General features: G+C 35.2%; 48 protein-coding genes and 1 other RNA gene. 32 read left to right on the top strand and 17 right to left on the bottom strand.

Going from position 1 to position 57,671, the window contains the following annotated elements:
• Nucleotides 1–30 precede the first annotated feature (30 nt).
• Genes DIT68_RS03160 through DIT68_RS03140 form a run of 5 tightly spaced genes read left to right on the top strand, consistent with a single transcriptional unit; the run spans nt 31 to nt 9,553 of the window.
• Nucleotides 31–6,717, top strand: a complete 6,687-nt coding sequence (locus DIT68_RS03160; RefSeq protein WP_158276097.1) for a carboxypeptidase regulatory-like domain-containing protein — start codon at nt 31–33, stop codon at nt 6,715–6,717.
• A complete protein-coding gene (locus DIT68_RS03155; RefSeq protein WP_109358364.1) occupies nt 6,680–7,804 on the top strand; it encodes an FAD:protein FMN transferase in 1,125 nt (374 codons plus the stop codon). The genes DIT68_RS03160 and DIT68_RS03155 overlap by 38 nt, the downstream gene beginning before the upstream one ends.
• 50 nt (nt 7,805–7,854) lie before the next feature.
• Nucleotides 7,855–8,088 carry a hypothetical protein gene (locus DIT68_RS03150; protein ID WP_109358363.1) on the top strand — a complete coding sequence of 78 codons (234 nt, stop codon included), beginning with the start codon at nt 7,855–7,857 and terminating at the stop codon, nt 8,086–8,088.
• Complete coding sequence (locus tag DIT68_RS03145; protein WP_109358362.1) at nt 8,075–9,043, top strand: RHS repeat-associated core domain-containing protein; 969 nt, start codon at nt 8,075–8,077, stop codon at nt 9,041–9,043. The genes DIT68_RS03150 and DIT68_RS03145 overlap by 14 nt, the downstream gene beginning before the upstream one ends.
• A 9-nt stretch (nt 9,044–9,052) precedes the next feature.
• The gene (locus DIT68_RS03140) at nt 9,053–9,553 is read left to right on the top strand and encodes a hypothetical protein (RefSeq protein WP_109358360.1); all 501 of its coding nucleotides are present in this window, start codon (nt 9,053–9,055) and stop codon (nt 9,551–9,553) included.
• 66 nt (nt 9,554–9,619) lie between these two features.
• Here the strand turns inward: DIT68_RS03140 and DIT68_RS03135 are convergent, their stop codons facing one another.
• Genes DIT68_RS03135 through DIT68_RS03125 form a run of 3 tightly spaced genes read right to left on the bottom strand, consistent with a single transcriptional unit; the run spans nt 9,620 to nt 10,457 of the window.
• Nucleotides 9,620–9,913, bottom strand: coding sequence for a type II toxin-antitoxin system RelE/ParE family toxin (locus DIT68_RS03135; protein WP_109358359.1), 294 nt, complete (start codon nt 9,911–9,913; stop codon nt 9,620–9,622).
• Nucleotides 9,913–10,122, bottom strand: coding sequence for an addiction module protein (locus tag DIT68_RS03130; RefSeq protein WP_109358358.1), 210 nt, complete (start codon nt 10,120–10,122; stop codon nt 9,913–9,915). Before DIT68_RS03130 ends, DIT68_RS03135 begins: the two co-directional genes overlap by 1 nt.
• Nucleotides 10,119–10,457 carry a helix-turn-helix domain-containing protein gene (locus DIT68_RS03125; RefSeq protein WP_109358357.1) on the bottom strand — a complete coding sequence of 113 codons (339 nt, stop codon included), beginning with the start codon at nt 10,455–10,457 and terminating at the stop codon, nt 10,119–10,121. The genes DIT68_RS03130 and DIT68_RS03125 overlap by 4 nt, the downstream gene beginning before the upstream one ends.
• 153 nt (nt 10,458–10,610) lie before the next feature.
• Here DIT68_RS03125 and DIT68_RS03120 point away from each other — a divergent pair, with 153 nt between their 5' ends.
• The 6 genes from DIT68_RS03120 to DIT68_RS03100 all read left to right on the top strand — a co-directional run bounded on the left by DIT68_RS03120 (nt 10,611) and on the right by DIT68_RS03100 (nt 17,573).
• Nucleotides 10,611–13,160, top strand: coding sequence for a CHC2 zinc finger domain-containing protein (locus DIT68_RS03120; protein ID WP_109358356.1), 2,550 nt, complete (start codon nt 10,611–10,613; stop codon nt 13,158–13,160).
• A gap of 118 nt (nt 13,161–13,278) precedes the next feature.
• Nucleotides 13,279–14,160, top strand: a complete 882-nt coding sequence (locus tag DIT68_RS03115; protein ID WP_109358355.1) for a tyrosine-type recombinase/integrase — start codon at nt 13,279–13,281, stop codon at nt 14,158–14,160.
• Between the two features lie 15 nt (nt 14,161–14,175).
• Complete coding sequence (locus DIT68_RS03110) at nt 14,176–15,033, top strand: tyrosine-type recombinase/integrase (RefSeq protein ID WP_199223371.1); 858 nt, start codon at nt 14,176–14,178, stop codon at nt 15,031–15,033.
• Nucleotides 15,034–15,038: 5 nt separating this feature from the next.
• Nucleotides 15,039–15,200 (top strand): hypothetical protein, encoded by a 162-nt coding sequence (locus DIT68_RS16265; RefSeq protein WP_158276096.1) that lies wholly within the window; start codon nt 15,039–15,041, stop codon nt 15,198–15,200.
• Nucleotides 15,201–16,034: 834 nt separating this feature from the next.
• Nucleotides 16,035–17,063, top strand: a complete 1,029-nt coding sequence (locus DIT68_RS03105; protein WP_109358361.1) for an RHS repeat-associated core domain-containing protein — start codon at nt 16,035–16,037, stop codon at nt 17,061–17,063.
• A 9-nt stretch (nt 17,064–17,072) separates the two neighbouring features.
• Nucleotides 17,073–17,573: a hypothetical protein gene (locus DIT68_RS03100; RefSeq protein ID WP_109358360.1), complete on the top strand. Its 501-nt coding sequence runs from the start codon at nt 17,073–17,075 to the stop codon at nt 17,571–17,573.
• A 66-nt stretch (nt 17,574–17,639) separates the two neighbouring features.
• On the opposite strand, the gene DIT68_RS03095 is transcribed toward DIT68_RS03100, so the two are convergent.
• From DIT68_RS03095 to DIT68_RS03085, 3 genes are read right to left on the bottom strand one after another with little or no spacing between them, the layout of a single operon-like run.
• Nucleotides 17,640–17,933 carry a type II toxin-antitoxin system RelE/ParE family toxin gene (locus DIT68_RS03095; protein ID WP_109358359.1) on the bottom strand — a complete coding sequence of 98 codons (294 nt, stop codon included), beginning with the start codon at nt 17,931–17,933 and terminating at the stop codon, nt 17,640–17,642.
• On the bottom strand, nt 17,933–18,142 hold the full coding sequence (locus tag DIT68_RS03090) for an addiction module protein (protein ID WP_109358358.1): 210 nt from the start codon (nt 18,140–18,142) through the stop codon (nt 17,933–17,935). The genes DIT68_RS03095 and DIT68_RS03090 overlap by 1 nt, the downstream gene beginning before the upstream one ends.
• On the bottom strand, nt 18,139–18,477 hold the full coding sequence (locus DIT68_RS03085; protein WP_109358357.1) for a helix-turn-helix domain-containing protein: 339 nt from the start codon (nt 18,475–18,477) through the stop codon (nt 18,139–18,141). The genes DIT68_RS03090 and DIT68_RS03085 overlap by 4 nt, the downstream gene beginning before the upstream one ends.
• A gap of 153 nt (nt 18,478–18,630) precedes the next feature.
• On the opposite strand from DIT68_RS03085, the gene DIT68_RS03080 reads away from it, so the two are divergent.
• The 6 genes from DIT68_RS03080 to DIT68_RS03060 all read left to right on the top strand — a co-directional run bounded on the left by DIT68_RS03080 (nt 18,631) and on the right by DIT68_RS03060 (nt 25,452).
• Complete coding sequence (locus tag DIT68_RS03080) at nt 18,631–21,180, top strand: CHC2 zinc finger domain-containing protein (RefSeq protein WP_109358356.1); 2,550 nt, start codon at nt 18,631–18,633, stop codon at nt 21,178–21,180.
• A 118-nt stretch (nt 21,181–21,298) separates the two neighbouring features.
• Nucleotides 21,299–22,180, top strand: coding sequence for a tyrosine-type recombinase/integrase (locus tag DIT68_RS03075; protein WP_109358355.1), 882 nt, complete (start codon nt 21,299–21,301; stop codon nt 22,178–22,180).
• A 15-nt stretch (nt 22,181–22,195) separates the two neighbouring features.
• Nucleotides 22,196–23,053: a tyrosine-type recombinase/integrase gene (locus tag DIT68_RS03070; RefSeq protein WP_199223371.1), complete on the top strand. Its 858-nt coding sequence runs from the start codon at nt 22,196–22,198 to the stop codon at nt 23,051–23,053.
• Nucleotides 23,054–23,058: 5 nt separating this feature from the next.
• Complete coding sequence (locus DIT68_RS16260) at nt 23,059–23,220, top strand: hypothetical protein (RefSeq protein ID WP_158276096.1); 162 nt, start codon at nt 23,059–23,061, stop codon at nt 23,218–23,220.
• 834 nt (nt 23,221–24,054) lie between these two features.
• A complete protein-coding gene (locus DIT68_RS03065; protein ID WP_109358354.1) occupies nt 24,055–24,945 on the top strand; it encodes an RHS repeat-associated core domain-containing protein in 891 nt (296 codons plus the stop codon).
• An 18-nt stretch (nt 24,946–24,963) separates the two neighbouring features.
• Nucleotides 24,964–25,452, top strand: coding sequence for a hypothetical protein (locus DIT68_RS03060; RefSeq protein WP_109358353.1), 489 nt, complete (start codon nt 24,964–24,966; stop codon nt 25,450–25,452).
• A 45-nt stretch (nt 25,453–25,497) separates the two neighbouring features.
• Here the strand turns inward: DIT68_RS03060 and DIT68_RS16475 are convergent, their stop codons facing one another.
• Nucleotides 25,498–25,656 carry a Txe/YoeB family addiction module toxin gene (locus DIT68_RS16475; protein ID WP_233244144.1) on the bottom strand — a complete coding sequence of 53 codons (159 nt, stop codon included), beginning with the start codon at nt 25,654–25,656 and terminating at the stop codon, nt 25,498–25,500.
• Nucleotides 25,657–25,809: 153 nt separating this feature from the next.
• Here DIT68_RS16475 and DIT68_RS03050 point away from each other — a divergent pair, with 153 nt between their 5' ends.
• A complete protein-coding gene (locus DIT68_RS03050; protein WP_233244143.1) occupies nt 25,810–25,983 on the top strand; it encodes a hypothetical protein in 174 nt (57 codons plus the stop codon).
• Nucleotides 25,984–26,130: 147 nt separating this feature from the next.
• Here the strand turns inward: DIT68_RS03050 and DIT68_RS03045 are convergent, their stop codons facing one another.
• From DIT68_RS03045 to DIT68_RS03030, 4 genes are read right to left on the bottom strand one after another with little or no spacing between them, the layout of a single operon-like run.
• Entirely contained in the window at nt 26,131–27,351 is a 1,221-nt protein-coding gene (locus DIT68_RS03045) for a bifunctional 3,4-dihydroxy-2-butanone-4-phosphate synthase/GTP cyclohydrolase II (protein WP_109358351.1), read from the bottom strand.
• 57 nt (nt 27,352–27,408) lie between these two features.
• Entirely contained in the window at nt 27,409–28,611 is a 1,203-nt protein-coding gene (locus DIT68_RS03040; protein ID WP_146194101.1) for a glycosyltransferase, read from the bottom strand.
• On the bottom strand, nt 28,562–29,734 hold the full coding sequence (locus DIT68_RS03035; protein WP_109358349.1) for a glycosyltransferase family 4 protein: 1,173 nt from the start codon (nt 29,732–29,734) through the stop codon (nt 28,562–28,564). Before DIT68_RS03035 ends, DIT68_RS03040 begins: the two co-directional genes overlap by 50 nt.
• On the bottom strand, nt 29,734–31,317 hold the full coding sequence (locus DIT68_RS03030) for an LptF/LptG family permease (RefSeq protein WP_109358348.1): 1,584 nt from the start codon (nt 31,315–31,317) through the stop codon (nt 29,734–29,736). The genes DIT68_RS03035 and DIT68_RS03030 overlap by 1 nt, the downstream gene beginning before the upstream one ends.
• 408 nt (nt 31,318–31,725) lie before the next feature.
• Between DIT68_RS03030 and DIT68_RS03025 the strand changes: the two genes are divergently transcribed.
• The 3 genes from DIT68_RS03025 to DIT68_RS03015 all read left to right on the top strand — a co-directional run bounded on the left by DIT68_RS03025 (nt 31,726) and on the right by DIT68_RS03015 (nt 35,754).
• Nucleotides 31,726–33,963, top strand: coding sequence for a hypothetical protein (locus DIT68_RS03025; protein WP_109358347.1), 2,238 nt, complete (start codon nt 31,726–31,728; stop codon nt 33,961–33,963).
• A gap of 261 nt (nt 33,964–34,224) precedes the next feature.
• Nucleotides 34,225–35,238 carry an ATP-binding protein gene (locus DIT68_RS03020; RefSeq protein ID WP_317133889.1) on the top strand — a complete coding sequence of 338 codons (1,014 nt, stop codon included), beginning with the start codon at nt 34,225–34,227 and terminating at the stop codon, nt 35,236–35,238.
• Between the two features lie 288 nt (nt 35,239–35,526).
• The gene (locus tag DIT68_RS03015) at nt 35,527–35,754 is read left to right on the top strand and encodes a c-type cytochrome (protein ID WP_109358346.1); all 228 of its coding nucleotides are present in this window, start codon (nt 35,527–35,529) and stop codon (nt 35,752–35,754) included.
• A 644-nt stretch (nt 35,755–36,398) separates the two neighbouring features.
• Here the strand turns inward: DIT68_RS03015 and DIT68_RS03010 are convergent.
• Entirely contained in the window at nt 36,399–37,838 is a 1,440-nt protein-coding gene (locus DIT68_RS03010) for an ATP-dependent DNA helicase (RefSeq protein WP_109358345.1), read from the bottom strand.
• 434 nt (nt 37,839–38,272) lie between these two features.
• Between DIT68_RS03010 and DIT68_RS03005 the strand changes: the two genes are divergently transcribed.
• The 6 genes from DIT68_RS03005 (at nt 38,273) to DIT68_RS02980 (ending at nt 44,747) form a co-directional block, all read left to right on the top strand.
• Nucleotides 38,273–39,169, top strand: coding sequence for a hypothetical protein (locus DIT68_RS03005; RefSeq protein ID WP_109358344.1), 897 nt, complete (start codon nt 38,273–38,275; stop codon nt 39,167–39,169).
• A gap of 13 nt (nt 39,170–39,182) precedes the next feature.
• Nucleotides 39,183–39,950, top strand: coding sequence for a DUF3822 family protein (locus DIT68_RS03000; protein WP_109358343.1), 768 nt, complete (start codon nt 39,183–39,185; stop codon nt 39,948–39,950).
• Nucleotides 39,941–40,483, top strand: coding sequence for an RsmD family RNA methyltransferase (locus DIT68_RS02995; RefSeq protein WP_109358342.1), 543 nt, complete (start codon nt 39,941–39,943; stop codon nt 40,481–40,483). The genes DIT68_RS03000 and DIT68_RS02995 overlap by 10 nt, the downstream gene beginning before the upstream one ends.
• A 23-nt stretch (nt 40,484–40,506) precedes the next feature.
• Nucleotides 40,507–40,968, top strand: coding sequence for a pantetheine-phosphate adenylyltransferase (gene coaD, locus DIT68_RS02990; RefSeq protein WP_109358341.1), 462 nt, complete (start codon nt 40,507–40,509; stop codon nt 40,966–40,968).
• Nucleotides 40,969–41,044: 76 nt separating this feature from the next.
• Nucleotides 41,045–42,484: a TlpA family protein disulfide reductase gene (locus DIT68_RS02985; RefSeq protein WP_109358340.1), complete on the top strand. Its 1,440-nt coding sequence runs from the start codon at nt 41,045–41,047 to the stop codon at nt 42,482–42,484.
• A gap of 493 nt (nt 42,485–42,977) precedes the next feature.
• Entirely contained in the window at nt 42,978–44,747 is a 1,770-nt protein-coding gene (locus tag DIT68_RS02980; protein ID WP_109358339.1) for an ABC transporter ATP-binding protein, read from the top strand.
• Nucleotides 44,748–44,794: 47 nt separating this feature from the next.
• Here the strand turns inward: DIT68_RS02980 and DIT68_RS02975 are convergent, their stop codons facing one another.
• The 4 genes from DIT68_RS02975 to DIT68_RS02960 all read right to left on the bottom strand — a co-directional run bounded on the left by DIT68_RS02975 (nt 44,795) and on the right by DIT68_RS02960 (nt 47,994).
• Nucleotides 44,795–45,295, bottom strand: a complete 501-nt coding sequence (locus tag DIT68_RS02975) for a hypothetical protein (RefSeq protein ID WP_146194100.1) — start codon at nt 45,293–45,295, stop codon at nt 44,795–44,797.
• A gap of 22 nt (nt 45,296–45,317) precedes the next feature.
• Nucleotides 45,318–45,932 (bottom strand): class I SAM-dependent methyltransferase, encoded by a 615-nt coding sequence (locus tag DIT68_RS02970; protein WP_158276095.1) that lies wholly within the window; start codon nt 45,930–45,932, stop codon nt 45,318–45,320.
• A gap of 115 nt (nt 45,933–46,047) precedes the next feature.
• Nucleotides 46,048–46,716, bottom strand: a complete 669-nt coding sequence (locus DIT68_RS02965) for a hypothetical protein (RefSeq protein WP_109358336.1) — start codon at nt 46,714–46,716, stop codon at nt 46,048–46,050.
• A gap of 867 nt (nt 46,717–47,583) precedes the next feature.
• Complete coding sequence (locus DIT68_RS02960) at nt 47,584–47,994, bottom strand: thiol-disulfide oxidoreductase DCC family protein (protein ID WP_109358335.1); 411 nt, start codon at nt 47,992–47,994, stop codon at nt 47,584–47,586.
• A gap of 79 nt (nt 47,995–48,073) precedes the next feature.
• Here DIT68_RS02960 and elbB point away from each other — a divergent pair, with 79 nt between their 5' ends.
• On the top strand, nt 48,074–48,754 hold the full coding sequence (gene elbB, locus DIT68_RS02955; protein WP_109358334.1) for an isoprenoid biosynthesis glyoxalase ElbB: 681 nt from the start codon (nt 48,074–48,076) through the stop codon (nt 48,752–48,754).
• A gap of 156 nt (nt 48,755–48,910) precedes the next feature.
• Here the strand turns inward: elbB and tsaD are convergent, their stop codons facing one another.
• Nucleotides 48,911–49,945: a tRNA (adenosine(37)-N6)-threonylcarbamoyltransferase complex transferase subunit TsaD gene (tsaD, locus tag DIT68_RS02950; protein ID WP_109358333.1), complete on the bottom strand. Its 1,035-nt coding sequence runs from the start codon at nt 49,943–49,945 to the stop codon at nt 48,911–48,913.
• Nucleotides 49,946–49,969: 24 nt separating this feature from the next.
• Here tsaD and DIT68_RS02945 point away from each other — a divergent pair, with 24 nt between their 5' ends.
• The 4 genes from DIT68_RS02945 to ssrA all read left to right on the top strand — a co-directional run bounded on the left by DIT68_RS02945 (nt 49,970) and on the right by ssrA (nt 57,098).
• On the top strand, nt 49,970–54,589 hold the full coding sequence (locus DIT68_RS02945; RefSeq protein ID WP_109358332.1) for a translocation/assembly module TamB domain-containing protein: 4,620 nt from the start codon (nt 49,970–49,972) through the stop codon (nt 54,587–54,589).
• Nucleotides 54,586–56,049, top strand: a complete 1,464-nt coding sequence (locus DIT68_RS02940; protein ID WP_109358331.1) for an acetyl-CoA carboxylase biotin carboxylase subunit — start codon at nt 54,586–54,588, stop codon at nt 56,047–56,049. The genes DIT68_RS02945 and DIT68_RS02940 overlap by 4 nt, the downstream gene beginning before the upstream one ends.
• 191 nt (nt 56,050–56,240) lie before the next feature.
• On the top strand, nt 56,241–56,585 hold the full coding sequence (locus DIT68_RS02935; RefSeq protein WP_109358330.1) for a hypothetical protein: 345 nt from the start codon (nt 56,241–56,243) through the stop codon (nt 56,583–56,585).
• 109 nt (nt 56,586–56,694) lie between these two features.
• Nucleotides 56,695–57,098, top strand: a transfer-messenger RNA (tmRNA) gene (ssrA, locus tag DIT68_RS02930).
• Nucleotides 57,099–57,671: the final 573 nt, after the last annotated feature.

The raw sequence follows: 57,671 nt of genomic DNA, 5'->3' as shown, positions 1-57,671 counted from the left end.
TTCTGTATGCGAGCGTTCTATATAACTAAGATGAAGCATTTTTTCTCAATTTTCACATTTTTCATTATTTCTATCGCCTTTACTTTTGGGCAAAACATAACCTATGATGGGAATGTAACAGACATGGACTCTGAAAAAGCGATAGCTAATGTTGCGGTCACGGTCTATGCTAATGGCTCCGTTGTAACCAGCGCCAAAACCTCGCCCAATGGTTCTTATTCGGTAAACTTTCTTCCCGGAAAAAATTATACTGTGAAGTATACAAAATCTGGATATGTCACGAAGATAATTTTGTTGGATGTTTCTGATGTTGTTGGAGAGGACATGCCAGCAGGAGGAAAGATTTTTCCACCAATTAATTTAGATTTGTTTAAAGAGCGACCAGGGACTGATTTCTCTTTCTTGGAAACCGAACCAGTGGTAAAATGGACTTTGGACGGTGAACGAATGAATTATAACAGAGGCCAAATGACGTCTGTTAAAAATAAAATTGAAGCTAAATTACAAGCTGCAGTTGACAAAGAAAAGAACTTAGAGGCCGAATATAACCAGTTAATCAAAGATGCTGACGCGCTATATGCTAGCAAGAAATATGAAGAAGCCCTCAATAAATATGTTGCAGCCCTGCAAATTGAGGGAAAACAAAAAGAGGCGCACCCCAATGCTCAATTAATGAAGATTGAAGAGTTGCTTCAAAAGAAAGAGGAAGAGGAGTTGGCATTTCAACAAGAAAATCAAGCGTACTTGAATTTAATCACTGCGGCTGACAATTTTGCAAGCACAAAAGAATATGACAAGGCCATTGCGAAATATAACGAGGCTATTGCGATGAAGTCTGATGAGCAATATCCAAAAGATCGAGTAAAAGATTTAAAAGTTGAAATGGCCAATGCAGCCAAAAAAGAAGAATTCGATAAAATTGTAAAAAGAGCAGATGGTTTCTTCAAGCAAAACAGTTTACAGGCAGCAAGAGATACTTACAAACAAGCCTTGAAGATTCTTCCTAACGAGGAACATCCAAAAAAACAATTGGAAATTATTAGTGGTAAATTAGATGCACAATTAGCCATAAAAGAACAGAAAGACAAATACAATGCAGCGGTTAAAGAAGCTGATGAACTTTATAATGCGGAAGATTACGAAGGGGCAATCGCTAAATATGAAGAAGCGTTAACCTATGAAAGTGCAGCTACTTATCCTCCTGGTAGAATTAAAATGGCGCAAGATATTATCGCTGAAAAAGCTGCAGAAGCTGAAAAAATTGCTTCTTTCAATAAGTTAGTTGCGGAAGGTGACGCTGGTGTGATCTCCAAAGATTTCGAAACTGCGGTGGCTAAATATACCGAAGCAATTGCTTTGATAGAAGATGCAGCGGTGCAAACAAAGTTAGACAACGCTAAACAATTATTAGCAGATCAAAAGAATAAAGAACAACAGGAGGAACAAATTGCTACTTTAATGGCGAGTGCACAAGAAAAAATGACGGCCGAAGATTATTCCAGTGCAATTACAGATTATTCTAGTGTTTTAGCTTTGGTTTCAACTCATCCAGAAGCATTAGCCGGAAAAGCAAAAGCGGAAACTTTATTGGCCGAAAAAAATGCATTGGCAGAGAAAGAAAACCAGTTTAATGAATTGCTTGCTGCGGCAGACAAAGCATTTACAGCTAAAACTTGGCAAGAAGCAAAAACTAAGTATTTAGCGGCTCAAGCTATTTATGATGACAAAGAACATGTAAACAATAGAATTGCGGAAGTAGAAGCTAAAATTGAACAAGAAGGACTGAATAATCAAATTGAAGGCTTGATGACAAGTGCTAACGAAAAGTTGAGCACTGAAGATTATGCTGGGGCAATCACAGATTTTGATGCAGTTATTGCACTGAAATCAGATCATACTGAGGCGATTGCAGGAAAGAAAAACGCCGAAGACTTATTAGCGAAGAAAGAATCACAGCAAGCACAAGAAGAAGAATTTAATGCAATTGTGGCTGATGCTGATGCTGCTTTTGGACAAGAAAATTGGGAGGAGGCAAAAGGTAAATACTTAGAAGCTAAAGCCATTTTCTCCGATAAAGAACATGTTAGGTCACAATTGGAGTTGGTAGAGCAGGCAATTGCTGCTGAATTAGCAAAGCAAGAGGATTTAGCGAAAATTCAAACTTTGTTGGGCGAAGCAACAGCATTAAAACCAGAAAACAAATGGACAGAGGTGATTCAAAAATACGAGGAAGCCTTAGCCATTAAACCTGAAAGAAAGGATATTTCAGAGTTATTAGCTGCAGCGAAAGTGAGTAAACAAGAGTATGAAGCCGCGCAATCTCAAGAAGCTACAAATGCACAAATTCAAACTTTATTGGATGAAGCTTCTGCATTAAAGCCAGAGAATAAATGGTCGGATGTGATTCATAAATATGAAGAAGCTTTGGCGTTAGACGAAACAAGACCAGATGTTTCAGAATTGTTAGCTGCTGCTAAAGTGAGTAAACAAGAATATGATGCAGCACAATCTCAAGAAGCTACAAATGCACAAATTCAAACTTTATTGGATGAAGCTTCAGCATTAAAGCCAGACAATAAATGGTCGGATGTGATTCAAAAATATGAAGAAGCTTTGGCGTTAGACGCAACAAGAACAGATGTTTCTGAATTGCTAGCTGCGGCGAAAGTGAGTAAACAAGAATATGATGCTGCTCAGTCTCAAGAAGCAACAAATGCACAAATTCAAACTTTATTGGATGAAGCTTCTGCATTAAAACCAGAGAATAAATGGGCAGATGTGATTCAAAAATATGAAGAAGCTTTGGCGTTAGACGCGACAAGAACAGATGTTTCTGAATTGTTAGCTGCTGCCAAAGTGAGTAAACAAGAATGGGATGCAGCGCAATCTCAAGAAGCTACAAATGCACAAATTCAAACTTTATTGGATGGAGCTTCTGCATTAAAGCCAGACAATAAATGGGCAGATGTGATTCAGAAATATGAAGAAGCTTTAACATTGGACGCCACAAGAACAGATGTTTCTGAATTGTTAGCTGCTGCCAAAGTGAGTAAACAAGAATGGGATGCAGCTCAGTCTCAAGAAGCTTTGGAAACCGAGTTTAATGCAATTGTTGCAGATGCAGATGCTGCTTTTGACGATGAAAATTGGACGGAAGCAAAAGACAAATACCTAAGCGCTAAAGCAATTTTCGCAGATAGAGAACATGTAAATTCAAGAATTGACGAAGTGAATGCGGCCTTGGCTAGTTTGCAAGCAAATCAAGAAAGCGCAGCACAGATTCAGACTTTATTGGATGAAGCTTCAGCATTAAAGCCAGACAATAAGTGGACAGAGGTGATTCAAAAATATGAAGAGGCTTTGGCGATCGATGATACTAGAAATGATGTTTCAGAACTTCTTTCAGCAGCAAAAGAAAGTAAAACTGCGTATGAAGCAGCACAATCTCAAGGAGAACAATTTGAGCAGTTAAAGCAAGCAGGAAATGAATTATTGACACAAGAGCAATGGAATGAAGCCAAGTCAAAATATGAAGAAGCACTGCAATTAAAAGCAGATGCTGAAATAGAGGCCAGCCTTGCAATTATTGAATCAAAATTAGCAGAAATAGCAGCATCAGAAAATAAAGAACAAGAGTACAATGCTAAAATGGAAGCCGCAGAAGAGTTCGCATCGGCAGAAGAGTATGAAAAAGCACTAGAAAGTTTTAAAGCAGCATTAAGCATTAAAACAGGTGATGCAACCGCAACTGCAAGGGTTAGTGATATGCAAGCAAAACTGGATGAGTTGGCTCAAGCAGAAAACCTCAATCAAGAGTATAGCGAGGCAATGAAACTTGGAAAGACAGCAATGGAGAATAAAGACTATTCGGCAGCTGTGAAAGCCTTTGATGATGCTTTAATTGTTCTTCCAGCAGATGCAGAAGCGACAACACTCAAAGAGCAAGCAAAAGCTAAAATTGCAGAACTTCAAGCAGAGGAGGAAGAGTACAAAGCATTTGTAGAATCGGCATTGGCGAAGTATGATGAAGCCATTGCGGAAGACAACAACATTGCAAAACTGGAAGAAGCGAAATCTATTTTCGGTTCAGCTCAAAATATTCGACCAGAAGCTTCTTTGCCTCAAACAAAAATTGTTGAAATTGATAATTTACTGCGCAAGATAGAAGAAGAGGCGGCTGCAAGTAATCAAACGGAAGAAAACGAAAGATTGTATAAGGAGCAATTGGAATTGGCCAAGGTTGCAGTACAAGGCGAGAAATATGAAAATGCGATTGCATTCTTAAAAGAAGCTCAAAGAATTAAGCCGGAAGAAACTTTTCCAACAACTGAGATTACAAAATATCAAGCAATTTTAGACAATGCAAGCGCAGCAAAAGAATTGGAGGCAAACTACATTTCATTAATTGAAAAAGCAGACGTAGCATTTGCAAATTCAGATTACCAAAACAGTATAGAGTTATACAACGAAGCTTTAAACTTAAAGCAAAATGAAGTCTACCCTAAAGAGCAGATTGCAAAAGCAGAAGAAGGAATTACCAATAAAGCATTGAACGAAGCCGAAGAGGAGTATCAAAACTTTATGGAAAAAGCGAATGCACAATTCGAAAATAAAGATTTTGAGAATGCATTGACAAGTTATCAATCTGCATTGTCTGTCAAAGAAAATGACTCAGACGCAAAGGACAAAATAGATGAAACGCAGCAGATTTTAGATAATCTTTTAAAAGCTAAAAAAGCAAGCGAATCATTAAAGCAACAATTTGACCAGTTAATCGCTGATGCCGATCAATTGTTTAAAGGAGAGAAATATTCAGAAGCGACTTCAGCGTATCGAAATGCATTAAAAATTAAAGAAGATGATGCTTATGCTAAGGAACAACTTCAACTTTCTATTGATAAAGCGAAAGAGCAAAACGACCAGAAAAGAGATAAAAGATATAACCAGTCGGTTAGCGAAGCAGATAATTTCTTCAAGAAAGAAGAATATGAGAGTGCAAAAGCCGCCTATAAAAGAGCTTTAGGTTTTAGAAACTATGAGCAATATCCAAAAACGCAATTGGCTAAAATCACAGCGTTAATCAATGCAAAAATTAAAGCTCAGGGAAGTGTAGCCTATATTGGCGAACAAAGAAATATTTCCATCATAGAAGGAGCTGCATTGCTTCAACAAGGGGAGATAGACAGAGAGAGAATTAAGCAAGAAAAAGTACTCAACAGACTAAATAAATTTGAAGGCGAAGAAGCAGATCGTTCATTGAGTGATTTTGAAGAACGTTTAGCATTCGAAAATGAAGTAACTTCAATCAAAGAAATTAGAGACAATACCAAAATAAGCGATATTCAAACCAAAAGAGAAATAGCAGATGAGGTAGATAATCAAATGATAGATTTCGAAAAAGGAGCTGCAGAATACAACCGTTTTAAAGAAGGTGAACTGTCTAGGGCAAGTCAAGCTTTAGTTTTTGCGAATGACGATTTCGATCAAGAAAAAGCCGATTTTAGAGCTTTACATAAGGAGTCCATTGAACAAATTAAATCCATCGAAAATGAAAGAAACAATTTGAATGCTACAGAGTCTGCCCATCATGATGTGAAGGTTACTGCGACAAGTGAAGAATTGGTTGAAATGGACAACACTTTTGATGAGTTCTTGGTTGTAAATGAAGAATATCAGCAAGAAACAGAGCGACAAGTGAATGAGGTGAGATATGGAATTGACGATAGAAAAGTCGTAGAGAATAATGACCTTTATGAGAAAGTGATCGACCTTCAAGATCGTTCTATTTTGGCAGAAATGAGAGTTTCTGAATCTACAGAGGAGAAAGACATTATTCAGCAAATGCTAAAGGAAGACATCATCGTGTATGAGGCCGAACTGCAACGTAAACTTGCTGATCAAGCCAGCGAAGTGCATCAAGAACAAATTATCATTGATGACCAACTTACCGCCGCAGGAAAACAGTTTGAGGAAACAAAAGAAGGCAAAGACGATTCGAGATTAAGAGCGGTGGAACAATTAAAAGACATTGCACAAGATCAGCTTAGACAGGAAGAAGACCGAATTGAGGTAAAGAAAAATACAACTGAAGAGATTTACCTTGAAGTGGAAGGGGTTAAAACTTTTCAAGAGGAAAGTGCTCGTCAAAATGTGAAAGACCTCACTGTGGTAGATGAGGACGTGACCAATCGAATGACCGTTTTTGAAAAAGGAAGACAAAAGCAGGAAAACGATGAAGTAAAGGCGAACCAAGTTACTGAGAGTAAAATTCAAAGCATAGACAAAAGAGAGGAATTGTTACGTGAAGAAAATATTGAAGAACTTCAAAATACCTATGAAGAATTGAAAGGACAACAAATCCGAATTGAGAATAAAAATCAGAACATTGATAACAATGCAAGCAAAGAAAAACAAACTACGCAATCTTATGTCGACGGTTTAGAAAATAACGATATTAAATTTACTGAAACAATTGCCAACACGATTGGTGACGATTACCCAGAGGGAGTAACACAAGAAAATTATGTGCGTGAAGACAGTAAAGGAATTCCAATTAAAATTGTAACGCGAAGAATTGTCGTTACAGATGGAAGAGGAGAAGTTTACATCAGAACACAAACAAGAAATGGCTTAACATATAGCAAAAATGGTTCACCTATAACCGAACAAAACTGGATCTATGGAACAGAAAACGCAAACTTGGAAAAACACTACTAGAACGCTCTTACTTGGAGGCTTGTCTCTCTTCTTTGTAGCTTGTAGCTCGGAAGAGACAGTTTTACCGGATGAAGAACATGTTGTAGAATATTCTAACAACACCGAAAATGTGTGGTGGAATAACATGAAAACCATTTCCGGAAATGCCTTGGGAACCACTTTCATTATTAAAACCAGTGATGATTCTCTGCTCACCGATCCACAAGAAATTGATGATTTAATTAATGCCTTTAATCTGGAACTATCCACTTACATTCCTAATTCTTTAATTAGCGAATTCAACGAAAACGATTCTGTAATCAACTTAAATTCCACTCAGTTTTTCAAAGAATGTTTCGATTTAAGTCAAGAGATTTATGAAACTACCGAAGGCGCTTTCGACCCTACGGTTTATCCTTTGGTGAGTTTGTGGGGCTTTTTTAAAGACATTAAAGTTGCACCAAATGATAAGGAAATAGACAGTGTTTTGGCCTTTGTAGGTCTTAATAAAAAGGGGTATGAATACAAAGAAGGACAACTCTCGAAACTTGATCCACGATTTAAATTAGTTTTCAATGCCATTGCAAAAGGACAGGCTGTTGATGTAGTGGCCGAATTTCTAAATTCAAAAGGTCAAGAAAACTACTTTATAGAAATAGGCGGCGAAATTCGAGTAAAAGGAATAAACGACGACAAAAGAAAGTGGATTATCGGCATAGACGTTCCTGTTGAAGAGAATACAGGAGTTGAAGGTTTTGAAAATAGAGAGTTAGAAAACTACATCGAAATTACCAATAAAGCAGTCGCTACCTCAGGAAATTACAGGAAATTTTATGAATTAGACGGCAGAAAATACAGCCACACCATTAGTCCAATTACCGGCCGACCAGTGAGACATAATTTATTAAGCGTTACAGTAGTTGCAGACGATGCAGCTTCGGCAGATGCTTATGCCACAGCGTTTATGGTAATGGGCGTAGAAAAATCGATGCAATTAATGAAAGACAGTACAGATCTAAACATAGATGCTTATTTATTGTTTGAGAATAAACAAGGACGTATAGAACGTGCCTATAATAGAGGAATGAATATGTACTTAATGGATTAAAAAAATGCATATCCTTTTCCAATTTAATTTTAAATGATTATACTCACAACATGATGACAAAAATATATTTATTACTCGCCACAATTTGGATGACTTTAGCAACTTTTGCTCAAACCCCACAACACGTAACTCAAACCGATAGTGAACAAGTCAATTTCTGGGAATCAGACACCGCAATGATCATCGGTGGAGTGTTGATTTTAGCACTGATAATAGCCAGAACTTGGTCGAAACGTATTCATAAGAGGCGTGATGAGGTAATTAGTGAGGATGAGGAGAAGTAATAGAGGATTGGTTTTGGGTTCTTACCGTTATGGCTTCAATGGGATGGAGAAAGATGATAACATTAAAGGTGAAGGAAATAGCTATGATTTTGGGGCCAGGATTTATGACCCAAGAGTGGGGAGATGGTTAAGTAGAGATGCGTTAGAAGGTAAAAAACCATTTTTATCACCTTATCAAGCTTTTAAAAACAATCCTTTAATGTATACTGATCCAGATGGTAATGATGAATATTTATCTTATATAATTACTAACGAAAAGACAGGTAAAACAACTCGTTTGGATGTTCTTACAGCTCACTCGACTAAGATAATAGCATTCGGTAGTTCTAAAGATGTTCATTCCAATAATTATTATGATTTCAGAACTGTTAAAACAATCACACAGCATCAGGATGGAACGACTTCTATTACGACCAATTATGAAATTCTATATGAGGATGGAATAAAAGATTTTGATCTTTCTTATGGATCTTCAAATGTAAAACCAAATGGATATATAAAGGATGAAGCTGATGGTTGGACGTGGGGAGTTGGTTTATCTCCAGAAACACAACCTGGTGGATTTAGGTTGACCTCAGATGATGGCGGAGCTTCCCCCACAAAAACGATATCAGAAAATGATGTTGAGAGTCGAGACATAGGAGATTTACTTGATGCATTAGGTGCATTAAAGAACGGAAGTTTAGGGAGTGATGATGCGGATAAAATAAAGGATATCGTAGATATGGTTCAAGATTTGAATGAACTTGTTCCGCTTGATGGAGGTGGAGGCACGGGAAGTGGTTCTGCTTCTTCAAGTTCTAGTGGTGAGAGCCCAAGCAATGGAGTTAATAATGATAGTATTTGGGTAAAACAAAAGCATACGTGGATTACTCCGGCTGGTCGAGATTCGAAAATTGATTCAACAAAAGTTAAAAAAGGTGAGGAACATAAGGTTTCCAATAGAGTAAAATAAAAAAAACATATGAGAAATATTTCATTCAGCTTACTGGTGATTTTAGGATTTTCAGTAATAAGTTGTTCAGGGTCTTTAGAAAAAAACAAAGCCTTACAGAAACAAATTACTTTACTCAAATCGAAGAATGACAGCTTGAATCATATTATTGATAATAATGTATGGATTACGGACAAATTTAACTCTGAAGGGAATTTAGTGCCCATAACCTTATCTCGAAGTATAGATTATATTTTGGGAGACACAGTAAAGATTTATGGTACTCTTGGAATACAGGATGTTGACAACCTTTCGTTATCTGTTAATATAGAGGGTGGTATTAATATTAAGGTCGACAGTACTTTATTTTGGACTTACAATTATGTTCCTACCGCAACAGGTATCGATAAGCTTGAAGGTTATTACTTATTAAATATTAAGGGAAATAAAAGTAGATTAATGTTCAAACATTTATTACATGTTCATGATAACAAAAATTCGCTACTGAAGAGTATAACGGGTGATAATTAGTTTGCATCAAATTACAAAGCCCCCAAGCTGCCGCGAGAATTAGCGCAGCTTCTCGTGGCCTTGGGCTTACCTTTTACTCCACTTCTGTGGACTTCTAGAAGTATGAAAAATAGCAACAATAATGATTTCATTCTCAATGATATTAAAATGCACACCGTAGGGAAATTTCTTTAAAAAAGCGACTCTGGTTTGATTGTACCGAATTTGAATCTTCAAAGGATTTTTCTGAATATTTTGGATGGTTTTAGAGATGTGTTTTTCAAAGGTGAGACCTAGGTTGTCTTTTTGATCTTCATACCAAAGAAAAGCATCTCTGATATCGAGCTCGGCAGCTTCTGAAATAGATAAAGAATACTCCATTATCGTTTAAAAATATCTTGTTTGGCTTCACTCCAGCTTCTTGTTTTCATTTTGCCTTCCTCTACAAGTTTTAATCGCCTCTCAGCTTCTTGTTGCTGTTCTATAGGAATATCTATTTCATCCGATACCGAAACATAGTCAAGGGTCTTGATAAAGCTTAAAAAGGCTTTAAACTTGGTTTCATCGATATTTAAAGTGATTTGTTTCATGATGCGTAGTTTTGACGAGTTTTATAATCTCTAATCACTGAATCAATCACAGAAAAGAGATGTGTTCTAAAGTCGGGTTTCATATTTTGAATTTCCTGTAATCGTTTTAATGTGCTTTTGTCAAAAGATGCATTGATGCCTTCTCCAACTAAATAATCTAGTGAAACATCAAAAGCATCAGCAATCTTTTTTGCAGCATCTACTGAAGGAATGGCAATCCCTCTTTCGTATTTACTAATCATTTCACGAGATACTGTGCTTTGATTAGCTAAATCTGTTTGCGACCATCCTTTTTCCTTTCTAAGATTGGTCATTACTATCGCTATTTTATCCATAATAAGCCTGTTTTGCGTCTATTAATCTTAATTCCTTACAAATATACGGCATTATTAGACGATAAAAAATAAGATAATTACTTGTTGTTTTGGAAATATAATCTATTTTTGCGTCTAATAGTTACATAAAAAATAAATTAAAATATTTTTCAAATGAACATCCCATCCCTCAAAAGCAAACTCGACATTCTACAGATCGGAGAAGAGCTTGGAATAAAAATCGATAAGCATGGAAAAGCGCATTGTCCTTTTCACAATGATAAAACACCAAGCTTTCAGTTTTCTAAAGAAAAGCAAATTGTTACGTGTTTTAGTGGGAATTGTTCGGCAGGAACAATGGATGTAGTGGAACTGGTGAAGAAATACAAATCTTTAGAACTTCCTAAAGCTTTGGATTGGTTACAAGAGAGAACTGGAGAAGTAAATCAAGAAAATTTAACCCAATCCCAAACCGCAACAAAACCAAACTACCAAAGCGACTTCCAACAAATGCAAAGCAGTTTTCTAGCCAGTAGCACAGCAAGAAAATATGCAGAAAGCCGAAATCTTGATTGGAAGAGTCTTGAAGTCGGTTACAATGCTTTTAAAAGTTCAAGGTTTAATTATTTACGTGGTTGCATTACTTTTCCTTTGAAAAATGAAAAGGGAGACATTGTCTCTTTGTATGGCAGATCAGTAAGAACAACTGGAGGAAATCATTTTTATAGTAAAAACAGAATTGGACTTTATCCAGGCTATCCAAATAGAGGAACAAAAAAACTGATTTTAACCGAAAGTGTAATTGATACGGCTTCACTTTTAAATAATAAGGAGATTACAGAAAGCTTTGCTTTACTATCGCTTTACGGCACAAACGGCCTTACAGCTGAACATATTCACGCCATCCAACAAATCGAAAGTTTAGAGGAACTTATTTTGTTCTTTGATGGCGATCCGTCAGGAAAAGAAGCCAATTTAAAGCATGCGAAGTATTTAAAAAGCTTGTTTTCAGAAACCACAATTAGAATCGTTCAAACTCCTGAAGGAACAGATATAAATGAACTTTCTGGAAGTCATGATAAGGGAATTTTCTCTGATTTAATCAATAAAGCTGAATCTTTTTTCTTTTCAGTCGATCCCGACACTTCGGGAGACACGCTTTCAAAAGAGCAAGAAACAGTTGAAAACAAAAAACTACCTGAATCTACCCAAAACACTTACAAACTCGATACAAATCACAAATACAATTTAAAATACCAAACCGATACGGCTAAATATGAAATCAAGGGAGGAATAGCCAAAAACGGGCTGGACAGACTTGTAATCAGTTTACATATTATCCACCTTGAAACAAGGAAAAAGAGCCGTGTAAGACTGGATTTATACGAAGATAAACAAGTAGAAAAAACGGCTAGAGAAGCTTCTGAAAAATTGGAATTAAGAGCAGATTTATTGGAACAAGATTTAAATTACTTAGCAGATCTGCTGGATGAATATAGAGAACAAGAAATAAAAGAGAAAGAAGAAAAGGAACAGGAAAAGCATTATGTAGTTCCTGAAGATGAGAAAGAGGAAGCTTTTAAGCTTTTGAAAAGCGATGATCTGATCCAAAAGATTAATCAGCTTATTGGTCAGTCTGGAGTAATTGGAGAACAGGGAAACCGAGTATTTTTATTTTGTATTGCAGTCAGTCATAAATTTGAAAACACACTCCATGCTTTAGTTCAGGGAAGTTCTGGAAGTGGGAAAACGCATCTTGTAAGACAAATTACGGATTTTATGCCACTCGAAAACGTGATTCGTTTAACCAGAGTTACCGAGAGCAGTTTTTATAATTATGGAGAGTATGATCTGCAAAATAAACTGGTGGTTATTGAAGATTATGACGGCTTAAAGGATGAAGCTGAGCTTGCTTTTAGAGAACTTCAAAGTAATGATGAGTTAAGAAGTTCTGTGAGTGCAAAAGATACTGAATATGGAAGTTACAGAACTCAAATTAGAGTTGTAAAAGGTCCAATTAGCAGTATGGCAGCCACAACAAGAGGCGCAATTTATGAGGATAATCTAAGCCGTTGTTTTGTGATAGCGGTGGATGAAAGTAAGGAACAGACGGCCAAAATTATAGATTATCAAAACAGAAGTGCAGCAGGAGAAATAAAAACCAATCAAAAAGATAAAATTCAAACGCTCCTGCAGAACTGTATCCGATTATTAAAACCAATGGAAGTTATTAATCCTTTTGCCAGTAAAATAAAATTACCAGAGCAAGCTTTTAAAATCCGAAGACTCAACAGTAACTTTCAAAGCTTTGTAAAGCAAATTACGCTACTCAACCAGTATCAGCGCAAGAAAGACAAACAAGAACGCCTTATTACAGCAAAAGAAGATCTTCAAATCGCAATTGAAATTATGTTTGATAGCATCATCTTAAAAGTGGATGAACTGGATGGGAGTCTAAGGCTTTTTTATGAGGATCTGAAAGCGTATGTAGAAACCAGAGGAAAGGAATATGAATTTACACAGCGAGAAATCCGCCAGGATCTAAGAATTAGTAAAACCCAAATGCAGCGTTTTATAAATGACCTTTTGGAGTTAGAATATATCGAAAGAAAGGGAACAGGAATGCATGGAGCAACAAAATATAAGATCAGTTACTGGGATGATAATACGGCTTTAAAACAGCGCATCAAGGACAATCTCAAGAATCAATTAACCCAGTTATAAAGAGAATAATCTATGAATGAATCGATTTAGGTTCGGTTTTGGGTCGATTTAAAAGGTGTAAAATCCAATTAAATCAGTACTTACAGAAGAAATCGACCCAAGACCCAAGAAAGTGTGTATGGAAGAAATTGAAAAGGCAGTCAAAAATTTTAAAAGTCATTTAGAGCGTTTGGGTTATTCTAAAAGCACGGTTTTAATGCTTCCCTCTTGCGTAAAGGAGTTTTTAAAGGTTCAGCAAATCAAAAATATACCGGCAATCACTTCCGAGCAAATCCAAACCCATTATGAGTATTTGCAAACCAGGCCCAATAAAAGAAAACCCGGAACGCTGAGCGAAAACCACATTAACCATCATATTTACGGCTTAAAACTGTTCTTTAAATGGCTGGAAGCAAACGGAAAAATACAAATGAATCCAATCAGCGGTCTTGAGTTCGAGGCGCCTAAAACAAAGCCAAGAGAAATCTTAAGTTTAAAGGAAGTAGGTGAGCTTTATGAGACTTGCGAAAATCACTGGCAAAGAGCTGTTTTGGGAATTTATTACGGCTGTGGCCTTAGAAGATCTGAAGGAATTAATTTGAATATAAAGGATGTTCACTTTAGGAGTTCACTTCTGTATGTTAGAGAAGGAAAGGGAGCAAAAAGAAGAGTTGTTCCAATGAGTGAAAACGTAAAGAATGACCTTCTAAACTATGCTTTAAAAGAACGCAGATCAAAGCCAGGGGAAACAGCTTTTCTAACAGGACAAATGGGCAGAAGAGTAAATCCAAAAATGCTTGTCAAAACGCTGAAAGAGTTGATAGATAAAGCACAATTAGAGAAGGCGGATATTGAGCGAAGTCGAAATATAAGCCTTCACAGTCTTCGCCATTCCATCGCTACGCATTTACTGGAGAATGGTTTAAGCATAGAAAACGTAAGAGATTTTTTAGGACACAGCTTTTTAGAAAGCACTCAGATTTATGCTAAAGTGAGTAAAAATCAATTGGATAAACTTTAAGAAAAACAATAAACTATGAAACTAGAAGACTACTTAAATAAACGCCACACTAAAGGCACAGCAGATAGATATTTACGAGACATACAGATTTACCAAAAAGCAAATCCAAACCATAAAACAGCAACTTACAGCGATATTATGGACTATATCGGAAAGCTAAGAGAACAGTATAAAAATCCGCAGAGCGTAAGAACGATTTTATACAGCTTAAAGAAATATTACAGTTTTCTAGTGGCTGCCGACCTTCGGCAAGATCATCCTTGCAAGTTTATCAATTTAAAAGACAAACAAAATAGAAATATCCAACTTCAAGATTTATTTACAAGTGATGAATTAGAACAGCTTTTAGACAGAAAAGAGCGGTATATTAATTTAAAAACCAAGAATCAAGTTGTTTTAAGTTTACTGATTTATCAAGGCTTAACAACTGGAGAATTAACAAGAATAGAACTTAAAGATCTTGATTTAGAAAAGGCTGAAATTTACATTAAATCTTCTTCAAAATTGAACAGTAGAACTTTGAAATTAAAATCTAAACAGATCCTCATTTTTCATAAGTACATTACTGAAGTTAGACCAAAAATCATAAAAAGAAAATCCAATATTTTAATCATCAACAAACTCGGAAACCCTGAAACTGGAGAACAAATCAGTTATTTAGTGGGAACGTTTAAGCACTTATTTTTAGACAGAAATCTAAATCCAAAAACCATCCGCCAAAGCGTGATCACCAATCTTTTAAAATCTGGAAATGATTTAAGAGTTGTTCAAGTTTTTTCTGGCCATAAATATCCATCAGCTACCGAGAAATATAAGCAAACGAACGTTGAGGAGTTAAAAAAGGAGGTTCAAAAATATCATCCATTAAAATGAAAGACATGAAAACAGAAGAGAACACAAGAAGAGCTTATATTTTGAAAAAAGATGGTTCTAAGCATTGGTTTGACATTCCAAATGAAACGGCAGAGAAAGTTTTGCGATTACAGAAAATGTTTAGAGAAGATGCTAAGAAAAAGGCTTCGAATGAAAGGAATAGCTAAAGAAAAAACGGGGGAAATATGGTATTCCTCACGTACTCACTTTATTCATAAAACACAAAAACAAGGGTAATACAGAGCTTCGCTGCGCTTTCGCCCTTGTTTTTGTCGTTTCGTTACACAAAGCTTTTGCAAGCATTGCTTCACTTCACTTGTTTTATTCATTACGTTGCGTGCGCTCGTCATTCATGGCTACTTTGTCTGCAAGCCGTATTTTCGTGCCTCAATACAGCTTACATCCACCGCCACTTCTTGTTTGGCTCACCGCTGAGTCGCTTCGGGCTTCGGCTGTGTCATGCTTTTTGTAAAGTCAATTTAGCCCAACTTCTTCGTTCCTAAAAGTTGGTCTTTTTTCTTTCAATGGAATACAAAAAAATCACGCCACAGCCTTGTGTTGTCTACAAAAAAATGCTCGTAAACTTGTGCATTTTTTGCACGCAACATAGGTCGTTGCGTTTATCGTCGGAACTCCTCAAAACTTCTGCAACTTCCACCCTCACTCCATTCGCGTGCGTTCGCAGCTTCGTTTTGCCACTTCTATTGCGTAAACTCCATAGTCGGAACACACTCCGCTTATCAGATGTTTTTTCCCTTCGCTTAGCTCAGGTAGGTTGCTCTGCAGGCTCCTGCCGAGGGCGGCTCTTCGTCAATGTTGAATAAACAATTTTTTCTTTTTTAACTAAGATCTTCCTGGCTCCAGACTTCTCCTTTTTTAATAAACTTTCTCTGTGAAGAGTTTATTAAACATCGTCAAAGAGCTGTTATCCCAGGCGTGATTTTTTTTCTTTCACTAGAATTTTCATTTGAAAGAAAAAAACACTTAATTTAGAGTTCTCAATGGGATGCAAGAAACTGACATATAACGAAACTTTATCACCACTAAAAGTGGTGTGTAATAATTTGAATGTCAGCGGAATTAGTTGTGTGGGTTCATACCGTTATGGCTTCAATGGGATGGAGAAAGATGATAACATTAAAGGTGAAGGAAATAGCTATGATTTTGGGGCCAGGATTTATGACCCAAGAGTGGGGAGATGGTTAAGTAGAGATGCGTTAGAAGGTAAAAAACCATTTTTATCACCTTATCAAGCTTTTAAAAACAATCCTTTAATGTATACTGATCCAGATGGTAATGATGAATATTTATCTTATATAATTACTAACGAAAAGACAGGTAAAACAACTCGTTTGGATGTTCTTACAGCTCACTCGACTAAGATAATAGCATTCGGTAGTTCTAAAGATGTTCATTCCAATAATTATTATGATTTCAGAACTGTTAAAACAATCACACAGCATCAGGATGGAACGACTTCTATTACGACCAATTATGAAATTCTATATGAGGATGGAATAAAAGATTTTGATCTTTCTTATGGATCTTCAAATGTAAAACCAAATGGATATATAAAGGATGAAGCTGATGGTTGGACGTGGGGAGTTGGTTTATCTCCAGAAACACAACCTGGTGGATTTAGGTTGACCTCAGATGATGGCGGAGCTTCCCCCACAAAAACGATATCAGAAAATGATGTTGAGAGTCGAGACATAGGAGATTTACTTGATGCATTAGGTGCATTAAAGAACGGAAGTTTAGGGAGTGATGATGCGGATAAAATAAAGGATATCGTAGATATGGTTCAAGATTTGAATGAACTTGTTCCGCTTGATGGAGGTGGAGGCACGGGAAGTGGTTCTGCTTCTTCAAGTTCTAGTGGTGAGAGCCCAAGCAATGGAGTTAATAATGATAGTATTTGGGTAAAACAAAAGCATACGTGGATTACTCCGGCTGGTCGAGATTCGAAAATTGATTCAACAAAAGTTAAAAAAGGTGAGGAACATAAGGTTTCCAATAGAGTAAAATAAAAAAAACATATGAGAAATATTTCATTCAGCTTACTGGTGATTTTAGGATTTTCAGTAATAAGTTGTTCAGGGTCTTTAGAAAAAAACAAAGCCTTACAGAAACAAATTACTTTACTCAAATCGAAGAATGACAGCTTGAATCATATTATTGATAATAATGTATGGATTACGGACAAATTTAACTCTGAAGGGAATTTAGTGCCCATAACCTTATCTCGAAGTATAGATTATATTTTGGGAGACACAGTAAAGATTTATGGTACTCTTGGAATACAGGATGTTGACAACCTTTCGTTATCTGTTAATATAGAGGGTGGTATTAATATTAAGGTCGACAGTACTTTATTTTGGACTTACAATTATGTTCCTACCGCAACAGGTATCGATAAGCTTGAAGGTTATTACTTATTAAATATTAAGGGAAATAAAAGTAGATTAATGTTCAAACATTTATTACATGTTCATGATAACAAAAATTCGCTACTGAAGAGTATAACGGGTGATAATTAGTTTGCATCAAATTACAAAGCCCCCAAGCTGCCGCGAGAATTAGCGCAGCTTCTCGTGGCCTTGGGCTTACCTTTTACTCCACTTCTGTGGACTTCTAGAAGTATGAAAAATAGCAACAATAATGATTTCATTCTCAATGATATTAAAATGCACACCGTAGGGAAATTTCTTTAAAAAAGCGACTCTGGTTTGATTGTACCGAATTTGAATCTTCAAAGGATTTTTCTGAATATTTTGGATGGTTTTAGAGATGTGTTTTTCAAAGGTGAGACCTAGGTTGTCTTTTTGATCTTCATACCAAAGAAAAGCATCTCTGATATCGAGCTCGGCAGCTTCTGAAATAGATAAAGAATACTCCATTATCGTTTAAAAATATCTTGTTTGGCTTCACTCCAGCTTCTTGTTTTCATTTTGCCTTCCTCTACAAGTTTTAATCGCCTCTCAGCTTCTTGTTGCTGTTCTATAGGAATATCTATTTCATCCGATACCGAAACATAGTCAAGGGTCTTGATAAAGCTTAAAAAGGCTTTAAACTTGGTTTCATCGATATTTAAAGTGATTTGTTTCATGATGCGTAGTTTTGACGAGTTTTATAATCTCTAATCACTGAATCAATCACAGAAAAGAGATGTGTTCTAAAGTCGGGTTTCATATTTTGAATTTCCTGTAATCGTTTTAATGTGCTTTTGTCAAAAGATGCATTGATGCCTTCTCCAACTAAATAATCTAGTGAAACATCAAAAGCATCAGCAATCTTTTTTGCAGCATCTACTGAAGGAATGGCAATCCCTCTTTCGTATTTACTAATCATTTCACGAGATACTGTGCTTTGATTAGCTAAATCTGTTTGCGACCATCCTTTTTCCTTTCTAAGATTGGTCATTACTATCGCTATTTTATCCATAATAAGCCTGTTTTGCGTCTATTAATCTTAATTCCTTACAAATATACGGCATTATTAGACGATAAAAAATAAGATAATTACTTGTTGTTTTGGAAATATAATCTATTTTTGCGTCTAATAGTTACATAAAAAATAAATTAAAATATTTTTCAAATGAACATCCCATCCCTCAAAAGCAAACTCGACATTCTACAGATCGGAGAAGAGCTTGGAATAAAAATCGATAAGCATGGAAAAGCGCATTGTCCTTTTCACAATGATAAAACACCAAGCTTTCAGTTTTCTAAAGAAAAGCAAATTGTTACGTGTTTTAGTGGGAATTGTTCGGCAGGAACAATGGATGTAGTGGAACTGGTGAAGAAATACAAATCTTTAGAACTTCCTAAAGCTTTGGATTGGTTACAAGAGAGAACTGGAGAAGTAAATCAAGAAAATTTAACCCAATCCCAAACCGCAACAAAACCAAACTACCAAAGCGACTTCCAACAAATGCAAAGCAGTTTTCTAGCCAGTAGCACAGCAAGAAAATATGCAGAAAGCCGAAATCTTGATTGGAAGAGTCTTGAAGTCGGTTACAATGCTTTTAAAAGTTCAAGGTTTAATTATTTACGTGGTTGCATTACTTTTCCTTTGAAAAATGAAAAGGGAGACATTGTCTCTTTGTATGGCAGATCAGTAAGAACAACTGGAGGAAATCATTTTTATAGTAAAAACAGAATTGGACTTTATCCAGGCTATCCAAATAGAGGAACAAAAAAACTGATTTTAACCGAAAGTGTAATTGATACGGCTTCACTTTTAAATAATAAGGAGATTACAGAAAGCTTTGCTTTACTATCGCTTTACGGCACAAACGGCCTTACAGCTGAACATATTCACGCCATCCAACAAATCGAAAGTTTAGAGGAACTTATTTTGTTCTTTGATGGCGATCCGTCAGGAAAAGAAGCCAATTTAAAGCATGCGAAGTATTTAAAAAGCTTGTTTTCAGAAACCACAATTAGAATCGTTCAAACTCCTGAAGGAACAGATATAAATGAACTTTCTGGAAGTCATGATAAGGGAATTTTCTCTGATTTAATCAATAAAGCTGAATCTTTTTTCTTTTCAGTCGATCCCGACACTTCGGGAGACACGCTTTCAAAAGAGCAAGAAACAGTTGAAAACAAAAAACTACCTGAATCTACCCAAAACACTTACAAACTCGATACAAATCACAAATACAATTTAAAATACCAAACCGATACGGCTAAATATGAAATCAAGGGAGGAATAGCCAAAAACGGGCTGGACAGACTTGTAATCAGTTTACATATTATCCACCTTGAAACAAGGAAAAAGAGCCGTGTAAGACTGGATTTATACGAAGATAAACAAGTAGAAAAAACGGCTAGAGAAGCTTCTGAAAAATTGGAATTAAGAGCAGATTTATTGGAACAAGATTTAAATTACTTAGCAGATCTGCTGGATGAATATAGAGAACAAGAAATAAAAGAGAAAGAAGAAAAGGAACAGGAAAAGCATTATGTAGTTCCTGAAGATGAGAAAGAGGAAGCTTTTAAGCTTTTGAAAAGCGATGATCTGATCCAAAAGATTAATCAGCTTATTGGTCAGTCTGGAGTAATTGGAGAACAGGGAAACCGAGTATTTTTATTTTGTATTGCAGTCAGTCATAAATTTGAAAACACACTCCATGCTTTAGTTCAGGGAAGTTCTGGAAGTGGGAAAACGCATCTTGTAAGACAAATTACGGATTTTATGCCACTCGAAAACGTGATTCGTTTAACCAGAGTTACCGAGAGCAGTTTTTATAATTATGGAGAGTATGATCTGCAAAATAAACTGGTGGTTATTGAAGATTATGACGGCTTAAAGGATGAAGCTGAGCTTGCTTTTAGAGAACTTCAAAGTAATGATGAGTTAAGAAGTTCTGTGAGTGCAAAAGATACTGAATATGGAAGTTACAGAACTCAAATTAGAGTTGTAAAAGGTCCAATTAGCAGTATGGCAGCCACAACAAGAGGCGCAATTTATGAGGATAATCTAAGCCGTTGTTTTGTGATAGCGGTGGATGAAAGTAAGGAACAGACGGCCAAAATTATAGATTATCAAAACAGAAGTGCAGCAGGAGAAATAAAAACCAATCAAAAAGATAAAATTCAAACGCTCCTGCAGAACTGTATCCGATTATTAAAACCAATGGAAGTTATTAATCCTTTTGCCAGTAAAATAAAATTACCAGAGCAAGCTTTTAAAATCCGAAGACTCAACAGTAACTTTCAAAGCTTTGTAAAGCAAATTACGCTACTCAACCAGTATCAGCGCAAGAAAGACAAACAAGAACGCCTTATTACAGCAAAAGAAGATCTTCAAATCGCAATTGAAATTATGTTTGATAGCATCATCTTAAAAGTGGATGAACTGGATGGGAGTCTAAGGCTTTTTTATGAGGATCTGAAAGCGTATGTAGAAACCAGAGGAAAGGAATATGAATTTACACAGCGAGAAATCCGCCAGGATCTAAGAATTAGTAAAACCCAAATGCAGCGTTTTATAAATGACCTTTTGGAGTTAGAATATATCGAAAGAAAGGGAACAGGAATGCATGGAGCAACAAAATATAAGATCAGTTACTGGGATGATAATACGGCTTTAAAACAGCGCATCAAGGACAATCTCAAGAATCAATTAACCCAGTTATAAAGAGAATAATCTATGAATGAATCGATTTAGGTTCGGTTTTGGGTCGATTTAAAAGGTGTAAAATCCAATTAAATCAGTACTTACAGAAGAAATCGACCCAAGACCCAAGAAAGTGTGTATGGAAGAAATTGAAAAGGCAGTCAAAAATTTTAAAAGTCATTTAGAGCGTTTGGGTTATTCTAAAAGCACGGTTTTAATGCTTCCCTCTTGCGTAAAGGAGTTTTTAAAGGTTCAGCAAATCAAAAATATACCGGCAATCACTTCCGAGCAAATCCAAACCCATTATGAGTATTTGCAAACCAGGCCCAATAAAAGAAAACCCGGAACGCTGAGCGAAAACCACATTAACCATCATATTTACGGCTTAAAACTGTTCTTTAAATGGCTGGAAGCAAACGGAAAAATACAAATGAATCCAATCAGCGGTCTTGAGTTCGAGGCGCCTAAAACAAAGCCAAGAGAAATCTTAAGTTTAAAGGAAGTAGGTGAGCTTTATGAGACTTGCGAAAATCACTGGCAAAGAGCTGTTTTGGGAATTTATTACGGCTGTGGCCTTAGAAGATCTGAAGGAATTAATTTGAATATAAAGGATGTTCACTTTAGGAGTTCACTTCTGTATGTTAGAGAAGGAAAGGGAGCAAAAAGAAGAGTTGTTCCAATGAGTGAAAACGTAAAGAATGACCTTCTAAACTATGCTTTAAAAGAACGCAGATCAAAGCCAGGGGAAACAGCTTTTCTAACAGGACAAATGGGCAGAAGAGTAAATCCAAAAATGCTTGTCAAAACGCTGAAAGAGTTGATAGATAAAGCACAATTAGAGAAGGCGGATATTGAGCGAAGTCGAAATATAAGCCTTCACAGTCTTCGCCATTCCATCGCTACGCATTTACTGGAGAATGGTTTAAGCATAGAAAACGTAAGAGATTTTTTAGGACACAGCTTTTTAGAAAGCACTCAGATTTATGCTAAAGTGAGTAAAAATCAATTGGATAAACTTTAAGAAAAACAATAAACTATGAAACTAGAAGACTACTTAAATAAACGCCACACTAAAGGCACAGCAGATAGATATTTACGAGACATACAGATTTACCAAAAAGCAAATCCAAACCATAAAACAGCAACTTACAGCGATATTATGGACTATATCGGAAAGCTAAGAGAACAGTATAAAAATCCGCAGAGCGTAAGAACGATTTTATACAGCTTAAAGAAATATTACAGTTTTCTAGTGGCTGCCGACCTTCGGCAAGATCATCCTTGCAAGTTTATCAATTTAAAAGACAAACAAAATAGAAATATCCAACTTCAAGATTTATTTACAAGTGATGAATTAGAACAGCTTTTAGACAGAAAAGAGCGGTATATTAATTTAAAAACCAAGAATCAAGTTGTTTTAAGTTTACTGATTTATCAAGGCTTAACAACTGGAGAATTAACAAGAATAGAACTTAAAGATCTTGATTTAGAAAAGGCTGAAATTTACATTAAATCTTCTTCAAAATTGAACAGTAGAACTTTGAAATTAAAATCTAAACAGATCCTCATTTTTCATAAGTACATTACTGAAGTTAGACCAAAAATCATAAAAAGAAAATCCAATATTTTAATCATCAACAAACTCGGAAACCCTGAAACTGGAGAACAAATCAGTTATTTAGTGGGAACGTTTAAGCACTTATTTTTAGACAGAAATCTAAATCCAAAAACCATCCGCCAAAGCGTGATCACCAATCTTTTAAAATCTGGAAATGATTTAAGAGTTGTTCAAGTTTTTTCTGGCCATAAATATCCATCAGCTACCGAGAAATATAAGCAAACGAACGTTGAGGAGTTAAAAAAGGAGGTTCAAAAATATCATCCATTAAAATGAAAGACATGAAAACAGAAGAGAACACAAGAAGAGCTTATATTTTGAAAAAAGATGGTTCTAAGCATTGGTTTGACATTCCAAATGAAACGGCAGAGAAAGTTTTGCGATTACAGAAAATGTTTAGAGAAGATGCTAAGAAAAAGGCTTCGAATGAAAGGAATAGCTAAAGAAAAAACGGGGGAAATATGGTATTCCTCACGTACTCACTTTATTCATAAAACACAAAAACAAGGGTAATACAGAGCTTCGCTGCGCTTTCGCCCTTGTTTTTGTCGTTTCGTTACACAAAGCTTTTGCAAGCATTGCTTCACTTCACTTGTTTTATTCATTACGTTGCGTGCGCTCGTCATTCATGGCTACTTTGTCTGCAAGCCGTATTTTCGTGCCTCAATACAGCTTACATCCACCGCCACTTCTTGTTTGGCTCACCGCTGAGTCGCTTCGGGCTTCGGCTGTGTCATGCTTTTTGTAAAGTCAATTTAGCCCAACTTCTTCGTTCCTAAAAGTTGGTCTTTTTTCTTTCAATGGAATACAAAAAAATCACGCCACAGCCTTGTGTTGTCTACAAAAAAATGCTCGTAAACTTGTGCATTTTTTGCACGCAACATAGGTCGTTGCGTTTATCGTCGGAACTCCTCAAAACTTCTGCAACTTCCACCCTCACTCCATTCGCGTGCGTTCGCAGCTTCGTTTTGCCACTTCTATTGCGTAAACTCCATAGTCGGAACACACTCCGCTTATCAGATGTTTTTTCCCTTCGCTTAGCTCAGGTAGGTTGCTCTGCAGGCTCCTGCCGAGGGCGGCTCTTCGTCAATGTTGAATAAACAATTTTTTCTTTTTTAACTAAGATCTTCCTGGCTCCAGACTTCTCCTTTTTTAATAAACTTTCTCTGTGAAGAGTTTATTAAACATCGTCAAAGAGCTGTTATCCCAGGCGTGATTTTTTTTCTTTCACTAGAATTTTCATTTGAAAGAAAAAAACACTTAATTTAGAGTTCTCAATGGGATGCAAGAAACTGACATATAACGAAACTTTATCACCACTAAAAGTGGTGTGTAATAATTTGAATGTCAGCGGAATTAGTTGTGTGGGTTCATACCGTTATGGCTTCCAAGGACAGGAAGTTGATGATGAGATTAAGGGTGAAGGAAATAGCGTAAACTTCAAATATCGTATGCACGACCCAAGGGTCGGGAGGTTCTTTGCTGTTGACCCTTTGACAGCTGAATATCCTCACAATAGTCCTTATGCTTTTAGTGAGAATAATTTAATACATGCTATTGAGTTAGAGGGTTTGGAAATGAAACTAGTTTTTAATTCCAAAGTACAAAGTGATTTAATGAGAGCTGCTATTAAACTTTATAACGAAGATAAGAATTTTGAAAATCTGATGGCTACAGCAAAGGAAATAGTTGGCAAACCTTGGAAAGATAAAGATAAGAATGTCGATTGGGCTAAAAACTCATTAAACAAAGGAGGAGAAGAGTTAAAAACTGATTATAATAAAGACCCTGTTCCAGTGCTTTTTGATAATTTTCTAGATGATTCTGGTCTTAAGTTAGATTTAATTGAGGAAGTAGAAGAGGGCGTATGGAAACGAGAAGAAATGTACATTGGTAATGAAAATCTTAACAGTGGTTCAACGACCCAACCTAAAGAATCTGTTAGTCCAAGTGAAAAATCATTTGGTGAAAACATTTATGATACATTTCTTAGAGACGGCGCTATGGAAGGGGAACAAGGGTTTAACAATCTAGTTAAATTATTAAAGCTAACAATTAAACAGATTCCAGAAGCAGTACTAGAGGGGGTTCAAAAAGTTGCTCTTCCAATAATAATTGTAAACCCTAGTGATTTTGAAGAGATGCCTGACAAGGATAAGGTTTATTAAGTTAATTTATAGATAAAAATGGGTGGATTTATCATAAAAAAAAATAAGATTATTATTAATTATAATAAACACAATCGGGATATTGACTCTAAGGTTTTTTTATTAAAAATTATCGAAAAAGAATTAATCGAAAAAGAGTTTCATATTATTAATAAAAAATCTAATTTAATGAGTTTTTCACGTAACCAAATTGGTAAAAATGATGTTTCTGATAAACTAGGAGCATTTAGGAGAGTTCAGTATAGCGGTAAATATGAAATTGATTTTAAAGAAAAAAAGATTGAAATAATTATACAATTAAATTTCTATAAACAATTGATTCTAATTCTTTTATCCTTAGCACTACCTTTGATAGCTTTTAATGTAATTAATGGGGTTGAAATACTATTAACAGTTGTAGTATACTTTTTGATTTCATTTTTTTGGTTTTATTATTGTATTAATAAAGGAGTTTACCTTGCAAATCGAATCATATCTGATTCGTTACGTAAGTTCAATTTTAATTGATTAATTTGGTACCACCGCTCGTGCGAGACTCTCGTCCACGAGGAATTACCAATAATGTCCTTTTAAAGAAAGAACAACAACCTTATTCTCTTCTTCAAAAACTTCGTAAACAATACGGTGTTCTTTGTTAATTCTTCTTGACCAGTAACCAGAAAGCTCATGTTTAAGTTGTTCGGGTTTACCAGTTCCAGTGTAAGCCCCCAAGCTGCCGCGAAATTTAGCGCAGCTTCTCGTGGCCTTGGGTCTCCAAACATAAACCTCACTCCAAAAAAGCCAACAAAAAAAATCACCATTCCACACTTTGACTGAATAGTTTTCACTATCTTCTTAAGTTTTAACCCAATAAATCTAAATCAAATGAGTAGAAATTATAGATTTCACAACCCTGAAGCAGCCTATTTTGTAAGTTTTGCCGTAGTAGAATGGTTGGATGTATTTACTAGAAACGAATACAAAGATATTTTGATTGACAGTTTACATCATTGTCAAGAAAAGAAATTCGGCAGTAATAAACCGTTCCATCAAATCTAAACAGTAGCATCTCACGACTGTACGATGCTACTGTAAACAACTCAACCATTGAGCTTTAAATAGTCAAAACTCCAACTCCAACTCTTCAACGTTAATAATTAAACATTAATCCTTAAACATTAATCCTTAAACATTAAAAGTTAAAAGTTAATCATTATTCTTCACCTCAATGGTATGTCCCATTCGGTCTCTTTTAGTTTCCAAATAGAATTTATTGTGCTTATTACTTTCGATTTCTAAAGAAACATTTTCTACAACCTCCAAGCCGTAACCAATCAATCCAGTTCTTTTGGTTGGGTTGTTAGACATTAAACGCATTTTGCGCACATTTAAATCACGAATAATTTGTGCTCCAATTCCGTAATCTCTTTGGTCGCCTTTGAAACCCAACTTTTCGTTTGCTTGAACAGTGTCATAGCCTTCTTCTTGAAGTTTGTATGCTTTTAATTTATTCATCATTCCGATACCACGACCTTCTTGATTCATATAAACAATCACACCTTTTCCTTCTTTTTCTATCATGCGCATTGCTTCGTGAAGTTGTGGTCCACAATCGCATCTGCAAGAACCAAAAATATCTCCCGTCATGCAAGAGCTGTGTACTCTCACCAAAACAGGTTCGTCTTTGTCCCATTCACCTTTTATTAAAGCCAAATGTTCTTCTCCGCTGTTTTTATCTTCGTAGGCAATCATTTCGAAATCTCCGAACTCTGTTGGTAATTGAATTTTAACCTGACGTTCAACTAAGCTTTCTTTCTTTAAACGGTATTTAATTAAATCTTCAATTGTAATGATTTTAATTCCGAACCTTTCTCCGATTTTCACCAATTCTGGTAAACGCGCCATTGTCCCATCTTCATTGAGGATTTCAACAATAACACCAGCAGGTTTAAATCCAGCCAAACGCGCTAAATCAATTGCTGCTTCGGTATGTCCAGCTCTTCTTAAAACTCCACCACGTTTCGCTCGTAAAGGGAAAATATGTCCTGGCTTACCTAATTCCTCAGGTCTGATGTCTGGATCTATTAATGCCTTCACTGTTTTGTAGCGGTCCATTGCAGAAATTCCTGTCGTACAGCCATGACCGATTAAATCTACAGAAACTGTAAATGGAGTTTCGTAGGCTGCTGAATTCGATTGAACCATAAGGTCTAAACCTAATTCATCACACCTGTCTTCTACAAGTGGTGCACAAATTAATCCTCGACCATGTGTAGCCATGAAATTTATAATCTCTGGAGTTACATTTTCAGCTGCGGTAAGGAAATCACCTTCGTTTTCACGGTCTTCATCGTCAATAACAATAACAACTCTACCTGCTTTTATGTCTTCAAGCGCCTCTTCTATCGTATTCAATTTATATTGCATTGCTGTTTTCTAAAATTTAGTGCAAATTTACGATAATAAAGCCGGATAATAAACTCATTACTTCATTAGTTGGACGAGTTTGTCCGTTACTTTGCTCCATTCATAATTTTTAACAATAAATGAACGTCCATTTTCGATGATTTCCTGTTTTAGTTCAGGACTTTCGTTCAATCGTTGAATTTGAGCTGCAAACTCCTCTGCACTGTCCGCAATCAAAATCTCTTGATTGGGAGTGGCTCCAAGGGCATTATTGGCCATGCTTGTTGTAATGCACGGAACTCCTAGCGCCATTGATTCTAACAGCTTATTTTGTAGTCCAGTACCTAAAAACATTGGCGCAACAAATATTTCCGCACTTCTGTAAGCATTTTGAATATTGTCTACATATCCTGTTATCTCTACTTGATTTGAAGTTAATTTAGTGACTTCTCTAGACGGATTTGAGCCTGCTATTTTTACTTTTATTTCTGCCGAAAGTAAAGGGAGTATTTCGTTAACGATAAATTGTGCAGCGGTAACATTAGGCGGATAAGACATATTTCCTATAAAAACGAGATCCACATTTTTCGTGATGCTAGGATTCGGCTTTAGGAAAGAGTCATCCACACCATTGGGAATAATTTCAATGGTAGACCTGTTTTTGTGAAAAATATACTGTTTGTCTTGCTTTGAAATTATAGTATGGTGTTCGAAGTATTCGAAAATTGAATTTTCATAATTCATTAAACACTTATATTCACTTTCGAAAATGTATTTTTTGATCCATTTGGCATTTAGAGATCGCCTTTCAAGTCCTTTTGATAAGGCATCCATGTAATCTATTGTTTTCGGACAGTCATGATAATTTTTTGCATATTCAGCCGCTCGTATTAGTTGGCAATAAATATGGTCGGGTTGAATTTCCGAAAGAAGTTTGTTGACCTTTTGTTGAATGGAATAATGGTGGAAATAGCCCACTTGAATAGGCTTTCTGCTGAATAGTTTTGTCGATACACCAATGAGCTTTTGAAGGGAATTGATGGGGAAAACATGAATCGCCTTACAAAATGGACCTAATTCATCAATGTGTTTTTCCTCAACTTTTTGCTCGGAAGTACTAATTAAATGAACTTCAAAATGCTTCGCTAACTCCTTAATTTGATGATATGCACGCAGTTTATCTCCCTTCTCAAGTGGAAAAGGAAAACGCGAAGTGATAACCACTAATTTCTTATATGTCTTTGATGAATGCAAGGAGTCTTCGTGTAATTTTTTCTTCACTATAATTGTTGCGAATATACAATTTGGATTGGGTCCCTAACTTTTTTCTTAACTTTTCATCTAAATGAAGCTTGTACATTAATTCTCGAAATTCATTAGGATCATCGGCAACCAAAACCTCTTTGTTATGGGAAATATTTACACCACGAATTCCCTCCGAGGTGGTGATTATTGGTTTTCCCATTGCCATGTTTTCTAGTAGTTTAATTTTTAAACCACTTCCAGATTGCATGGGGATAATACAAATTCCATGATCGGAAATAAATTCAATAGCATTTTTAATTTCGCCGCAATTGACTAGAGTAGGGTGGCTAAATTCTTCTTTTTTTAAGCTTTTTCCACCAACATAAAATTGAGTTCCTTTTAACCCTTCAGGAATGACTTCCTTAATCATCCACTGAATTCCTTCTTGATTAGGCATCCAATCCATAGCTCCTAAGAAATAAAAGTCCGATTTTGAATAATCTGCTGGAGGAAAATTTGTTTTTACTGAGGTAGGAATAGCGGTGGTCATGACTTTAGGCTCAAACTGTTGGAAGAATTTCGCGTCTTCTTCGGTGATGGATATAATACCATCGACTTTTGAGAGTTCATTCACCTCGAAAGTGAGCAACTGTTTAGCTAGTTTTCTATAATACCATCCCTTCAGTAAAGAAGGCGTATTTTCGCTCATTCCAGCCCAAATTTGATGCTCAATGTTGTGTGTTCTTACGATAACTTTTATTCCTTTTTCTTTGAAAAGCTGTAAATAGGGAAGTAGGTATATACTTTCTAAAATGGCTACATTGTAATTTCCTCTATCCAGTTCTTCTTTTACGTTTTTCGCTATTCCCTTATCATAAAAGCGGCTTACATTGTAGGATTTATTACGAATTAAATGACTTAAAGCTCCCCAAATATTCGTTTTTGTATCTACATATCCCGCATGAACATCCATTCTACTTAACCAAGATTCTGGATAGCTTTCTGCGCTAAACGTGTGTTTGTGGGTGTATAAGGTAAAGTGTGTAACCTTCAAACTTGGCGTTGAAAGCAAAGATTTCAAGATGCTTGAAATTGCTATACAGCCCCCATCTTTTAATGGGAAAGGTGGTTTGTTTGAAAAATGAAATACCTTAAGCATTATTCCTTCGTCTTTTTCTTTTTAAATATTTTTGGTAGAACAACAACACTTCTATCATTGGCAGCGCTGCGCAATAATAAAAGCGCTACGGGCGTAAGAATAATATTTGGTCCCCACATTCCGAAAAATGGTAATATGACCCCGTTGTTAGCCATTCCGTCTCCGATGGTGATCAGAACAAAATAGACCATAAATAATAGAGCAGCTATAACAACTGGAGCACCAAATCCTCCTCTTTTAACAATAGCACCTAATGGCGCACCAACAAAAAACAAGACGATAATAGAGAAGGATAGAGCAAATTTTCTGTGAAATTCAATTTCAAATTTTCTTAATTGCCTGTGTCGATTTTCTTCTACATCAATATGTCCTTCGAGCCCTTTAATGTTGTTTCTTAATTGTGTCTTCATGTGACTCATTGTGTTTACCCTTTTCTCTTCTGTCATATTTTCAAAAGTGTAAACGGGGGTAATGACCAAAGAGGAATCAATTTTTTTACCTGGAATAATTGTATCGGTTTCCAGCTCTTCTGCATCTGCTGCAGTTGGCAATTCACCTGCAAAAACACGTTTTATTTGATTTTGTTTTTTGATTTGGGCATCAATTTTTGCAGAATATTCTCTTTGCTCAATTCGAGCGCTGTCAGATAAAGTACTATTATTAAACTCAATGGCTTGGAAATAGGGATGTTTTCCTTTTGTATTTGTCGCCAATACGTCCATTAATTTGTTATACACTAAGTGTAAGGAGTCTACAGTTTCGTTGATTTGAAAAACATTAAGCATTTCATAATCATTTTTAAACATGTCGTCTTTTGTGCGCTGCAGCTTAAATCCGCTCATGTCCATTTTGTAGGTTGCAGTTTTAAAATCTGATTTTCTACTTGGAAATATACCACTAGTAGCACCTTTTTTGTCTTGAAAATCTGGGGCGCTTTTCAACTCTTCAATTACATCTCCATTAAAAAGTTTGAAGAACAAAAATTCACCATTTTCAGATTGGTAAAATTCCCCAGAATCTGCTCTAATAGTTTTTAATTCACTACTTACTCTTCGGTCGTGAATTATGATGTCTTTAAATGTGTTGTCTTTACCCTCTTTAATTTTAATACTAAAACCATCAATTTCTTGAGTATAAGAACCTGGTTTTAAAAAGGAAGTCATCTTTTTTTCTTGTATGTCCCAAATTATTGAGTGCCATTTATAATTGGCAATGGGAATGACATAATTTGAAAAGTAGAATGTTCCAATCGCAATAAAAATAACAACAGCGGTTAACGGTCGTAAAATCCGATAAATGGAAAGTCCACTGGATTTTAAAGCTGTTAATTCGTTAGATTCTCCCAAATTTCCCATTACTATCAACGAAGAAAGTAAAATAGCCAAGGGCAGTGCTAAAGGCAATAAGCTCGCAGAGACATAGAATAAAAGCTCTAGGATGATGCTTATTTCCAAACCTTTGCCCATTAAATCATCAATGTATTTCCATAAGAATTGCATGACAAGCATAAACATGGAAATAAAAAAGGTCGCTAAAAACGGCCCCACAAATGATTTTATGAAAAAAATACTGAGTTTTTTCATGCTTTTTATTCAATTGCGAATGTACTGATTTAATTTTTATCGAAGCGCAATATATTGGGCTTATTGAAAATAAATGACGAAAGTTTTAACCTTAACTTTCAAGGCTTTTATAGCGCGTTGTAAATCATAAATAATTGCTAATGAGAGTTTATTATTTTGAAAGGAGACAGTTAGGAGATTTTTATTACAAATAATTTCATTTTTTTATTTACCCACTTTTAAGTTCATTTTTTAGATTGATATAAAACGGTTGATTGGTGATTTAATATGGTGCCTTGTACTTTTGACTTTTGTTGATGGCTTTCATGCTATTAACTTTGGTTTTGACTGCAGTAACAACAATTAGCTTGTTAATAACTACTCTCTTTCGTTCTGAAAAAGCTAAATCTTTTTTACATATTTGTGCTTATGAAAAACTTTCGTTTGATCACCCTCTTTTTTGTTGTAATCGGATTTTTAGTAAATGCGCAAGAAGACTACTTTTTATCTCCTCAAAGTAAAGCCTATCTCTATCATACGGTGCGTAAAAGTCCTATTTTAGAGCAAAATATCGGAAGATACATCGTTTATCAAGGGGAAGAAATTACTTTGCCTAACGGGGATATAAATTATGACTCAACCGAACAAAGAATTATCAATCAGCCTGATCTGTTGGCTATTTATTCTCATGAAATTAGCCGTTCACCCAAAGGGATTTTAGCGGAGTTATCCAACAAAATGGCCATTTGGGAATTGAACAAATTATTGCAATCAAGACGAAGTAATAGTTTGGTTAAAGATGGTAATTTAAGCGATTATGAGCGTTTTGAGGATTTGTTGATGAGCGAGCTTCCGGAGCAAGCAAAACGCATGAAGAAAGAAGACCTGGTAATGAACAAGAGGGTCGAAAAACTGACCAACCCAACGTTGACCTTCAAGGATAAGATTGCTATTTTGGATGGGTTTGGAAGTTGGTCAGAAGAGCAGAAAAAACAAGTGATTGTTGCGTACAATCAGGCTGTAAACAAGTGGGTAGGAGACAGAACCCAACAAATATTCAAGCAATTAGGAGGTAAAGCGGATTACTTCAAAAATGTTTTAACAGCGGCAGGAGATGGGTCTACAACTTCGGGTTTATTCGAAGAAAGAGAGAAAGACGAGCGCGGAAGATGGAATAAAGGATTACCCAAAGCGGTTGGACTTTTTCCATATGAGCCTTACATAGGAATAAAGCCAGATTCAAAAAAGAAAAAGGCTGAAGTTTTATCTATGGGTTATACGACTCACAATTTTGAAACCCCTGGAAGCGGTAGAGAAACAAATATTCATTTGGATGTTTGGGGATATAATTCCGAAAAGCAAACCACTGTCGTAATCAGAAAAAATGGTAATTATTACCCACTTTTTGGAGCAAGCAATACACGTTTTCTTTCCCCCGATTCTAGTTTTGGCGGTGGCGTGACATATTATTCACTCATTGCTAAGGTGAAACAGGATATCAATGATCTTGAAGATAAAATTAGTGGGAAAAGAGGAATCGATTATCAAATTAAATTTTTGGAAAGTAAAGTGGACGGTTTAAAACTAACCATTGATAAAACAGAAAAAGAACTCAACGATATTCGCTATAGCACAATTATCACGAATCATGAAAAGTACAAAACAGATTCGAAACGTAAAAAGAGAAAAAAGAGACAAGAAAAAGTTGTGCAAAGCTATAACCAACTAAAAAGCATTGAAAACACAATTAAGAAGTTAAAGAAAGAAAAAGAAGACATTCTTTGGAGTAAATCGATTTTGAGTAAAAAAATTCAAAAAATGTATGATCTTATTGGTAGAAATTGGATTCCTTTCAAAGAGGTAGATGGTTATTACTTATTTGAAGATTCTACAAGTTTTAACTTATTTACTCAAGAGTTTGTTTTTCCTGCAACAGAGAAAAAAGAGACTTTCGATGTAACATTGTTGGCTATGCCATTGTCACACATGAGTAAAAATTATGATGAAGTTATGTTGCACATCAATATCACTGATGCTATACCTTTATATAGGTCTCAAGTTCAGTTGCGCATAAATGATTTGTTCGATGTGGATCAATACGAATTAAATCAAGCTTCACTTTTTGAAAAACAAGACTCCATAGCTGTGGTAGAGTTTTTTGAGGCGCTTTTAGACAAGAAAAAAACGTTTAAAATTATTTCGCGTGGAGGAGGAGTAGGAATGATGAAAAATGACAGGGTGGTAATTAACTATTCACCGGAGGAACTTTCAAATTATCCGGGAAATACGGTAGAGGAACGATTAGCAGCAAAAGAAGATTCAGTGTTTAAAACCTTAAGAACAACGGAAGTGATTATTCATATCGATAGAGAGATTTTAATGCAAGTGAATAGTTTTACTGATCCTGTGCGCAGCAATTTTAAACCAAAAGAGGAGGACTTGCTTGGCTTCATGAATCAAAATAAATTAAGCGGAAATCAAATGTTAAGTGCTTACAGAGCTCACTCCACTTTAAAAACTTTGAAAAGTGAGTTGAATGTTTTAGCAGGTCATTATTTACCGCGAGATAAAGCAACAAAAGTGATCGATAGATTGAACAAGGCCATTGATAAATCTAGGATTACCGTTGGAGCGACTTCTGTGAAATATAAGACTTTTGAGGAGTAATAACAGCAAACTAGTAATAGAAAATCCATCGAGGACTAATTTGATTCATCATCAAAAGTGATTGTATTCACCAAAAGTTATATCTTTTGGTGAAAACAATCACTAATAGTTATAACTTTTGGTGAATAGGTTTAGAAGTTGTATTCTAGCTAAAAATAAATTCATGTTTAAAAGAACTATTAAATCCGTAATAGAAGCTAAAATAAACAAAGGGAAAGCAATTATCCTTGCAGGCCCAAGGCAGGTTGGGAAACAACTTTAATTAGAGAAATCATCAATCAAAAAGAGTACTTATTTTTAGATGGTGATGACTCCACAGTTTTGAGTTTACTAAAATCTCCGAATACTGAACAGATCAGGAGTATTATTGGAAGTTATAAATTGATTTTTATTGATGAAGCACAAAGAATCGAAGGTATTGGGCTAACATTGAAAATAATAACTGATCAATTTAAAGATGTTCAACTATTGGTGAGTGGATCCTCTTCATTTGATTTAACTAATGCTTTAAACGAACGACTAACAGAACGAAAATGGGATTTCGAATTGTTTCCTGTCAGCTGGGAGGAATTTGAAAATAAACGGAATTATTTAATAGCAGAACAACAACTAGAAAATCGGTTGCTTTATGGTTTTTATCCAGATATTTTAAATCATCCTGGTGAAGAGAGAGAGTTGTTAAATCAATTGGTTAGTAGTTATTTATATCAAGATATTTTATCATTCTCAAACATTAGAAAACCTGAAGTCCTTGAAAAGTTAGTTCGAGTATTAGCGCTACAGCTGGGTAATGAGGTTAGTTATAATGAATTAGCCAAAACGATTGGCATCGATAAAAATACGGTGGCAAATTACATTGATATTTTAGAGAAAGGTTATGTGGTTTTCAAATTGGATAGTTTCAGTAGGAACGTAAGGAACGAAATTAAAAAGAATAAAAAGATTTATTTCTATGATAATGGAGTTAGGAATACTGTGATAGGAAACTTTAAGCCTTTGGATTTACGACAGGATAAAGGAGCGCTATGGGAGAACTTTTTGATTTCAGAAAGGTTGAAACAAAACACCTATAAAAATACGAATACTAAAATGTACTTTTGGAGAACCAAGCAGCAACAAGAAGTTGATTTAGTAGAAGAAAAGGATGGTGTAATTACTGGATTTGAATTTAAATGGAAAGCCAAGAATAATTTGAAATTGCCAAGAACATTTGTAAATGAGTATGGAGCAAAAGAAGTAATAATAGACAGGAGTAATTTTAGGAATTTACAGTGATCTCAGATTAAATATTCATGTTTGAAAAACCATTTTCTTAACCTTATTTAAAATCAATATAAATGACTATTTTCTTGTGTGTTACAGTATATATATTGCATTGGATTACTTTAGAATTTAGTACTTTAGAAGAGGTTTTAACTATATAAAATAGACGATGATGAGACTTCTTATTCCAATAATTCCAGTTTTACTGTTTTTAAGTTGTGGCACGGATAAAATACAATTATTCCTGCAGCCAACATTGTTCCTGAGCGGGGAGAATTAAGTCAAGATTCTAAAATATTCTTGGGCAATCGACTGTTTTCTGAAAAGACCTGCATAAAATGTCATGACATAGATGCAGAAAAAACAGCACCTTCGGTTGTAGAGATTATGACTATCTATAAAGAAAAAGGGGGTAACATTGTTTCATTTTTGAAAGGACACGCTCTTCCCATCGTAGATACAACCGCTGCTCAAGTAGCTATAATGCAAGAAAGTATTGATGGCTTCTTGAAAAAAAATATCCGATGAAGAATTAGATGCGCTAGCTACCTAGTGCTTGGTCGGAAACAGACGATTTTTACAAATTGTATAGATTTTGAGAATTATTTTATTTTTATTTCTTTAGGAGATGCCTTAGCATCAGCCGACAAGAAAAAAGATAAAATAAACTCAAAAGATTCAATTTTAAATTTGAATGCTTGTCGGGAACTTTACCAGCAGTTTAATAAATTACAATAGAAAATGGTTTTCTCTCAAATTTGACAAGATCCTTCCATTGTTGAAAATCATAATTTTCACCAATGATCAGGATGATAGTTGTGGGAGTTAGAGAACAAACGAGAGGAAAAAAACAAAAGCGCCAGAGCGCTTTTGTTTTTTTCCTCTCGTTTGAAATATGCCCCTAGCCTAATGTCATCCTGAAGTAAATTTCTTTTTCAATTTGTTGAAAATAGAAATTTGCGAAGGATCTTGTCGGTTCACCGCTTAATCACATACTTGATTAGATATATTTACTGGTAAAGAACCGGATAGGCATTTAAATTTGTTGTGTTTCCGTCCAAGCACTGCCTATATGTTATATGTTGATGAATTAAGTAAACGGTAATTTCGTTTATGAATGCTAAGTGGTTGAATCACTTAATATTCATTGATCTCACCTTTGAAATCAACCCTTAAATCTCTTCCAGATTGTCGTTAAAAAACTGACCATTAAAGTTGACCAAATATAGTTTGTCTGTCGCTCTTGTTAGTGCGGTGTAAAGCCATCTAAAATAGGACTTGTCCAACATGTCTTCTGTTAAGAATCCTTGATCTACAAAAACGCACGCCCATTGTCCACCTTGAGACTTGTGACAAGTTACCGCATAGGCATATTTTACTTGTAGAGCATTGAAATATTGATCTGCCATAATCATTTCATAGCGTTTTTTCTTGTTGCGCTCATGTGCATAGTCTCTTTCCACAGCAAAAAACAATTCTTTCATTTTGTTTCTTGGGAGGTTGGGACCTTCTTCATCCAGAACTTCCAGCATGATTTTTACTTCAAATGTATCCGCTTTTGGATAGTCAATAAGTTCAATAACAGCATCAACGAAATCAAAACCGTATATCGATTCCCGGTTCTTTATTCTAATTACTCTTATGGTTTCCCCGTTGGCAATAAATCCTAAGGGTGAGTTTTCACCCAACCAGAAGTAATTGTTTCTGACGACCATTAATAAATCATTGGCCACTACTTTTTCATCAAACCAAAATATTCTAGATCTGATTTGTTGATTAAATAGGTTGGCTCTTTTGTTACTCCTTGTAATTACTAAGGTATCATTTACGCCATAATTAGAAATGGAAGAGTCTAGTTCATCTTCCAAATCTCCTCCTTCTAACCGAATTAAATCATTTTTGCCGCTCAAATCGAAAGAAGGGTAGGTGTTTTCAGGTGCCGAACGCAGTGCCGTGGCATTTTTTAGAATGTCAGAGCCTTCAGCTTGACGCAGTACCTTTGATAATTGATAGCCATAAATCTCCAGTTGCGAATAATGGTCCGCCATGTATTCAATATTTAAAGCTGGACTAAAATCTGATCCTACAGGAGGAAGCTGACCTTCGTCACCGATTAAAATTAGTTTACAATTTTTACCGTTGTATACAAAGTTGACCAAATCTTGAAGTAAATTCTGCGAACTGATAGAACCGTCATTACTTTGAGTATAATCTCCAATCATGGAGGCTTCATCAACCAAGAAAACTGTATTTGTATGAAGGTTCGGCGCAACAGCCAAAACAACACCCCCTCCGGGCACTTTTTCTCTTCGGTATATCTTCTTATGAATGGTGAAAGCCAGTTTGTTTGAACGCTGAGCAAATACTTTAGCCGCTCTTCCTGTTGGTGCAAGGAGAACCGATTTACGTTTTAATTCTCCTAAAGCCTTGACATAGGCACTTAAGAGACTTGTCTTACCCGTTCCAGCATATCCTTTTAGGATAAAGAGGGATTGACTATTCGGCTGAACATAAAAATCACAAAGTTGTGTCAATAATTCATCTTGACTGGGTGAAATATCAAATTCAAAATGCCTTAAAGTAGCTTTGTATAAATCTATGTGGATCGCCATGCTGCTAAATTAAGGGTATTATCTCGAAAATTGATTTTTACCTTCGAAATATTCCTTAGTGGCTGGGCGCAATAGTCCCGAAAATTGGGTGTTAATTTTAATCTGTTTTTGAATGGGCTCTCGTATTAATGTAGAACTAAATTAAAGGAACAGCACTTTCGGCTCAAAAAGAATATTCAAGAAAAGAGGCTAGAGGAGATCGTGTATTTGCCTTGATTCGGTTTGTAGTTTTCTTGATCTACTTAGTATTTCATACTTTAAAAATGGCCACGATTCAATAATTTGATTTTTTACGGTGGAATTAATGGTCTAAAATGATGTTAACGCCAATCTGTTGATTAAACGGTATAAAAAATCTATGTTTTAATTCAATGACATTTCAAAATTATTGTAGATTTGTGCAGATAGTAAATGAATTTAATTAAGATTGAATAATGAATAATCAGTTTTCTGTATTTGTAAAGCGCTACTTAATTGCAGCGATAATTGCTGTTTTTGGGGTTGTAATGGTTGTAATAGGAATGAATTCCAATCAAGATTCTCTGTTTATGATGGCGGCTGTTAACCTCTTAATAGGTGGGCTTTTGGCTATATTGTTTAGTGCTGGAATTTTAGGAAGAAACATCGTTCTGGGAATCGGTTTTGTTTGTATTGCTGCTTCAGTTTACTTTATGGTGGAGTCATACAACTCAGTGGAAAGAACGCAAAAACACCAAATGGATTACGCAAGATCTGAAGCTTTAATGCGTCATTCTCTTATTCAAATTAGAGACATACAACGTGCTCATAAGTCAAAAAACGGATATTATGCCGCGGACTTTAAGGAGTTAAAGGAGTTTTTTGAAAATGATAAAATTCAAAAAATTGAAGCCTTAGGGTCTGTACCTTCTCGTAAATTGACGGTTGTAGAACGTGATGCTTTATACGATGATAAACGTGCGATTGATAAAAACATGACAGAGCGTGAAGCAGCTCAGTTAGCAGTTTTAGGAAACCCAGCAAATGCCCAAGATTTAGCAGGATTTAAACGTGATACTTTACAGGTGTATTATAAAGATGAGTTCTTAAACTCAAGATCTAGAAAAAGAGATCGTGAAGCTTTAGGTTTAGGAAAGTTTGATATTGATGAATTAAAGTATATTCCAATGACAGATCCTAAAGAGGAATGGACAATGGAAACACGCAAAGACTTCCCATACCTTCAAAATGATACAATTTCTACAATCTATGTTTACGGAAAAGAAGCGGTTTCTAGATTCGAGGACGGGACAAGAAATATTGTTGGATTTGGTAACTTGTCTACAAGTTCAGATAAAGGAACATGGGAATAATATTTAAAACAACGTGAGTAATACACAACTTACCATACATATTTCAAGAACCTCAGTACATGTTGCTGAGGTTCTTCGTTCTAATCAAGAAATTATTCAGCAGCATCATTTTGAATTGCTGGAAGGAACACCCGATGCTTACCGAAGAAGACTAAAAGAGATCTTTAATTCGATTACGACCCTTCAAGACGAATATCCTGAATATACCATGGCTTGGTCAACTCCAAAACATACACTTGTTCCATTAAGTGTTTTCAACGAATCCTCATCTAAAGCTGTTTTTCAACTTATGTTTGGTGATGCATTAGATGAAAGGATGATTGATTTTAATCGATTAATGGAATTAAATGTGGTCAATGTTTTTGAAATTCCAGATTGGGTAAAATCTTTCTTCATTATTAAATATCCGCAGATTGCATTTAAGCATGAGCATGCAATGACGCTCCGTGCATTATTTCAAATGGGAACATTTAAGCGGCAAATTACCGTTAGCGTTAATGATGAATATGTAAACATTACAATTATTCACAAAAACGAATTGATTTTTTCTAATGCTTTTGAATATCAAACCGCTGAGGATATTCTTTATAACTTGTTGTTTGTCATTGAGCAAGAGGGATTAACCAATGAGGAGGGAAGTTTAAGCCTCTACTATACAGATGACAAAACAGAGGATATTGCGAAACAAACTTATGCTTTGGTAAATCAACTCAAACCATTGAAAAGCATTAAGTTAAATACTATTGATTCAATTCTAAAACTACAGACCCTGTGCGTATAATTAGTGGATTATTAAAAAAACAACGGTTTAGTCCTCCAAAAGGATTCCCATCTCGCCCAACAACAGATTTTGCGAAAGAAGGCTTGTTCAATATATTGGAAAATGAAATTACAATGTCTAATTTGAAAATATTAGATCTTTTCGCAGGTACCGGGAATATTTCTTTTGAGTTTGCCTCTCGTGAAGCAGGACAAATTACTTCTGTAGACAAAAACTTTCGTTGTGTAAAGTTTATGAAAGACTTTGGGAAAGAGCATAATATTGCAAAAGCTATGAATGTTGTAAAAGCAGATGTTTTGAAATTTGTAGCCAACAATCATCAATCTTATGATTTAATATTTGCCGATCCACCATTCGAAGATAAATTGCACGCAGATTTAATTGATGCAGTTATGAATAGCGAAATCTTAACACAAGAAGGTTTATTTATTCTAGAACACAGTAAGCACAATAAGTTTGAGGATCAAAAAGGATTTCAACATTCCAGAAGATATGGTCATGTTGTGTTTAGTTTCTTTAAGCATGATGCTTAACTTTATATTTAAACTTTAATTCTATGAAAACAAAAGCAGTTTTTCCGGGTTCGTTCGATCCTTTCACCAAAGGTCATGAATGTATTATCGATAAAGCATTAAAGCTTTTTGATGAAGTTATTATTGCAATTGGACAAAATACTTCAAAGAAGTATTTGTTTGATTTATCGCATAGAAAAGCACATATTGAATCCATTTTTGAGGGAAATGAAAGAGTGAAAGTTCAAGAATTTAGTGGTTTAACTGTGGAATTTTGTAAACAAATTAATGCCGAATTCATCGTGCGAGGTTTACGTGATTCTAAAGATTTTGGTTATGAAAGGAGTATCGCCCAAATGAACTTTGAAATTTCTGGCATAGAAAGTGTTTTCTTCATGACCGATCCCGAGTTTACGCCAATTAACTCTACAATTGTTAGAGAAATTCACAAAAGTGGTGGGAGTATTGATTTGTTTGTAACCAATTCAGAAAAACTCGTTAAGTAGTTATACCCTGGACTAACAGCGGGTTAAATAAAATGATATTTATTTCAAGCTTCGAAAGGGTTTAAAATTTAAAATTATGTTCAAAATTTCATTCGCTTTTTTATTCTTGATTGCTGTAAATTTGTTTGCTACTGCACAGCAACCCATAACAACAATTGAAGGTTTTGCCAATGATTATGTAGGCAAAGAAGTGAAAGTTTTTTTTATTGATGATTACCTGAGTCATTTAAGAACTCAAGTAGCGAGTACAAACGTTGCAGCAGATTCAACCTTTAAGTTGAGCTTTTATAATTCAGAAACCCGAAAAGTTAGGGTAGAAGTAGAAGATAATTTCTTTCATATTTATCTTCAGCCTGGTTCCGATTATCAGGTTTATGCTGGTGCCAGCTCTCCTTATGTTGACCCTAACGCTAAAGGAGTGGAGGTAGAGTTCTTTTTCTTGTCATTAGATTCTACTGATATTAATTACAAAATTTTAATGTTTGAGGATGCGCAGTATAATTTTCTTCAACAATATTATCAGCCCAGATCGGTTAAGTCTACAACTTTTGTTCAAAAATTAGATTCTTTTAAACTTAATTTAGCAGAGCAATATCAAGCAGATACTAGTCAATTTTTCAAGACTTACGTAAAATTCTCAGTAGCTTCTCTCGACGATTTGGCTTTCGTTGGCCACAGAAATAAATATGAGAAATTCGACTTTTACTTAAAGCCAGAAACTGTTTGGTATCACAATGACCGATATATGGATTATATCGATTCTTACTATAAAATGTATGAAAGACAATTATCTCAGTCAGTAAATGAAAAGTTCTATGAAGCAGTTATACAAAGGAGTCCAAGTTTGGCAATGAATGCCTTAGGTGGCGATTATTCGCTTAAAAATTTAAAGTTGAGAGAATTGATTATGTTGAAAATGCTTTCTGAAGTTTTTTTTACCAAAGATTATCCTCAAACTAATATTTTAACGATGATGGATAGTGTAGCTAATTATGCTCTTTTTAAGCAAAATAAGACCGTCGCATCAAACTTGAAATATCGCTTATTGGATCTTGTTCCTGGAACAAAAATTCCTGACTTTAGTATTGACGTAAATGGAACCACAAAGTATCAAAGCGATTATTATGGTAAGCATACTTACATACAATTTGTAAATAAAAATCTGCCAAAATCTCTAAATGATTTAGAATTGCTGTACAAGTTGCAGCAGAAATACTCCAAAAACATTCAGTTTGTTACAGTTTTGGTCACAAGTAAAGGGGATGAATTGCTCACAGACCCATCACCATTTATTAAAAAACACAATATTGCTTGGGATTTTTCAGTTGTTGAAAACACAAATCCTATCTTAAAAAGAATGAATGTGACTACTTATCCTCATTATATGTTGATGGATGCAGAGGGGGTTGTGGTTTCCGCTCCCGCATTGTCCCCTAGACCAAATAACGATTATGAAACAATAGAATTAACTTTCATTCAAATCGATAGAAGATATAAGGCCCTAGAACAACAGTAACGATTGTTTTATCACCTATAGAATTGCTTATCAGTTAAATGCTGGATTCATTATAACTTTACATAAACGAAAATTTAAAGCTAAAATGAAGTATAACAAATTAGTTGTTTTATTACAATTTCAATTATTTTGACTCCTTTAAGCTGATATGGCCATCCTAATCATTGATAATTAAAGAGAATTCCATTTTTATTGCAATCAATAAAATATTGGATAAAGTTACCGACAAGCCAATAGTTTAAAGGAACTACAGCCAATGCTATTTACTAATTGATTTTCAGAGCTTTTATATCCAATAGAAAATACAGAATGAAAGATTGCTCAAAAAGCATAAGTGGTTTTCTTTTTGATAGCAAAGTTTGTACTAAATGAACTGGTAATATAACTGTTGGTGTTTTTAGGCTTTTTATAGTTGATTTCTGAATTTTGGATTTATCTAAAGCGCGTTAATTTAGCATTGCAAATAAACCCAAGTTAATCCTATCTTTGCGAGATGAGAGGAATGGGAAGTCAAGAGCAGAAGACAGAGAAAAACAAGAATGTTTCCTTTAAATGGGCGTTCAAAGAGTATATATGGCCAAGAAAGAAACTCATCTTTCTGGGGCTATTCTTAATTTTAATTAAAAGTGGTGCGGGATTAATTTTACCTTACTCAACTAAGATTTTTCTAGACGATATAGTGCCCAGCGGAAATATGCAAAATTTAATGATTTTGGTAGCTGTAGTTTCTGTGGCGGTTCTAGTGCAAGCGGTTACCTCTTATTTGCTCACCTTATTGTTGAGTGTGGAGGCACAGCGCTTAATTTCTATTTTAAGAGCAGAAGTTCAACGAAAGTTATTGAAACTTCCAATTAGCTTTTTTGATAATAATAAATCAGGGGCGCTGGTTTCACGCGTCATGAACGATGTGGAAGGTGTAAGAAACCTCGTGGGAACAGGATTGGTTCAATTAATTGGTGGTTCCTTAACTGCCATTTTTTCTTTGATTATTTTATTGAATATGAATTGGGTGATGACCCTCTTCACGATTGTTCCTGTTGCTGTGTTTGGTATTGTTGCCTTGAAATCATTTAAGAAAATTCGACCAATTTTTAGGGCCAGAGGAAAAATCAATGCGGAAGTAACTGGGAGGTTAACGGAAACCTTAAATGGTGTGCGAGTAATTAAAGGTTTTAATGCCGAAGAACAAGAAAGTGTCGTGTTTGAAGATGGGGTGGAGCGCTTGTTCCAAAATGTGAAGAAAAGTTTAACTACGACTTCATTTATAACCAGTTCTTCTACCTTTTTACTTGGATTAGCTTCTGCCGGGATTATTGGGTTGAGTGGCTATTACATGATTTATGGTACAATGACCGCTGGAGATTTTATCATGTTTACTTTATTCCTTGGTTTTATGATTGCCCCGATTGTGCAGATGAGCAATATTGGTTCGCAGTTAACCGATGCCATGGCAGGACTCGATAGAACACAAGAGCTCATGAAGATGAAGGAAGAAGATGATAACGAAAAACGCACTCATGTTCTCAGAGATTTGGTAGGAGACGTGAAATTTAAAGACGTACGTTTTAGCTACGATGAAGAAAAAGAGGTCTTACATTCAATCAATTTTGAAGCTCCCGCAGGTTCTGTAACTGCTTTAGTTGGATCATCAGGTTCTGGAAAGTCTACAATTGCTGGATTAGTGGCTACTTTTTTAAATCCAACCAGCGGAAAAGTGACGATTGATGGAATAGATTTAGCCACAGTTAATTTATCTTCCTATCGTTCAAACCTTGGTGTTGTGCTACAAGATGATTTTCTTTACGAAGGAACAATCAGAGAAAACATACTATTTCCAAGACCAAATGCCACAGAAGAGGAATTACAAAAAGCCGTGATTGGTGCTTATGTGAACGAATTTACGGACAGATTCGATTTGGGACTTGACACCGTGATTGGTGAAAGAGGGGTGAAATTGTCGGGTGGACAAAGACAGAGAATTTCAATTGCAAGAGCATTACTCGCAAATCCCAAGCTGATCATTTTAGACGAGGCGACTTCAAATTTAGATACACAAAGTGAAACATTTATTCAGAAAAGTCTAAATGAACTAATGAAAGACAGAACGACTTTTGTGATTGCACACAGATTAAGTACAATTCAGCAGGCAGATCAAATTTTGGTTATTGAAGAAGGGAATATCGTTGAACGCGGAAAGCACAAAGAGCTGCTGGAAAAGGAAGGTAGATATTATGAGTTATACACTTATCAGAGCAGGATTTGATAATTATGGGTGATGAATTTCGAATTATCAATTATAAATGGTCAACATCACTCTTCAACCCTGTTGAAAACATCTTCAAAATATTTTACCCAAACACCATCAACAAGGTTTTCTCCGTATTCTATAAAATCACCTTCTGGTGAGCTTGTGAATATGAATCTTTTCGTTTCGCTAGGAGAAACAATGAGCTTTCCCTCTATGAATTCTGCTTTATAGCTTCCAGAACCCGTTTTGTAAAATGGATTGTAGGAGTAAGAATTAGTCTTTTCATCAAAATAAAAGACGGTGTGCAATTGTAATGATTCAGATTGCAAATCTAATGTGATGATGGATTGATCTAGTTTATAACTAATTTGAGTAAAAGCCGGAACTTGCTTCTCAACAACACCCTGCTTGTAGCTTTTTGAAACTCCTTCCCAATTTCCGATTAAAAAACTCAATTCTTGCATTTTTTCTTGCTGAATGGACTGACCAAAAGCGGGGAGTGCAAAAAGCATAAAGAATAGAATTCCGAAATATTTAAGTTGATTTATTAGCATATGCTTCATGTCGTTTTAAATGTAAACTTAATTATTTTCTAAACTTTTTTGCTTCTGAATAGCTTTTTACTTCTTGGTCAAAACTCGAAACCTTAAATACCCCTTGATAAAAATCTAATGAATTTTTAAAATACTGCTCACTTTCTACTGTAAACCCGGCTTTTTTTAAGGAATCATCTGTATCTCTATTCAAATTACAGCCTTCACCAATAATTCTCCACACAGGATTCACTAAGTTATACAAAAATCGCATCGGTTTATTTTGTGCGTGAATATGTTCTAAGATGATAAGTTTCCCAGAAGGTTTTAACCACTTTTTGAAATTATCAAAAGCTGTATTCTGGTTTGGAATTGTGCATAATACAAGGGTACAAACAATGAAGTCTAATGATTGGTCATCAATTATTGAGTTTAACTTGATATCATCAATACCTAAATTGAAAGTTCTGATGTGAATGTTTTCCGGAATCTTTACTTTTGATTTCTCCAACATAAAAGAAGAAGGTTCAATGGCGATAACTCTGGCTTTAGCGTTATAATATTTGAAATTCGTACCTGTTCCAGAACCCACTTCCAATATATTTCCTTCCAATTCACTGATCAGTTCTTCTCTAATTGGACCTAAAGTCAATTCTATGTTCGTCATAAACGAATCATATTTTGAGGCGAAAATTTTCTGATAGAATTTCATTGTTTGTGAAGATATGAAAATATCCGTTCGGTTTAAATTCCAGAGGAGTCCAGGTAGTAAAATACCTTCGCTAAAATAAATTTACCGAAACAAAACCTCCATAGTTGTTTTTATTTATTCTCATTGGTCCATACCAATCAAAATTAGTTGCTGCTCCGAAAGTTAATTCTTTGAAGCTAATTCCTGCACGAAGCATAATGTAGCTTCTGCTGTGATGGTCGAAGCCTATATTGTGCTTGTATACTCCTTGCAGTCTGGTGTATAATCGCAGTTTTTCGGTTAATTTTGGTTTGAATTCCAGCAGTCCTATAGTTTCAAAATTTGCATTTTTTGTTAAGTCAATCCTTGGGTTTAAAACTGCTAATATTTTTTCATTAGCAATAGAAAAAATAATTCCTGCCGATGGTCGAATTCCGTCAATCGGATTCATGATGAAGCCACTCGATAAGTCTATACCTTTAATGACGCTATAAGTCAGGTTTCCTTGCACCATGTAGTCATCGATCTTTGGCTTTTCCCATTCTGGTTGCAGGTGCGTAACACCAAAAAAGCCAAACTTGGGTAAGCTCTGTAATTTTTTATTGATAATCATTTGGTAAGAAAAATTTCGATTTCCTACAAAAGCTTCCATAGAAATTGGTGGATTCGAAATAGGAGTGGAGCTCTCTTCTTGTGCTTTTGCTAGGCAAGAAAGTGAAATTATGGATATTCCTAAAAGGAATTTGTTCAAATAGTTCATATCTAAATTTAATTACACAAAGTAAAGTTATAAGTCTACAACACGAAGGAAATCTATCGGGATTTGTCGATAATTGTACTTTCATTTTTTAAAGTTCTTTCTTTTAATTTTTAAATGCCTATCCGATACTTTACCAGTAAATATATCTAACCCAACCATAATGTGATTCAGGGGTAAACTAACAGGAATCTTTGCAAATTTATTTTTTCAACCAGTTGAAAATAAGGTTTTCAACTCTGTAAGGATTTGGCCTAATTAAATAGAGTTCCTTTTGTTGTCGTAGATTAAGTAGCTGGTAAAGTTCCCAATAAGCATTAATTTTTTGATTCCACTTAAAGTTACCACTAATTTCAATTTAAAACCTTTGAGATTAGTTTAATATGACTTAATGACTTATTGAAGATTTTCTAATCAACAAAAGAGATTCCTCAATACTCGGTATTTTCGGAATGACAATCGATAGCTTGGTTAGGTGGGGAAAGTTGCTGAAGCAAAGCTTCAGCAACTTTCCCCAATCAATAGTACATAACACCTGTCATTCCGGAGGAGTTAAACGACTGAGGAATCTCTTTTTGATTATCATCATATATTAATTTAGCTGCAAAGTCATAATTTATAGCTAGTTATTTCTGTTATATAGAGCTGGTAAGATAGCGGGTAACCCATTAATTTTAAAAGGAGTAAGTTATCATTATGGCCTAAGTAATATCTAACAGGCCAAAGGAAAACATAAATCAGATAAGGACTTTTGGACTTTAGATAAATTACACTTTTGTCAGTTTGGTCTTCTGTCAATTAAAAACCTTACATTCTAAAATATAGAAAATATCTTTTCGCACATTGTTTCCCTTGTTACCCGATCATTCGTTAAGCCATAAAAAACTTCTTTTCTTCCTCCAAAGGCATAGCGCAATAACCTGGTCGTATACTGTGTCGGCGTTTTGCAATTTGGTCATATATCCAATCTCGGATAAATGGAGGTACGATAAAACCGATATAATAGAGAAGGGGATAGGCCTTTCTTAAATTTTTCGCAATACGAAGGGCCGCAGTAGATTTCTTATATAATTTCTGATGCTCGATCAAGTATAAAGTATTCATCTTTATTTCTTCATTAAATCGGGACATGATTTGGTGAGCTTTATCTGATTGCAAAGGAATGAAATAGAAGTCTGTCTTACGATTTTTGAGAATTAATTGAACAGAAGTATTGCAGAATCCACAATCGCCATCGTAGAAAACAATTCGCTTTAATTTTAGGACTTCTTCCAAATTCATTGCTTAATTCTATTTAAAAACAAATTTAATCCTTTATCTTAGAAGTCTTGAGATTTTTAAAAGAACAAAAGATTATAATATGAAAATAGGAGTTTTATTATCCGGTTGTGGAGTGTATGATGGAGCGGAAATTCATGAATCGGTATTTGCATTATTGGCAATTGCAGAGGCTGGACATGAGGCGGTTTGCATAAGTGTAGATAAAAATCAACACCATGTCGTAAACCATTTGAATGGTGAAGAACAGAAGGAAAGCCGCAATATGATGGTGGAATCGGCAAGAATTGCTAGAGGTGAAGTCACAGAAATTAACGATATAACTCCAGCAGATTTAGACATGATTGTAATTCCCGGTGGTTTTGGAAGTGCGAAAAACTTTACTTCATGGGCATTTGAAGGTCCAAATGGAAGTATTCTGCCTGAAGTAAAATTGTTACTGGTAAACATGGCCAATGTTGGAAAACCAATTGTTGCCTTGTGCGTAAGTCCAGTGGTTGTAGCCAAGGCGTTTGAAGGCTCTAATGTGAAAACCTTTATGACCATTGGTTCAGATAAAGCAGAATCTGATTATGATATCAATGGATTTGTTGAAGGACTTTCAAAAACGGGCGTGGCCACAACAATGAAATTAGCCAATGAAATCAATGTGGATAGGGTAAACAAAGTAGTTACCGCACCTTGCTACATGATGAAATCCGATTTAATTACATTAAGAAACAATATTGCAAATGCGATAAATGCAGGGATTGAGTTAGTTTAATTAATTACAAATTACGAATTTTCAGTTAGGAATTATGAAAATTTAACGCGCTCTTTTTGCGAGTAAAATTGCAACTAAGCAGTTGCTCTAGGCTTTTTTGTGACCTGCTCGCCAAGTCCCAAATTCGTAACGCTTAATTGAAAAATTCGTGATTATTTAAATTTTCAACCGAGCCATAGGACTAATTGATTGATCTGCGAAAGTTCCATTTAAATAATGATATCTTCCAGTAATGGCAATCATTGCAGCGTTGTCTGTACAGTATTCAAATTTTGGAATATAGGTTTTCCAATTGTGCTTTTCACCTTCTTCAGTCAAGCGTTTTCTGATTCCAGAATTAGCGGAAACGCCTCCTGCAATAGCCACTTCATTAATGTTAAAGTGTTTTGTTGCTTTAATTAATTTATCAAACAGAATATCTATTATTGTTTTTTGCAAACTCGCACAAATATCGTTTAGGTTATGCACAACGAAATCCTTGTCTTTTTTGGTTTCACGCTGTAAGAATTGCAAAACGTTTGTTTTTAATCCACTGAAACTGTAATTGAAATCAGCCATTTCTGGTTTTGTGAATTGATAAGCTTCCTGATTTCCTAGTTGAGCATGTTTGTCAATTAGCGGTCCACCAGGATAAGGTAAGCCCAATAATTTCGCGGTTTTATCAAATGCTTCGCCTGCAGCGTCATCTTTTGTTGTTCCCACAACTTCCATGTCTAAAAAATCTCGAACCAAAACAATCTGCGTGTGTCCACCGGAAACAGTCAAACAAATGAAGGGAAACGAAGGTTTTTCTTTAATGCCATCATTTGTTGGCTCATCTATAAAGTGTGCTAGAACATGACCATGCATGTGATTTACTTCAACCATTGGAATATCTAGTCCCAAGGCAAAAGATTTCGCAAATGATGTCCCAACGATTAAACTCCCTAATAAACCAGGTCCTCGAGTAAAAGCGATGGCATCGATGTCTTCTTTATTTATTTTAGCATTTTTTATTGCTGCATCTACAACGGGCAGAATGTTTTGTTGATGTGCACGAGAAGCAAGTTCAGGAACTACGCCACCATAGGCCTCATGAACTTTTTGCCCAGCAATTTCATTACTTAAAATGGCCTCGTTTTTGAGTACTGCAGCAGAGGTATCATCACATGATGATTCAATACCTAGAATGATAATATCTTTTTTTGACAACTTTGAATATCTTTGTTATTACGAATGACAAAATTACTGAAAATACTAGGGAATTTCACCCTTATACTGTTTGAGATTTCACTTATCTTAATCATATCATTCGCCTTTTTGATAAGGACTTCCTATTTCCAGACTTTTCTGGCTAAACAAGGTGCGCAGTATGTAGCCGAAATGATAGATACAGAGGTTTCTATCGGTAAAGTGGATATCACTTTTCTTGATCGGGTTTACTTTGATCAACTGTATATTGAAGATCAAAAAAAGGATACCTTAATTTATATTGATGAGTTTTTTGTCAATTTTAATCTTGCTGGTGCATTCAACCTCAACTTTCATATTGATGAAGTAGGAGTGAAGGATGCGCGATTTGCGCTAAAAAAGTACAAAGGAGAAGAAGATTTTAATTTACAATTTGTTTTGGATGCTTTCTCGTCAGATTCTGCGCAATCCAAATCGCCAGATTTCAAGATTAATGTTTATGAAGCCAATATTTCAAATGCTCATTTCTCTTTGGAAGACCAAAATGAAGAGATCACGCCTTTTGGTGTAGATTACAATCATTTGAATGGTCGAAACATTCACCTTAATGCTGAAAATATCATTATTTCACCCGATAGTTACGCGGGGGACATCAAACATTTAGCCTTATATGAACGCAGTGGTTTTGATTTGAGGAAATTATCGGCCAAGGCGAAATTCAATAATCAAGGTTTAGATTTAAGAGAAACTTCTGTCATTACTGAATTCACCAGTCTGGCTGTAGATAGTTTTTTGTTAAAGGCGAATTCACTTTCAGAGTTTTCAGACTTTGTTGAAAAAGTTCAAATGGAAAGCTTTTTCGACACTTCCTATGTTTCTTTAGAAGACGTTTCATACTTCGCTCCACAATTAAAAGGAATGAACGATTTAGTTTTATTAACTGGTTCTTCGCGACAAGCAGTTCAGGACTTGCAATTGGAAGACATTTACATTAGATATGGTAAAGGTACGAGTATAAAAGGAGATTTTTCGCTACCAGATTTCGCTAAGCTATCAAAAGCAAATATCGATCAAGAACTAGATTTTTTAGCATTAAACATTGAAGATGTCGAAGGTTTTAAATTACCTGAAAGTGCTTTAATAGATTATATTAAATGGCCAGAAGCAATAAGTTCGCTGACGAATATAAGCGCCAGTAATTTGAAATTGAAAGGCTCTATGACAGATATAAATGTCAGTTTAGATGAATTAGGAACCAATATTGGATCTTTTGGTTTTAAAGATGAATTTAGGGTGATTTCTGACACTAATTTTTCCGCTATTACCATTATTCCTAGAAGCAGGTCTAATGATCAAATTCAATTAACCAATCTAGAAATAGGTAAAGTTTTAAAAAGTTCAGATTATGGAGCTTTAAATGGGTATATCGGAATGAAATCCGCTACTATAAAAAATGGTGACTTCACAGCCAATGGTTTATCTGGTGTTTTAGAAGAAACATCTTTGTTTGGTTATGCTTACGATTACATCATATTAGATCAACTTTCCTACAAAATAAATAACCAAAGGTCTATTTCTCAGAATGAGATCAAAGGAAATATATATGTTAGAGATGATAACTTCGATTTAACGTTTAATGGATTTGCTAGTTTAGGAAATGTGTTAGACATTAAGGCGAAAATTGCCTTAGAATGTGCTCATTTATACCAGTTGAATCCAGCTTTGTCAAATAGAGGAGAGCTCAATACAACCATTCATCTAGATTTGGTTGGGGAAAATTTCGACGATTTTAAAGGGAATTTAATTATTGATTCAATTTACTACGAGGAAGAAGAGAATTCTTTTCATACTACGAATTTCCTAGGTTTTATGGAAAGAAACGCAGTAAAGGACAGTATTTCAATCCAATCAAAAATAGTGGATGCCAACTTAAATGGTAAAATTGATTATTCAAATGTGACTCAGAACATTACCTATCAGCTTGCTCAAATCATTCCAGCCTTAAGCCCCGAAACAGACATGGATGTGAATGATCAACTAACACATTTTAATTATGACATTAAATTTAAGGAAATAAATGACCTTTTATCTGTATTTGTTCCATCATTAGAAATTGCAGATCAAGCCATTATAGATGGTTATTATAACGGAGAATTAAATAATTTAGGTGTAAATATTAATGCAAATTATGTTTCTTATGATTCTATTCGTATCAACAATATCAATGCTTTACAGGAAGTTTCTAATCGTGAACTTTTGGCTTTAATCGATGTGCGCACAATAACAATTAAAGACTCCTTAGCTTTTAAAGATATTCACTTTACGGGCTTGGCAGCAAAGGGAACAATAGACTCGCAACTGCTCTTCGAAGATCCTTCAAGCTCTAGATCAAACATTGAATGGTTTACTGAATTGCGTGATAATGGTGGGTTTGAAATAGATGTACTGCCATCTTACATAAATATCAATGAGCACCGCTGGAACTTGATAAAAACTGCCGAAATTAATTATGCAGACAGTTGTTTTGTTATCGAAGGTTTAAAATTAGAACATGAAGATCAATACATTTCAGCGAATGGGCAGCTTTCTAACTCTACATTCGATAGGTTATATATTGATATTATGGATTTGAACTTGAATGAATTAGGCAACATTGCTGGCCCCGATGTCAACCTTTCTGGAATAGCCAACCTCGCAGGTTTTATTACAACGCCTACAACTAATCTTCAGTTTTTTGGTGAGGCGATTATTGAAGAATTTTTCATAAACAAAACAGAAGTAGGAAATGTGAGTTTTGGAGCAGATTATCAAGCGGAAAGCGAAAAGATAAAGATGTTTGGCGATATTTTTTATCGTAACGAGCAAACCTTCGCTTTTAAAGGAAATTACCTACTAAAGGAAGAGGATGAAAATAGCCGATTGGATTATACAATGAATTTTAATTCGACGGATATTTCAGTGGTTAATGAATTTTTGGATCCAGATGTGGTTCGTGATTTACAGGGAAAACTTGAAGGGAGCTTGACCCTAACTGGAACATTTGCTGAACCAGAAGTTAAAGGTAAAATTGGTTTTCGTGAAGGTATGGTCAACATTGCTTTACTCGGGTCAGACATGTTTTTTAGTGGTGAAATTGAATCTGTAAAAGATGGGTTTTATATTAATCAAATGCCTGTCAAAGATGTAGAGGGAAATACAGGGTTCATTACAGGGTCTTTATTCCATAATAATTTCACAGATTTCCTTTTTGAGATTATTGTTAATTTAGAGGAACATCCTACTAAACGTATTCCAACAGACAGGTCAAGGGCACTCCCTGTAGAGCGTTTCAAGGTTATGAACACAGCATATGACATTAATAGTGCATATTATGGAGATGCTTATGTGACAGGAATTGCCAATATTTCTGGAACAACAGACAATCTTTCAATTATCGTGAATGCTAAAACCAAAAAGGGAACAAAGATTGTCTTGCCCATGTATGGACCAACAACAATTGAAGAAGATGGCTTTATTTCTTTTAAAAGTTCAGGTGAATTGGAGGAGGTTGAAAAGAAAGTCGACCTAACGGGGGTAGATTTACAATTGAATTTTGATGTTACTGAGGATGCTGAAGTCAAGCTTATTTTTGATGAAAAAATTGGAGACGAAATTTCAGCAAGAGGAAATGGGAATTTGAGTATGTCTGTAAACCAATTTAATGAGCTAGCTATGGATGGTACTTTCACTGTTGCAAGTGGAGTGTATAACTTTGCAATGGGACCATATAAACAAAACTTTAGTATTGAGTCAGGCAGCACTGTGCAATGGGCAGGAGATCCATTTGAAGCCTTGTTAGATATCAATGCATTTTACAAAACAACGGCTAATTTATCTGTAGTAATGCCGAATGTCGTTGAAAATCAATCTTCCAATAATGAAGAAATCCTTTCCTATCTAACCATAAGAGGAAATATGATGAATCCCCAAATTTCATTTGACCTGGACGCCCCGAAAGCATCAGAGTCAGGAAGATCAGTAATAGCCAGAATTAGAAGTGATCAGGATGAATTGAATAAACAATTCTTTTCTATATTGATATCAAAATCCTTTATGCCTTTGACAGGTGGAGCTGGAGGTGGAACAGGTGGGGCGTTTTTAGATTTAGCTTCAACACAAATTAATGCGTTACTGAATAAAATTTCAGAAGGTTATCAAATGAATGTAAATTTGGAAAATGATGATTATTCGGGACAGTTTTCAGGAGAATTTGGTGTTTCTAAAGGTTTTTTAGACGACAGACTTTTGATTTCAGGCTCTTTTGGAGTTGGAACACAAAAAACTGCAAATGCGAATAATGCGGGAATGTCAAGTCAAAATACATTGATTGGTGACGTTAAAGTCGAATATTTATTAAATGAGCAAGGAACATTTAGAATGAACGTTTTTAATGAATCAAATAACTATACTGTGCTTCAAAATGAGGGTAGAGGACAATTTACTCAAGGAGTTGGTGTGAGTTATAAAGAAGATTTTCATACATTAGAGGACTTTAAACTCTTTCAGTTTTTTGCAAATATATTCAGAAAAAGAAAGAATTGGGTTGATTTACAAGAAAGTAGAGATAAAAGAATTCCTATACCTGAGGAATTAATTGAAGGAAACGCGATAAAAAACGAAGAATGAAAAAAGTATTAATTGCAAATAGAGGTGAAATTGCCAGAAGGGTTATACGTACTTTAAAGAAAATGAATATTAAGTCTGTTGCTGTTTATTCAGATGCAGACAAAAACGCACCATTTGTTCATGAGGCCGATGAAGCCGTGAGGATTGGTCCCGCTCCATCTGCCGAAAGTTATTTGGTTCAAGATAAGATAATTGAGGTGGCTAAAAACTTAAATGTGGATGCAATTCATCCAGGATATGGTTTTTTATCTGAAAATGCTGATTTTGCGGAACGACTGAAAAACGAGGGAATTATTTTAATTGGACCTTCAGCCGAAGCAATGAAGATAATGGGAGATAAGCTCAGTGCAAAACAAGCAGTAAAGGCTTATGATGTGCCTCTAGTTCCTGGAATTGATAAAGCCGTAGTTGATTTCTCTGAGGCAAAAGAAATTGCGCTTCAAATCGGATTTCCCGTGCTAATAAAAGCTTCTGCCGGAGGTGGAGGAAAAGGAATGCGTTTGGTTGAAAAAGCTGAAGATATGGAAGAGCAAATGGGATTGGCGCAATCAGAAGCGCGATCATCTTTCGGAAATGATGCCGTTTTCGTTGAGAAGTTTGTTACAAAACCTCGTCATATTGAAATTCAAATTTTTGCTGATAATCATGGGAATGTCATTCATTTACATGAACGTGAATGTAGTATTCAACGTCGACACCAAAAAGTAATTGAAGAAGCTCCAAGTGCTATTTTAACTCCAGAACTAAGAAAAGAAATGGGAGAAGCAGCTTGCGCCGTAGCCAAAGCATGTGATTATTCTGGTGCGGGAACAGTCGAGTTTTTGTTGGATGGAGATTTAAATTTCTACTTCCTTGAGATGAATACTCGCCTGCAAGTTGAGCACCCTGTTACGGAGGAAATTACTGGTTTGGACTTAGTTGAAATGCAAATTAGAGTTGCGAATAACGAAGTTTTACCAATCAAACAAGAAGAGGTGAAGTTAAATGGTCATGCCATGGAAGTACGCGTCTATGCTGAAGACGCACTGAGTAATTTTATGCCAGATATTGGAACATTAAATAGGTATAAAAAACCAGTCGCAGATTATATCAGAATTGATGATGCTTTTGAAGAGGGAATGGAAATTCCGATTTACTATGATCCAATGATTGCAAAATTAGTGACATGGGGAAAAACAAGAGAGGAATCGATTGATAGAATGATCGAAGCGATCGACGCCTATGAAATTTCAGGATTGAGAACTACCTTAGATTTTGGTAAGTATGTAATGAAACACCAATCATTTAGAAGTGGTGACTTTGATACAAACTTCGTAAAACATTATTTCTCTGACCCTACAATTATGCATGTAGCGCAAGAGCAAGAAAAGAGAGCTCTAGAAGCCTCGCTTGATAGAATTTGGGATGATGTTACGCAAGCTAATAATCAAGAAGCGATCTCAGAGCAACTAAGAAAATAAAACAATTAAAAAGGCTTACTTGATAGAGTAAGCCTTTTTAGCTGCTTATTAAATGATTTAAGCCTAACCCTCATATGTCCGTACGGAAACTGGCGAAAAATATAAAATAAATAGAACCAATTTTTAAAGTCGCGAAAACTCGTGGTTGATTTTAATATGGTTTCGGACAACCACTAAAAAATACATTGCAAATGAACGAACCAATAACAATAAATCGAAATGCTGTTTTAATCATTCCAAAACAAGCTTTTTTTGACTGGGCAAATTCTGTTTTTCCTGAAGACCCTACGAATGCAACTGATTATAGCGAGTACAATACATATTTAATCGCAGAAGATAGCTTTCAAGATAATGCAGAAGAGGCTTTAGAGAATTACTGGGAATTTATATTCGAAAATGAACTTTTTGATATCTCTACAGATGATGATGATTGGCCAAAAGATTTAACCTGGGAACTATTTAAGAGTTTCTTTAACTTTCATTTTAGTTCTATTGTAACTGATTTAGAAGATAACCCATTTTATATGGAGAATTAAAGATATAGCAATAGGTTAGGAGTAGAGTCTTTCAAGAAATAACAATTATTCACTTTCACATTATTAATTATCCATTATAATTTCTTATTTTTGTAAAACTAAATTGTATGGGGCTGACCTGGATTTGACAGCAACTGCATATAGTTAGTATAAGCATGTCGAGCCATGTGGTGAGTCTCGTTAATCTCTGGTCACACACGATAATTGACAACACGTCATATAATCTTGCAGCATAATAACCTCAGGTTATTGGCTTAATCCACTCCGAAGCACAGTAAGAGGGACAAGTTTCTCGCCAGTTCTCCCGTCTCATGAGCGCTGGACCCCGAGAAATCAACAATTTGAGAATAGTTTGTAAACGGCTTCTGTTTGCTTGCGAAATTTAACGAAGATAAGTTATGGTAAGGGTGTTTGTGTCCGTTCCATAATCGAAAATCTAATCATAAACTAAACATGTAGAAGGCTGATTATTTCATTGTTTGGACGAGGGTTCGAACCCCTCCAGCTCCACAATATTAAATTGAAAAGGGACTCTCCAATTTTATGGGGAGTTTTTTTTTGAAGGAAAAATGGGTGAGAAGTTTATGCTGAGCGACTTCAGGAGTCGAAGTAAACCCCTCCAGCTCCACAATATTAAATTGAAAAGAGACTCTCCAATTTTATGGGGAGTTTTTTTTGTAAAATAAATAGGTCAACAGTTAACGGAATAGTCTCAAACAGGATCATGACTAATTGTTTATAGGGCTACTGTAAATCTGTCCATCTCCACTTTACTTTATTTTCTATTGCGTCAAAGTCTTTATGTTGTCTTGAGAAAGTTCTGTTTGTTTTATACCTTATATATACAGTTCATACTTTTCTAAAACCACCTCGTTTTATCTCGATCCTCCCGTTCGAGTTTAAGCTCCCTACTCTACCGCGAGCTTCAAGCTCGAGGTTCTAAGTTTTTTTTAAAAAACTTTTCAAATTAAATCAAACATTTTAAGAGAGTTAAGCATTAATTTAAAAATACTTCAATAATAGTTTCCGAAAAAGCTTGGATATGGAAAAAAGCTCAGTATCTTTGCACCCCGCAAACGAGCTGGG

The organism is Brumimicrobium oceani (assembly GCF_003143775.1).
Taxonomy (GTDB): domain Bacteria; phylum Bacteroidota; class Bacteroidia; order Flavobacteriales_D; family Crocinitomicaceae; genus Brumimicrobium; species Brumimicrobium oceani.
Note: the sequence above shows the minus strand (reverse complement) of the source record. Positions and strands in the feature narration are given on the sequence as shown.

Coding starts and splice junctions, on each gene's coding strand:
- DIT68_RS03160 (WP_158276097.1), top strand. CDS start 31: ATGAAGCATTTTTTCTCAATTTTCACATTTTTCATTATTTCTATCGCC.
- DIT68_RS03155 (WP_109358364.1), top strand. CDS start 6,680: ATGGAACAGAAAACGCAAACTTGGAAAAACACTACTAGAACGCTCTTA.
- DIT68_RS03150 (WP_109358363.1), top strand. CDS start 7,855: ATGATGACAAAAATATATTTATTACTCGCCACAATTTGGATGACTTTA.
- DIT68_RS03145 (WP_109358362.1), top strand. CDS start 8,075: ATGAGGAGAAGTAATAGAGGATTGGTTTTGGGTTCTTACCGTTATGGC.
- DIT68_RS03140 (WP_109358360.1), top strand. CDS start 9,053: ATGAGAAATATTTCATTCAGCTTACTGGTGATTTTAGGATTTTCAGTA.
- DIT68_RS03135 (WP_109358359.1), bottom strand. CDS start 9,913: ATGGAGTATTCTTTATCTATTTCAGAAGCTGCCGAGCTCGATATCAGA.
- DIT68_RS03130 (WP_109358358.1), bottom strand. CDS start 10,122: ATGAAACAAATCACTTTAAATATCGATGAAACCAAGTTTAAAGCCTTT.
- DIT68_RS03125 (WP_109358357.1), bottom strand. CDS start 10,457: ATGGATAAAATAGCGATAGTAATGACCAATCTTAGAAAGGAAAAAGGA.
- DIT68_RS03120 (WP_109358356.1), top strand. CDS start 10,611: ATGAACATCCCATCCCTCAAAAGCAAACTCGACATTCTACAGATCGGA.
- DIT68_RS03115 (WP_109358355.1), top strand. CDS start 13,279: ATGGAAGAAATTGAAAAGGCAGTCAAAAATTTTAAAAGTCATTTAGAG.
- DIT68_RS03110 (WP_199223371.1), top strand. CDS start 14,176: ATGAAACTAGAAGACTACTTAAATAAACGCCACACTAAAGGCACAGCA.
- DIT68_RS16265 (WP_158276096.1), top strand. CDS start 15,039: ATGAAAACAGAAGAGAACACAAGAAGAGCTTATATTTTGAAAAAAGAT.
- DIT68_RS03105 (WP_109358361.1), top strand. CDS start 16,035: ATGGGATGCAAGAAACTGACATATAACGAAACTTTATCACCACTAAAA.
- DIT68_RS03100 (WP_109358360.1), top strand. CDS start 17,073: ATGAGAAATATTTCATTCAGCTTACTGGTGATTTTAGGATTTTCAGTA.
- DIT68_RS03095 (WP_109358359.1), bottom strand. CDS start 17,933: ATGGAGTATTCTTTATCTATTTCAGAAGCTGCCGAGCTCGATATCAGA.
- DIT68_RS03090 (WP_109358358.1), bottom strand. CDS start 18,142: ATGAAACAAATCACTTTAAATATCGATGAAACCAAGTTTAAAGCCTTT.
- DIT68_RS03085 (WP_109358357.1), bottom strand. CDS start 18,477: ATGGATAAAATAGCGATAGTAATGACCAATCTTAGAAAGGAAAAAGGA.
- DIT68_RS03080 (WP_109358356.1), top strand. CDS start 18,631: ATGAACATCCCATCCCTCAAAAGCAAACTCGACATTCTACAGATCGGA.
- DIT68_RS03075 (WP_109358355.1), top strand. CDS start 21,299: ATGGAAGAAATTGAAAAGGCAGTCAAAAATTTTAAAAGTCATTTAGAG.
- DIT68_RS03070 (WP_199223371.1), top strand. CDS start 22,196: ATGAAACTAGAAGACTACTTAAATAAACGCCACACTAAAGGCACAGCA.
- DIT68_RS16260 (WP_158276096.1), top strand. CDS start 23,059: ATGAAAACAGAAGAGAACACAAGAAGAGCTTATATTTTGAAAAAAGAT.
- DIT68_RS03065 (WP_109358354.1), top strand. CDS start 24,055: ATGGGATGCAAGAAACTGACATATAACGAAACTTTATCACCACTAAAA.
- DIT68_RS03060 (WP_109358353.1), top strand. CDS start 24,964: ATGGGTGGATTTATCATAAAAAAAAATAAGATTATTATTAATTATAAT.
- DIT68_RS03050 (WP_233244143.1), top strand. CDS start 25,810: ATGAGTAGAAATTATAGATTTCACAACCCTGAAGCAGCCTATTTTGTA.
- DIT68_RS03045 (WP_109358351.1), bottom strand. CDS start 27,351: ATGCAATATAAATTGAATACGATAGAAGAGGCGCTTGAAGACATAAAA.
- DIT68_RS03035 (WP_109358349.1), bottom strand. CDS start 29,734: ATGCTTAAGGTATTTCATTTTTCAAACAAACCACCTTTCCCATTAAAA.
- DIT68_RS03030 (WP_109358348.1), bottom strand. CDS start 31,317: ATGAAAAAACTCAGTATTTTTTTCATAAAATCATTTGTGGGGCCGTTT.
- DIT68_RS03025 (WP_109358347.1), top strand. CDS start 31,726: ATGAAAAACTTTCGTTTGATCACCCTCTTTTTTGTTGTAATCGGATTT.
- DIT68_RS03010 (WP_109358345.1), bottom strand. CDS start 37,838: ATGGCGATCCACATAGATTTATACAAAGCTACTTTAAGGCATTTTGAA.
- DIT68_RS03005 (WP_109358344.1), top strand. CDS start 38,273: ATGAATAATCAGTTTTCTGTATTTGTAAAGCGCTACTTAATTGCAGCG.
- coaD (WP_109358341.1), top strand. CDS start 40,507: ATGAAAACAAAAGCAGTTTTTCCGGGTTCGTTCGATCCTTTCACCAAA.
- DIT68_RS02985 (WP_109358340.1), top strand. CDS start 41,045: ATGTTCAAAATTTCATTCGCTTTTTTATTCTTGATTGCTGTAAATTTG.
- DIT68_RS02980 (WP_109358339.1), top strand. CDS start 42,978: ATGAGAGGAATGGGAAGTCAAGAGCAGAAGACAGAGAAAAACAAGAAT.
- DIT68_RS02975 (WP_146194100.1), bottom strand. CDS start 45,295: ATGAAGCATATGCTAATAAATCAACTTAAATATTTCGGAATTCTATTC.
- DIT68_RS02970 (WP_158276095.1), bottom strand. CDS start 45,932: ATGACGAACATAGAATTGACTTTAGGTCCAATTAGAGAAGAACTGATC.
- DIT68_RS02965 (WP_109358336.1), bottom strand. CDS start 46,716: ATGAACTATTTGAACAAATTCCTTTTAGGAATATCCATAATTTCACTT.
- DIT68_RS02960 (WP_109358335.1), bottom strand. CDS start 47,994: ATGAATTTGGAAGAAGTCCTAAAATTAAAGCGAATTGTTTTCTACGAT.
- elbB (WP_109358334.1), top strand. CDS start 48,074: ATGAAAATAGGAGTTTTATTATCCGGTTGTGGAGTGTATGATGGAGCG.
- DIT68_RS02945 (WP_109358332.1), top strand. CDS start 49,970: ATGACAAAATTACTGAAAATACTAGGGAATTTCACCCTTATACTGTTT.
- DIT68_RS02940 (WP_109358331.1), top strand. CDS start 54,586: ATGAAAAAAGTATTAATTGCAAATAGAGGTGAAATTGCCAGAAGGGTT.
- DIT68_RS02935 (WP_109358330.1), top strand. CDS start 56,241: ATGAACGAACCAATAACAATAAATCGAAATGCTGTTTTAATCATTCCA.